This is a genomic window from Orenia sp. (genome assembly GCF_055140805.1).
Map to the genome: position 1 here is coordinate 1 of NZ_JBSQYM010000008.1, position 57,671 is coordinate 57,671.

Annotated in this window: 55 protein-coding genes, 4 tRNA genes and 2 riboswitches (1 of these 61 running past the window's edge); of the genes, 50 read left to right on the forward strand and 9 right to left on the reverse strand. The window is 34.2% G+C overall.

The features are described from left to right. Positions 1-15 precede the first annotated feature (15 nt). Positions 16-92 (reverse strand) — tRNA-Pro (locus ACTCDL_RS01855). A 493-nt stretch (positions 93-585) separates the two neighbouring features. Between ACTCDL_RS01855 and ACTCDL_RS01860 the strand changes: the two genes are divergently transcribed. The 5 genes from ACTCDL_RS01860 to ACTCDL_RS01880 all read left to right on the forward strand — a co-directional run bounded on the left by ACTCDL_RS01860 (position 586) and on the right by ACTCDL_RS01880 (position 5,117). Continuing rightward, positions 586-1,821 carry a chloride channel protein gene (locus tag ACTCDL_RS01860; protein WP_463173582.1) on the forward strand — a complete coding sequence of 412 codons (1,236 nt, stop codon included), beginning with the start codon at positions 586-588 and terminating at the stop codon, positions 1,819-1,821. Between the two features lie 158 nt (positions 1,822-1,979). Beyond that, the gene (gene surE / locus ACTCDL_RS01865) at positions 1,980-2,726 is read left to right on the forward strand and encodes a 5'/3'-nucleotidase SurE (protein WP_463173584.1); all 747 of its coding nucleotides are present in this window, start codon (positions 1,980-1,982) and stop codon (positions 2,724-2,726) included. Positions 2,727-2,784: 58 nt separating this feature from the next. Next, the gene (locus tag ACTCDL_RS01870; RefSeq protein ID WP_463173586.1) at positions 2,785-3,171 is read left to right on the forward strand and encodes a TIGR04086 family membrane protein; all 387 of its coding nucleotides are present in this window, start codon (positions 2,785-2,787) and stop codon (positions 3,169-3,171) included. Further along, entirely contained in the window at positions 3,152-3,289 is a 138-nt protein-coding gene (locus ACTCDL_RS01875; protein ID WP_463173587.1) for a hypothetical protein, read from the forward strand. The genes ACTCDL_RS01870 and ACTCDL_RS01875 overlap by 20 nt, the downstream gene beginning before the upstream one ends. Positions 3,290-3,587: 298 nt before the next feature. After that, the gene (locus tag ACTCDL_RS01880; protein ID WP_463173589.1) at positions 3,588-5,117 is read left to right on the forward strand and encodes a DEAD/DEAH box helicase; all 1,530 of its coding nucleotides are present in this window, start codon (positions 3,588-3,590) and stop codon (positions 5,115-5,117) included. 271 nt (positions 5,118-5,388) lie between these two features. Here the strand turns inward: ACTCDL_RS01880 and ACTCDL_RS01885 are convergent. The 4 genes from ACTCDL_RS01885 to ACTCDL_RS01900 form a co-directional block, all read right to left on the reverse strand. Then, a tRNA-Leu gene (locus ACTCDL_RS01885) sits at positions 5,389-5,477 on the reverse strand. Between the two features lie 139 nt (positions 5,478-5,616). Further along, positions 5,617-5,678 (reverse strand) — tRNA-Thr (locus ACTCDL_RS01890). Between the two features lie 87 nt (positions 5,679-5,765). Further along, positions 5,766-5,841, reverse strand: a tRNA-Trp gene (locus ACTCDL_RS01895). An 803-nt stretch (positions 5,842-6,644) separates the two neighbouring features. Continuing rightward, a complete protein-coding gene (locus ACTCDL_RS01900) occupies positions 6,645-6,806 on the reverse strand; it encodes an aspartyl-phosphate phosphatase Spo0E family protein (RefSeq protein ID WP_463173591.1) in 162 nt (53 codons plus the stop codon). A 209-nt stretch (positions 6,807-7,015) separates the two neighbouring features. On the opposite strand from ACTCDL_RS01900, the gene argC reads away from it, so the two are divergent. The 44 genes from argC to ribH all read left to right on the forward strand — a co-directional run bounded on the left by argC (position 7,016) and on the right by ribH (position 54,402). Continuing rightward, positions 7,016-8,050: an N-acetyl-gamma-glutamyl-phosphate reductase gene (gene argC / locus ACTCDL_RS01905; protein WP_463173593.1), complete on the forward strand. Its 1,035-nt coding sequence runs from the start codon at positions 7,016-7,018 to the stop codon at positions 8,048-8,050. Between the two features lie 254 nt (positions 8,051-8,304). Next, positions 8,305-9,522 (forward strand): bifunctional glutamate N-acetyltransferase/amino-acid acetyltransferase ArgJ, encoded by a 1,218-nt coding sequence (gene argJ / locus ACTCDL_RS01910; protein ID WP_463173596.1) that lies wholly within the window; start codon positions 8,305-8,307, stop codon positions 9,520-9,522. Between the two features lie 230 nt (positions 9,523-9,752). After that, positions 9,753-10,562 carry an acetylglutamate kinase gene (gene argB / locus ACTCDL_RS01915; RefSeq protein WP_463173675.1) on the forward strand — a complete coding sequence of 270 codons (810 nt, stop codon included), beginning with the start codon at positions 9,753-9,755 and terminating at the stop codon, positions 10,560-10,562. Positions 10,563-10,659: 97 nt separating this feature from the next. After that, on the forward strand, positions 10,660-11,853 hold the full coding sequence (locus ACTCDL_RS01920; RefSeq protein WP_463173597.1) for an acetylornithine/succinylornithine family transaminase: 1,194 nt from the start codon (positions 10,660-10,662) through the stop codon (positions 11,851-11,853). 283 nt (positions 11,854-12,136) lie between these two features. Next, the gene (locus ACTCDL_RS01925; RefSeq protein WP_463173599.1) at positions 12,137-13,087 is read left to right on the forward strand and encodes a 1-phosphofructokinase family hexose kinase; all 951 of its coding nucleotides are present in this window, start codon (positions 12,137-12,139) and stop codon (positions 13,085-13,087) included. A gap of 4 nt (positions 13,088-13,091) precedes the next feature. Continuing rightward, positions 13,092-13,550: a CBS domain-containing protein gene (locus ACTCDL_RS01930; RefSeq protein WP_463173600.1), complete on the forward strand. Its 459-nt coding sequence runs from the start codon at positions 13,092-13,094 to the stop codon at positions 13,548-13,550. After that, positions 13,547-14,827, forward strand: a complete 1,281-nt coding sequence (locus ACTCDL_RS01935; RefSeq protein WP_463173602.1) for a cation:proton antiporter — start codon at positions 13,547-13,549, stop codon at positions 14,825-14,827. Before ACTCDL_RS01930 ends, ACTCDL_RS01935 begins: the two co-directional genes overlap by 4 nt. Before the next feature lie 88 nt (positions 14,828-14,915). Then, entirely contained in the window at positions 14,916-16,244 is a 1,329-nt protein-coding gene (locus ACTCDL_RS01940; RefSeq protein ID WP_463173604.1) for a cation:proton antiporter, read from the forward strand. A 1,260-nt stretch (positions 16,245-17,504) separates the two neighbouring features. Continuing rightward, on the forward strand, positions 17,505-17,648 hold the full coding sequence (locus ACTCDL_RS01945; protein ID WP_463173605.1) for a hypothetical protein: 144 nt from the start codon (positions 17,505-17,507) through the stop codon (positions 17,646-17,648). 421 nt (positions 17,649-18,069) lie between these two features. Then, positions 18,070-18,822, forward strand: coding sequence for an alpha/beta hydrolase (locus ACTCDL_RS01950; RefSeq protein WP_463173607.1), 753 nt, complete (start codon positions 18,070-18,072; stop codon positions 18,820-18,822). Positions 18,823-19,171: 349 nt separating this feature from the next. Then, positions 19,172-19,618: a NusG domain II-containing protein gene (locus ACTCDL_RS01955; RefSeq protein ID WP_463173609.1), complete on the forward strand. Its 447-nt coding sequence runs from the start codon at positions 19,172-19,174 to the stop codon at positions 19,616-19,618. A 125-nt stretch (positions 19,619-19,743) separates the two neighbouring features. After that, a complete protein-coding gene (locus ACTCDL_RS01960; protein ID WP_463173611.1) occupies positions 19,744-19,962 on the forward strand; it encodes a hypothetical protein in 219 nt (72 codons plus the stop codon). 1 nt (position 19,963) lies between these two features. Continuing rightward, complete coding sequence (locus ACTCDL_RS01965; protein WP_463173612.1) at positions 19,964-20,281, forward strand: spore coat protein; 318 nt, start codon at positions 19,964-19,966, stop codon at positions 20,279-20,281. Positions 20,282-20,426: 145 nt separating this feature from the next. Further along, on the forward strand, positions 20,427-21,185 hold the full coding sequence (locus ACTCDL_RS01970) for a TM2 domain-containing protein (protein WP_463173615.1): 759 nt from the start codon (positions 20,427-20,429) through the stop codon (positions 21,183-21,185). A 14-nt stretch (positions 21,186-21,199) separates the two neighbouring features. Continuing rightward, positions 21,200-21,661, forward strand: coding sequence for a hypothetical protein (locus tag ACTCDL_RS01975; protein WP_463173617.1), 462 nt, complete (start codon positions 21,200-21,202; stop codon positions 21,659-21,661). A gap of 166 nt (positions 21,662-21,827) precedes the next feature. Continuing rightward, positions 21,828-22,376 carry a CBO0543 family protein gene (locus ACTCDL_RS01980; RefSeq protein WP_463173618.1) on the forward strand — a complete coding sequence of 183 codons (549 nt, stop codon included), beginning with the start codon at positions 21,828-21,830 and terminating at the stop codon, positions 22,374-22,376. A 229-nt stretch (positions 22,377-22,605) separates the two neighbouring features. Then, positions 22,606-23,058: a CBO0543 family protein gene (locus ACTCDL_RS01985; protein WP_463173619.1), complete on the forward strand. Its 453-nt coding sequence runs from the start codon at positions 22,606-22,608 to the stop codon at positions 23,056-23,058. A 194-nt stretch (positions 23,059-23,252) separates the two neighbouring features. Further along, positions 23,253-24,797 (forward strand): spore germination protein, encoded by a 1,545-nt coding sequence (locus tag ACTCDL_RS01990; protein WP_463173622.1) that lies wholly within the window; start codon positions 23,253-23,255, stop codon positions 24,795-24,797. Beyond that, a complete protein-coding gene (locus tag ACTCDL_RS01995; RefSeq protein WP_463173624.1) occupies positions 24,790-25,896 on the forward strand; it encodes a GerAB/ArcD/ProY family transporter in 1,107 nt (368 codons plus the stop codon). The genes ACTCDL_RS01990 and ACTCDL_RS01995 overlap by 8 nt, the downstream gene beginning before the upstream one ends. Then, entirely contained in the window at positions 25,883-27,112 is a 1,230-nt protein-coding gene (locus ACTCDL_RS02000) for a Ger(x)C family spore germination protein (RefSeq protein WP_463173626.1), read from the forward strand. Before ACTCDL_RS01995 ends, ACTCDL_RS02000 begins: the two co-directional genes overlap by 14 nt. Before the next feature lie 6 nt (positions 27,113-27,118). Further along, positions 27,119-27,280, forward strand: a complete 162-nt coding sequence (locus ACTCDL_RS02005; protein ID WP_463173627.1) for a hypothetical protein — start codon at positions 27,119-27,121, stop codon at positions 27,278-27,280. Positions 27,281-27,535: 255 nt separating this feature from the next. Then, a complete protein-coding gene (locus ACTCDL_RS02010; protein ID WP_463173629.1) occupies positions 27,536-28,867 on the forward strand; it encodes a leucine-rich repeat domain-containing protein in 1,332 nt (443 codons plus the stop codon). An 82-nt stretch (positions 28,868-28,949) separates the two neighbouring features. After that, positions 28,950-29,056: riboswitch (TPP riboswitch) on the forward strand. A 104-nt stretch (positions 29,057-29,160) separates the two neighbouring features. Further along, complete coding sequence (gene thiW, locus ACTCDL_RS02015; RefSeq protein WP_463173677.1) at positions 29,161-29,661, forward strand: energy coupling factor transporter S component ThiW; 501 nt, start codon at positions 29,161-29,163, stop codon at positions 29,659-29,661. Position 29,662: 1 nt separating this feature from the next. Continuing rightward, complete coding sequence (gene thiD / locus ACTCDL_RS02020) at positions 29,663-30,457, forward strand: bifunctional hydroxymethylpyrimidine kinase/phosphomethylpyrimidine kinase (protein WP_463173630.1); 795 nt, start codon at positions 29,663-29,665, stop codon at positions 30,455-30,457. A 47-nt stretch (positions 30,458-30,504) separates the two neighbouring features. Continuing rightward, positions 30,505-31,290: a hydroxyethylthiazole kinase gene (thiM, locus tag ACTCDL_RS02025; RefSeq protein ID WP_463173632.1), complete on the forward strand. Its 786-nt coding sequence runs from the start codon at positions 30,505-30,507 to the stop codon at positions 31,288-31,290. A gap of 272 nt (positions 31,291-31,562) precedes the next feature. After that, complete coding sequence (gene thiC / locus ACTCDL_RS02030) at positions 31,563-32,846, forward strand: phosphomethylpyrimidine synthase ThiC (protein ID WP_463173633.1); 1,284 nt, start codon at positions 31,563-31,565, stop codon at positions 32,844-32,846. 191 nt (positions 32,847-33,037) lie between these two features. Further along, positions 33,038-34,384 (forward strand): hypothetical protein, encoded by a 1,347-nt coding sequence (locus ACTCDL_RS02035; RefSeq protein ID WP_463173635.1) that lies wholly within the window; start codon positions 33,038-33,040, stop codon positions 34,382-34,384. Between the two features lie 194 nt (positions 34,385-34,578). After that, positions 34,579-35,622, forward strand: coding sequence for a lysylphosphatidylglycerol synthase transmembrane domain-containing protein (locus ACTCDL_RS02040; RefSeq protein ID WP_463173636.1), 1,044 nt, complete (start codon positions 34,579-34,581; stop codon positions 35,620-35,622). Positions 35,623-35,854: 232 nt separating this feature from the next. Continuing rightward, on the forward strand, positions 35,855-38,101 hold the full coding sequence (priA, locus tag ACTCDL_RS02045; protein ID WP_463173637.1) for a primosomal protein N': 2,247 nt from the start codon (positions 35,855-35,857) through the stop codon (positions 38,099-38,101). A gap of 119 nt (positions 38,102-38,220) precedes the next feature. Further along, on the forward strand, positions 38,221-38,658 hold the full coding sequence (gene def / locus ACTCDL_RS02050; protein WP_463173638.1) for a peptide deformylase: 438 nt from the start codon (positions 38,221-38,223) through the stop codon (positions 38,656-38,658). Between the two features lie 170 nt (positions 38,659-38,828). Further along, positions 38,829-39,773 (forward strand): methionyl-tRNA formyltransferase, encoded by a 945-nt coding sequence (gene fmt / locus ACTCDL_RS02055; RefSeq protein ID WP_463173641.1) that lies wholly within the window; start codon positions 38,829-38,831, stop codon positions 39,771-39,773. Positions 39,774-39,778: 5 nt separating this feature from the next. Continuing rightward, a complete protein-coding gene (locus tag ACTCDL_RS02060; protein WP_463173643.1) occupies positions 39,779-40,531 on the forward strand; it encodes a DUF116 domain-containing protein in 753 nt (250 codons plus the stop codon). A 97-nt stretch (positions 40,532-40,628) separates the two neighbouring features. Further along, positions 40,629-41,324 (forward strand): zinc metallopeptidase, encoded by a 696-nt coding sequence (locus ACTCDL_RS02065; protein ID WP_463173645.1) that lies wholly within the window; start codon positions 40,629-40,631, stop codon positions 41,322-41,324. A 249-nt stretch (positions 41,325-41,573) separates the two neighbouring features. After that, positions 41,574-42,917: a 16S rRNA (cytosine(967)-C(5))-methyltransferase RsmB gene (gene rsmB / locus ACTCDL_RS02070; RefSeq protein ID WP_463173647.1), complete on the forward strand. Its 1,344-nt coding sequence runs from the start codon at positions 41,574-41,576 to the stop codon at positions 42,915-42,917. A gap of 248 nt (positions 42,918-43,165) precedes the next feature. Continuing rightward, positions 43,166-44,203, forward strand: a complete 1,038-nt coding sequence (gene rlmN, locus ACTCDL_RS02075; RefSeq protein WP_463173649.1) for a dual-specificity RNA methyltransferase RlmN — start codon at positions 43,166-43,168, stop codon at positions 44,201-44,203. Further along, entirely contained in the window at positions 44,200-44,961 is a 762-nt protein-coding gene (locus ACTCDL_RS02080; protein WP_463173652.1) for an FhaA domain-containing protein, read from the forward strand. Before rlmN ends, ACTCDL_RS02080 begins: the two co-directional genes overlap by 4 nt. Before the next feature lie 13 nt (positions 44,962-44,974). Further along, positions 44,975-45,685: a Stp1/IreP family PP2C-type Ser/Thr phosphatase gene (locus tag ACTCDL_RS02085; RefSeq protein ID WP_463173653.1), complete on the forward strand. Its 711-nt coding sequence runs from the start codon at positions 44,975-44,977 to the stop codon at positions 45,683-45,685. Between the two features lie 24 nt (positions 45,686-45,709). Next, on the forward strand, positions 45,710-47,683 hold the full coding sequence (pknB, locus tag ACTCDL_RS02090) for a Stk1 family PASTA domain-containing Ser/Thr kinase (RefSeq protein WP_463173655.1): 1,974 nt from the start codon (positions 45,710-45,712) through the stop codon (positions 47,681-47,683). 169 nt (positions 47,684-47,852) lie between these two features. After that, a complete protein-coding gene (gene rsgA, locus ACTCDL_RS02095; RefSeq protein WP_463173656.1) occupies positions 47,853-48,743 on the forward strand; it encodes a ribosome small subunit-dependent GTPase A in 891 nt (296 codons plus the stop codon). A 2-nt stretch (positions 48,744-48,745) separates the two neighbouring features. After that, on the forward strand, positions 48,746-49,390 hold the full coding sequence (rpe, locus tag ACTCDL_RS02100) for a ribulose-phosphate 3-epimerase (RefSeq protein ID WP_463173657.1): 645 nt from the start codon (positions 48,746-48,748) through the stop codon (positions 49,388-49,390). A gap of 72 nt (positions 49,391-49,462) precedes the next feature. After that, positions 49,463-49,576, forward strand: a riboswitch (FMN riboswitch). Positions 49,577-50,320: 744 nt separating this feature from the next. Next, a complete protein-coding gene (gene ribD / locus ACTCDL_RS02105; RefSeq protein WP_463173659.1) occupies positions 50,321-51,415 on the forward strand; it encodes a bifunctional diaminohydroxyphosphoribosylaminopyrimidine deaminase/5-amino-6-(5-phosphoribosylamino)uracil reductase RibD in 1,095 nt (364 codons plus the stop codon). An 86-nt stretch (positions 51,416-51,501) separates the two neighbouring features. Next, positions 51,502-52,158, forward strand: a complete 657-nt coding sequence (gene ribE, locus ACTCDL_RS02110) for a riboflavin synthase (protein ID WP_463173660.1) — start codon at positions 51,502-51,504, stop codon at positions 52,156-52,158. Between the two features lie 351 nt (positions 52,159-52,509). Next, a complete protein-coding gene (locus ACTCDL_RS02115) occupies positions 52,510-53,712 on the forward strand; it encodes a bifunctional 3,4-dihydroxy-2-butanone-4-phosphate synthase/GTP cyclohydrolase II (RefSeq protein WP_463173661.1) in 1,203 nt (400 codons plus the stop codon). Positions 53,713-53,928: 216 nt separating this feature from the next. Then, complete coding sequence (gene ribH / locus ACTCDL_RS02120) at positions 53,929-54,402, forward strand: 6,7-dimethyl-8-ribityllumazine synthase (protein ID WP_463173662.1); 474 nt, start codon at positions 53,929-53,931, stop codon at positions 54,400-54,402. Between the two features lie 148 nt (positions 54,403-54,550). Here the strand turns inward: ribH and ACTCDL_RS02125 are convergent, their stop codons facing one another. Together ACTCDL_RS02125 and ACTCDL_RS02130 are read right to left on the reverse strand one after the other, a co-directional pair. Further along, on the reverse strand, positions 54,551-54,979 hold the full coding sequence (locus tag ACTCDL_RS02125; RefSeq protein WP_463173664.1) for a YmaF family protein: 429 nt from the start codon (positions 54,977-54,979) through the stop codon (positions 54,551-54,553). 74 nt (positions 54,980-55,053) lie between these two features. Further along, positions 55,054-55,401: a YmaF family protein gene (locus ACTCDL_RS02130; RefSeq protein WP_463173666.1), complete on the reverse strand. Its 348-nt coding sequence runs from the start codon at positions 55,399-55,401 to the stop codon at positions 55,054-55,056. Between the two features lie 149 nt (positions 55,402-55,550). On the opposite strand from ACTCDL_RS02130, the gene nth reads away from it, so the two are divergent. Then, entirely contained in the window at positions 55,551-56,213 is a 663-nt protein-coding gene (gene nth / locus ACTCDL_RS02135; RefSeq protein WP_463173667.1) for an endonuclease III, read from the forward strand. Here the strand turns inward: nth and ACTCDL_RS02140 are convergent. After that, on the reverse strand, positions 56,205-56,483 hold the full coding sequence (locus ACTCDL_RS02140; RefSeq protein WP_463173668.1) for an EscU/YscU/HrcU family type III secretion system export apparatus switch protein: 279 nt from the start codon (positions 56,481-56,483) through the stop codon (positions 56,205-56,207). The two genes, nth and ACTCDL_RS02140, sit on opposite strands and share 9 nt — an antisense overlap. A gap of 46 nt (positions 56,484-56,529) precedes the next feature. After that, positions 56,530-57,671, reverse strand: partial view of a flagellar hook-length control protein FliK gene (locus ACTCDL_RS02145; protein ID WP_463173669.1) — the 3' portion only. The gene runs 373 nt beyond the window's last position; only the last 1,142 of its 1,515 coding nucleotides appear in the window; its start codon lies beyond the right edge, outside the window; it ends in the stop codon at positions 56,530-56,532.

Genomic DNA, 57,671 nt, shown 5'->3' on the forward strand with positions numbered 1-57,671 from the left:
CGTTAACTGATTTATTGGTCGGAGCAGCAGGATTTGAACCTGCGACCCCCTGGTCCCAAACCAGGTGCGCTACCAAACTGCGCCATGCTCCGCTATTTTCCTTGCCGACGAAGATAATTTTATATTAATTTGGAGTGAATGTCAATACTTAAAAATGATGTATTTGTTGATTATTCAAGATTATATTGATAATAATCTATTTTTCTTCTGATTATTATCTTTTATAGGCTATTATATGCTTGTCAAACTTTAAGGTAATTGATAACTATTTTATAGAGATAATGCGACACTTGCCTGTCAGGAATCGGGAATCTGGAATAAGTTTATTTTACTGATAACTGCTTCCTGACTCCTGATTCCTACAAATGTCGCAATATATCCATTAAATTCTACTTTATAATTGTTGAGTCAGCTTCAATTGCTGTTTAAGTACTTTTAATTGACTAGCAATTAAGACTGGCCAAATAAATTTACATATTGTAATTGATTGAAAATAATAATACAATGAGAGTAATCATACTAGTTATTTCTTAAATTTTCTAAAAGATTCTTGAATATTACTGACTAAGGGGTGTAGTTGATGTCATGTCTTTAGATGATTTTTATAAAAAAATAGGATTTTATATTATAAAATGGCTAATGATTAATCTATTATTAGGCTTTTTTGGAGCAATTACTGTATTGGCATTAGAGAAAGGTATAACTTATTTAAATGAATCTATTTATAATAAATACTATATTGCTCCATTAATAGGTTCTTTGATAATAGCGATAATACTTTATTATGTTGATTTTAGAGCTAGTGGACTGGGAACCGATATATATATAAAATATACTAATAGTGAATATCCTTTGCAGGAGCCTGTCAGGCTATTAATTAGTAAGTTTTTTGTTACTACTATAACTTTGGGCCTGATGGGGATAGGTGGTTTAGTTGGACCATTATTATTAATTGGTAGTAGTATGGCAATAGTAATTGATAAGCTCTTTAATTACTTTAAAGTTAGGATATTTACTTCACGATTGGATTATAGGGTTTTAAGTGTCTGTGGAGCTGCTGCTACCTTAGGACCGCTGCTAGGCGCCCCTTTAGGTGGAGGAATCTTTGCCAGTGAGATTCTTTATAAGTCTTCTTTAGATTATAATGATTTATTTCCTGCTATTTTAGGTAGTAGTTTTGGCTACTATTTTTACCATGCCTTTTTACCTCAGCCTAGTTTAAATATTGATTTGGCTCTACCTGAAGCAACCTTAAAGGAATTATTTTTATTAATCTTTGTGGCCTCTATCTGTGGTATAATTGGTCAAAGCTTTATCAGTATATTTGATTTTATAGATAGTTATTTTAATAGGTTAAGGGTAAAATTTTTTTTAAAGCCTATTATTGCAGGATTTATAGTCTTAATAGTGATGAGATTATTGCAGGTGGGCTCTTTTACAGATATTGGAGATACAAAGCAATTGTTTTTTATTCCTTTAAGAGAAGGAAGAATGATTATATTAGTTGTATTAAAGATATTGTTAACTATGGTGATTATTGGAGGGGGGTGTAGTGCAGCTATTGTAGATACTGCCTTGATTAGTGGTGCCTTAACAGGGAATTTATTGTATCATATCTTCCCTAATATCCCTTTACATATTTTAGTGGTCATAGGTTTGTCGGCTACCTTATCATCTATTGCTAATATTCCTTTGGCTACTATGGTAATAGTTAGTGAGATTTTCAACTTGAATTTGAGCTTACCAGTTATTATTGGTAGTATTATTGGATATTTAATTGGAAGACCAAAAGCAGTATTTAAATATATTGGAGAGGAATAATAAAAGGATATTGCGATACTTTTAGGAACCTGGAATCAGTAGTCAGGAATCAGTTATAAACACTGGTTCCAGATTCCTGATTCCTGACACGAAAGTGTCCCAATATATCCATTAAGTTTTATTCTGAAATTATACACATATATATAGGAGGAGATAAAATGAAGATATTATTGACAAATGATGATGGTATTTTTGCGCCAGGTATTCAAAGACTATGCCAAGAATTAGAGCAAGAACATGAGGTAGTGGTGGTAGCACCAGATAGAGAAAGAAGTGCAACAGGTCACGCTATCACGATTCATCACCCGTTACGAGCCAAAGATATGACTTTTTCTGATTTAAAGTCAAAGTGTATAGCTATAGATGGAACCCCTGCTGATTGTGTTAAAATTGCTATAGAGTCTTTGTTGGATCAACAGCCTGATATAGTAATCTCAGGGATTAATGCTGGTCCAAATATGGGGTATGATGTACTCTATTCTGGGACTGTATCAGCAGCTGTAGAAGGATTATTGTTAGGGATACCAGCGATTGCAGTTTCGTTAGTTACTGATGACAGATGGGACTTTTCTTATTCAGCTAAATTTATCTCTAAATTATTAAAAGAGTATCAAAAAGTAGATATTCCTGATGATGTTATCTTAAATGTTAATGTGCCAGTAGATTGTAATGGTAAGCATAGAATTACTAAACTTGGTAATAGAAGTTATAAAAATACTTTTGAACAGAGAATAGACCCTAGAGGAGAGAGCTATTATTGGTTGGCAGGAGAAGCTGTGGAAGAAGGAAATTCTGCTGATACTGATGTATCAACAGTTAAAGAAGGGATTGCCTCTATTACTCCTGTTAAATTCTCCTTAACAGCAGATTCTGAAATAGAAAAGTTAAAAAACTGGAATTTGTAGTAATATTTAATACTTTAAAATGAATATTTTAAAGTAAAAGCTTTATGGAGGAGATTTTATGGCACAATCTGAAAATGAAGGCTCTGTTATTAAAGTAAGTAGTATCTTATTTGGATTGGTAGTCAGCTTAATTTTGCTGTTAATGGGTAGTTTAGTTCTAGGAATGATTATTAGCTTATCAAATGCTGCTAATCAATCAGCTAGTAGAATTTTATTTATAGTCAATTATTTAGCTATATTTATAGGTGGGATTGTCGCAGCCTACTCAGCAGGTGGAAGAGGTTGGGCTAATGGAGGTTTAGTAGGATTGATATATATGCTGGTAATAGTTCTTTTGGGGAGTCTGTGGAATCCAGTTGTTTTTTCCTTTAGCTTGATTTCTCGAATTGTGATTGGATTTTTAATATCAGCTTTTGGGGGGATGATTGGAGTCAATATTATTTAATGATATTATTGATAAAATTTTAGAGAATGAAGAAGGGGTAGAGAAGATGAGATTTGTTTTAGATAGTGAGATTTGTAGTTATAAAATAGAAGAGCAATTTTTAAAATGCATCTTATAAGGTGCATTTTTATTTTGAATATATTTTATTTTAATAAGTGGTTAGTCTAGTATATAGAAAAAGCGATATTTAGGCGGTAGGTGGGTAATGGTTAAGAAAATTCAACTACCTAGCCACCTAATCCCTAACTATCTAATAAAAAGTCTTCCACTGTCCCCATAATTAAATATTAAAATAAAAACTATAAATTTTAACACTCTTAGCCTTTCTTTCATAAAGTTATCTTAATTATACTAATTTACTTCGGTTAAACTAATAAGTGATACAGAATATATAGCACTTATACGAGGTGAGATAAATGGCAATGAATCAAATAGATACTGATAATTTAAGGGCTTTAGATATACTAAATGATTATTGGCAAGAACGAGAGATGGGACTATTTCCTCATCAGATAGAGACTGTCAATAAGGTGATTGATCAAATGGACGGTAGGGCTATCTTAGCTGATGAGGTTGGTTTGGGTAAAACAATTGAAGCTGGAATGATTCTAAAAGAGTATATGGTCAGAGGTGATGTTAAAACTTGCTTGGTTTTAACTCCCGCTTCTTTAGGTTTTCAATGGTGGCAAGAGTTGACTCATAAATTTCAGATTGATTGTTTTAATAACCGTAAGGGTAAAGGTTGGCATTATTTTGATGTGATTATCTCCTCATTAGATAAGGCCAAACGCAAACCACATTGTGACCATATTTATCAGCGCGGTTTTGATATGGTAATTGTGGATGAGGCACATCGTTTGAAGAACTCTAAAACTCAAAACTGGAAGTTTGTTGAGCAGATTCCTGCAAAATATTTATTATTATTAACAGCTACTCCTATTCAAAATGATTTAAAGGAATTATATAACCTAGTAGCTTTATTAAAACCTGATTTGTTTGGTAATTACTCTGATTTTAAAGATAATTATGTCAAGGACAAGCATTCAGCCCAAAATTTAGATGATTTGCAGGATGATTTATCACAGGTAATGATACGTAATCAGAGAGAAGAGATAGATTTATATTATACCGATAGAAAGGTTAAATTAATTCCTTTAAGCTTAACCGAAAAAGAACAAAAGCTCTATGATGGTATTACTAGTTTAGTTAAAAGTGAGTATAGAAAGTGCATCAACGCTAATAAGAGTATCTTCCATCTGCTAACATTGCAACGAGAGGTCTGTAGTAGCTCCTTTGCAGTCTCTAAAACTTTAGAGAAGATGTGCAAGTCAGAAAACTATGAAGGGATTAAAGAGAGATTATGTGAGTTATATGAATTGGCTATTTCAATTACTGAGAACCAGAAGATGAAGATGGTTGAGAAGATTCTAGGTGACACTGATGGAAAAGCAATTATATTTACTGAATATCGGGCTACCCAACAGTATATCTGTTATCATCTTTATCAACAAGGTTATCAACCTGTTATTTTTAGTGGGAAGCTTAGAGATAATCAGAAGGAATGGGCTAAACAACAATTTATGAAAAATGGTGATGTCTTAATCAGTACTGAAGCAGGTGGTCAAGGTATTAATCTACAGTTTTGTAATACTATCATCAATTATGATCTACCTTGGAATCCAATGAAGGTAGAGCAGAGAATAGGTAGAGTACATCGTTTGGGGCAAGAGAAGGATGTTTTAATCTATAATTTATCTACTAAAAATACAATTGAAGAGAAGATAATTCATCTATTAGATAAGAAGATTAACCTCTTTGAAAGTGTAATTGGTGGTTTAGACTTGATAGTTAGAGAAGGGGTAGATAAAAGTTTTGGTAGTGATATTTTAGAGTTGTTGATAGAGAATGAAGAGTTAGATAGCTATGCCAACAAGTTTATACATTAACACATAGAGCAATTGCTCTATGTGTTTTCTTTATATAGAGATAAAGTGACACTTTTAGGAATCTGAAATCAGTTATCAGGAACCTATAAACTATACTGATTCCAGATTCCTGGTTCCCGACACGAAAGTGTAGCTTTATATCCATAAATATCTAATTTATAAAATATAAATTATCTTATCAAAAAATAAAAAAGCTGAGCTTTAGCTCAGTATTAATTCTTTTGCATTTAACTATTCACTATTAATTATCAACTATAAACTGAATTTTAAGTGGTACCGAGGGTCGGACTCGAACCGACACGGGAGTTAAATCCCACCGGATTTTAAGTCCGGTGCGTCTGCCTATTCCGCCACCTCGGCAAAAGATCAGTTGACAGTGTATAGTGTACAGTTAAAAACTAAGTTTTCAAAGCTTTTGAACTTAATTGTTCTTACAAGTCTGAAAACATGACTCTTCATGTAAACCACTGCCAATTGGCAATTGTAAACTGTATTTTAATGGAGCTAACGGACGACCTGCTGATTACAAGTCAGCTGCTCTACCAGCTGAGCTACGTTAGCACATATTATATAGTTGACAGTGTACGGTTTATAGTTTACAGTTAAAAGAGTTAAAGTTTTTGAACTTTAACTGTTCACTGTATTTATTGGCAGGGGAGATAGGACTTGAACCCACAGCACCCGGATTTGGAGTCCGGTGCTCTACCAATTGAGCTACTCCCCTATGGCACAATAAGAATTATAACTTATGTTCCCATATAGGTCAAGCTTGATATTATTGATTATAGTTATTTATTTTCAGATATCTTGATTATTCGTCTTTTTTCTTTAGATTATATACTTGATTAACTTTTATAATTTTCCTCACATTTTTATATTTAATGGCATATAATGACTATACCTTGATTAGAGCCTGTGTCTGTTAACAGGTTATTATCTAGATTTATTTTGGAAGAAGGTGGTGACATAATATAGAGATAAAGCGACACTTTGTGTCGAGTGTGAGCTATGAGTGTGAGTGTGTGTAAAACTTCTTTTCATTGGGGTTTACTCACACTCACACACCCACTCACGCTAATTTTAAAAGTGTCGCTATATCCCCATTACTTGCCATTATAGATTATTAAATTTTATATGTCTAATTTATTTAAAGGGAGGAGATTATCATCTATAAATTAAAGAGATTCTATCTAAATAATAAGATTCAGATTAAAGGTGGAGCAGGAATGTTATTATGTCTAATTGGAGGAGTTATAGTCCTTAAGACATTACCTAGTTGGATTTTTGGTTTGGCAATAGGTGGAGCAACAATATCTTATGGAGTTAAGCTGTTTATGGATTAATAGGCTAACTTTTAATCTAGAAAAAAGAAGTACATATAAATAGCTAAGATGATACTTTTAGTCTAAATCTAAGACTGAGCTTGAATAAAAGTTATCCCTTTAATACTTTACTTAGACTTAATCTTAGGTCTAAAATATGATGTTGATTTATTAAGGAGCAGGAATTTTCCTGCTCCTCTTTTAATTATGAGTTTTGCTTATAAAACTTCATAATTAATTTGTCTAGTTTTTGACTTAGCTCAATTAATTCCTTAGCTGTCAATTGTTCTTCTTTACTAGATAATTCTCTTAGTTTTTTACGAAGAGCTTCTAACTCTTCTTTTAAATTTGTACTATTATCAACCATCTTAATCCCTCCTTTCTCTTTTAACATTATAGAATAAAATTGTATACAAAAAGGGATTTTAAATGGATAAGAATAATTGTGTAAAAAAATGATTTTATTTGTAATTAAGTTTTTTATAAGTTTAATGGAAAAAACATTTGTATTTTTATACTATAAGATGTATAATTATAAATAAAATAAGTATAGTTATACTTAAGGAGGAATCAAGAATGAAGGTAAGTATAGTCGGTTCTACAGGATATACCGGATTAGAATTGGTCAGATTACTTAATAAACACCCAAAGGTAGAATTAGAGATATTGACTTCTCGGAGTTTTGATGGAGAAGTAATATCAGATATATATCCAAATTTAAGAGGGGAAGCAGATATCAAATGTGAAGCTTTAGATATCGATAAACTAGCAGAAAGTTCAGATCTTGTCTTTACTGCATTACCCCATGGAGTATCTATGGAGGTTGTACCTCAATTACTAGCTAAAGGTTTAAAGATAATAGATTTAAGTGGGGATTATCGCTATGATAACTTAGAAACCTATGAGAGCTGGTATAAGACTCATAATAGCCCTGAGTTATTCAAGGATGCAGTGTATGGTCTACCTGAATTAAATCGTAAGGAGATTAAAGATAGTAGACTAGTAGCTAACCCAGGTTGTTATCCCACTGCATCTATTTTGGCATTAGCCCCTTTGGTAGATAATGATTTAATTGATTTAGGAAATATTATTATTGATGCCAAATCAGGAACAAGTGGTGCTGGAAGAAAGTTATCTTTAGGGTCTCATTTCTGTGAGGTTAATAATAATTTTAAAGCCTATAAGGTAGCAAATCATCGCCATACATCAGAGATAGAAGAGAAGTTGGGTATATTAGCTAAAAAGGATATTAGTCTATCCTTTACTCCACATCTTTTACCAATAAATAGAGGTATTTTAGCTACAGTATATGCCAATTTAATAGAAAATATAGATACTAAATTTTTATTAAAGTGTTATCAAGATTATTATCAAGGTGAGAAGTTTGTAAGAGTTATGGATGAAGGGAAGTTACCAGAGATTAAACATGTAGCTGGTTCAAATTACTGTGATATTGGGTTGACAGTAGATGAGAGGACTAATAGAGTGATAGTAATCTCTACTATTGATAATCTACTTAAAGGTGCTGCTGGGCAAGCGATACAGAATTTAAATATCTTAGCAGGTTGGGGTGAAACTTTAGGTTTAGATAATGTGGGGCTATATTTATAATTTCTAACTGATAGTGTATAATTAAAGGTAAAAGGAATTAAATTAATCTGTTGTGCTAGTCTAAAGTTATATATAGTGTCTTTTTATAGGGGTATTGGGACAATTTTAGGAATCAGGAGTCAGGAACCAGTTATCAGTAAAACAGACTGATTCCAGATTCCCGATTCCTGACACGAAAATGTCGCACTATCTCTAAATTGTTCTACTAGCACAAGGAGTTAGATTATCAATCGAGAAGTAAAGGGGAGGAGATTATGGCTAATTTATATAAAGAGATAAGTGGTGGAGTTACTGCACCTCAAGGTTTTTTAGCAAGTGGAGTTACTGGTGGGATTAAAAAGAGTGGCAAGAAGGATACAGCTTTGATTTATAGTCAGAGCCCTGCTAAGGTAGCTAGTGTGTTTACTACCAATCAATGTGCTGCTAGTTGTGTACATTTAAATAAAGAGAATATCAAAGATGGTTTAGCTCAAGCAATAATCGTTAATAGTGGTAATGCTAATGCTTGTACAGGAGAAAGAGGTTATCAAGACTCCCAAGAGATGATTGGCTTTACTGCTGAAAAGTTAGGTATAGAGAAGGAGCAAGTCCTAGTTGCTTCAACAGGAATTATCGGAGAGTTTTTGGAAATGGATAAAGTTAAAGCAGGAATTGATAAAGCAGTAGCAGATTTAAGTCAATCTGGTGGTCAAAAGGCAGCAGAGGCGATTATGACTACAGATACATATGCCAAAGAGCTAGCAATAGAGTTTGAATTGGGGGATAAGACGGTCAAATTAGGTGGAATTGCTAAAGGTTCAGGGATGATTGAACCAAATATGGCAACGATGCTAGGATTTTTGACTACAGATATAGCAATTGATAGTAGTTTATTACAAGAAGCCTTAGTGGAAGCAGTAAATCAGAGCTTTAATAGAATTACCGTAGATGGTGATCAGAGCACCAATGATATGGTGACTGTTTTAGCCAACGGGAAGGCTAAAAATCCTACTATTACTAATAAGGATGAAGATTATAACACTTTCTTAGGGGCATTAAAATATATTTGTACTTATTTGGCTCATCAGATTGTTCGTGATGGAGAGGGTGCTACCAAGTTTATTGAAGTAGAGATTAAAGGGACTCAATCCCTTAAAAAGGCTACTAAAATAGCTAAACAGATTGCCAATTCTCAGCTAGTCAAGACAGCTATGTTCGGTCAAGATCCTAATTGGGGCAGGATAATAATGGCGATTGGAGCTTCTGGAGTAGAACTCGATTTAAGTAAGGTAGAGATCAAGATTAATGATCTAGTATTATTAGAGCAGGGAGAAAGAGTAATTGAACATGAAGCAGAGACAAAAGCAAATCTACTTAATGATGAGGAGATTAAAATAGAGGTCAACTTAAATCTTGGAGAGTATAGTGATAAGGTCTGGACCTGTGACCTCTCTTATAAGTATGTAGAGATTAATGCAGAGTACCATACTTAATAGTAGCAAAAGCAATTTACAATTGACAATGTACAGTGTACAATTAAAAGATTAAATGGTTCAAGCAATTCTTATTATCTTTAATTAGTTTTGCTTAAAGTTCTTGATTTAAAAGGTCTTAACTGTCAATTGTAAATTATACATTGTATATTTTGTTGAATCCAAAGGAGGCAGTATTAGTGGAGGAACTAATTAAGAAAGCAGATATTTTAATAGAATCTTTACCATATATGAAGGAGTATTCTAATAAGACTGTAGTTATCAAATATGGTGGTAATGCTATGATCAATCAAGATTTGATGGTCTCTGTTTTAGAGGATATTACTTTATTGAAGTATGTAGGGGTCAATCCAGTTATCGTCCATGGTGGTGGACCAGTTATCAGTGAAAATTTGAAGAAGTTAAATTTAGAAAGTGACTTTTACCAAGGTTTGAGGGTGACTAATAAGGAGATTATGGAGGTTGTAGAGCAGGCACTATTAGGTAAGGTTAATAGTCAGATAGTCTCTTTAGCCAACTTGGCAGGGAACAAAGCAGTGGGCTTATCAGGTAAGGATAATAACTTGATTCAGGCTAAAAAATATGAGCTAGAGGATGGCTTTGATTTGGGTCATGTAGGTGAGATAAAAAAAATTAATCCCGAGATACTAATAACTATGATTGATAATGGTTACCTGCCGATAGTCGCGCCAGTGGGAGTAGACGAAGCTGGAATGAGCTATAATATTAATGCCGATTTAGTAGCAGGAGAGTTAGCCGCAGCATTAGGGGCAGAGAAGTTGATTTTGTTGACCAATGTAGAAGGTATCTTAGATAATCCCGAGGATAAGAACTCTTTAATCTCTCGACTAAAAGTAGCAGAAGCCCAAGAGATGATCAAAGATGGAAAGATAGTAGGGGGAATGATTCCAAAGGTAGATTCTTGTATTACAGCTTTAAATAAGGGTGTTAACAGAACCCATATCTTAGATGGACGAATCCCCCATGCACTCTTATTAGAAATATTTACTGAGAGTGGAATTGGAACGATGATAGATTAATAGAGCGGTAAAGAGTGAAGAGATTTGATAATGATTATTGTTTTACTCATCACTCGTTACTGGTTACCCGTTACTGAACTTAAAGGAGGAGTAGAGAATGGATAAACAAGAGATTATTCAGGCAGATCAAGATTATTTTATGAATGTCTTTGGCCCACGTTTTCCAATGGTATTGGAGAAGGGAGAAGGGGTATACTTATATGATAATGAAGGTAAGAAGTATTTAGATTTCACCGCAGGGATTGCTGTAAATGCTTTAGGATATAACTATCCAGAGTTTAGTGAAGCTTTAAAAGAGCAAGTTAGTAAGTTAATTCATGCTTCTAATCTTTACTATTATGAGATACAAGCTAAGTTATCTAAGTTATTGATAGATAATTGTTATGCTGATAAGGTCTTTTATAGTAATAGTGGTGCCGAGGCTAATGAGGGTGCTATTAAGTTGGCTAAGAAGTATTTCAAAGAAAAGGATGAAGAAAGATATGAAATTATAACAGCCAAAAACTCTTTTCACGGTAGAACCTTGAAGACTTTGGCAGCAACAGGGCAAGAGAAGTATCATAAGCCTTATACACCAATCCCTCAAGGGTTTAAATATGTGCCTTATAATGATTTAGCAGCAATAAAAGAGGCTGTAGATGATAAGACAGCAGCTATTATGCTAGAGTTAATTCAAGGAGAGGGTGGTGTCAATCCAGCTACCCAAGAGTATATAAAAGGGGTAAGAGAGTTATGTGACCAAGAAGGAATCTTACTAATCTTTGATGAGATTCAGACCGGTATTGGAAGAACAGGAAGTCTCTTTGCTTATCAAGATTATGGAGTAGAGCCAGATATTTTAACCTTGGCTAAAGCTTTGGGTAATGGTGTCCCAATTGGAGCATTTTTGGCTAAGGATGAGGTTGCTCAAGCCTTTAAGCCTGGTGACCATGGTTCAACCTTTGGTGGTAATCCTTTAGCTTGTCAAGCAGCTTATACTACTTTAAATATCATCTTAAATCAAGGTGTTTTGGATAATGTTAAAGAGGTTGGAACTTACTTTTATAATAGATTATTAGATTTAAAAGATAAGTATGATTTCATTAAAGAACTAAGAGGTATGGGATTAATCTTAGGTTTAGAGCTAGAGATGGAAGCTAAAGAGATTGTAACTAAAGTCATAGAAAATGGAATTTTGGTGCTAACAGCTGGCAAGAATGTTTTAAGGTTCTTACCACCATTGGTTATTAGTACTGAAGATGTAGATCAAGTAATTGGTGTTTTAGAAAAGGTTTTTAGTCAAATAAACTAGGATTAGACAAATATATCAAAATATGATAAAATCCATATACTATAATGTATTAGTGGGGTTGATATAAAATAGTATCAGAAATCTGATACTATTTTATATTTTATAGGTAGATAATAATAAATTTAGTTTAATTAGCTACAAAAATATATAGTTTATTCTTAATTAAACTCAATTTATTCTATCAATAGCTTTAAAAATTGTCATTAAAGGAGTATAATATAATAAAAATATATTAAGTAATAATATATTTAAGTAACAATAATTCATGTTGGGAGGTAGAAAGATGATTACTACAGTAACATTAAATCCGGCAATAGACCGGGAATATTTTGTACAGGAGAATAAACCAAAGTCTCATCAGTATCTTTATACTGAAAGAGATATTAAGGTATCTCCTGGGGGGAAAGGGCTTTTAAGTGCTATCAATTTAAGGAAACTTGGATATTCTGATGTACAGAATATAGGGTTTGTTGGTGGTAGACAAGGGTTATTCTTTGAAAAGATGGTTCAAGAGCATGGGATTACTACAAACTATATCTTTACTGAAAGTGAAATCAGAAATAATATCTTTGTTATTTCTAGAGATCCAGTAACTTATACCCATTATAATGATTATAGTTATAAGGTAGAACATGGTGATGTTAAAAGTTTGATTAAACGTTTTAGGCGTGGAATCATAGACAGTGACTTTATTATGATTTCAGGATCAATTCCTGAGGGGGTCAATTTCAGTATCTACCAAAGGCTGATTCAAATCTGTCATGAAGCAGGTAAGGATGTTTATTTACATGCCAGTGGTGAGGTCTTAAATCGGGCCTTGGAGGAGCAACCTAAAGTTGTTGTCCCTTATTTCAAACACACTAATAAGATATTGGATAAGAAGATAGTCAATGATGAGGATTACATATGGGCAGGTAAAAAGCTACAAGAAAATGGTGCGAAATATGTAATGATGCCATTTCATTGCTCTCGTTTATTATTTGATAAAAATGGTGATGTTTATCAGCTAACACCTCGTGATTTTTGTTTAAGAAACTGGTTAGGAGCAGGAGAAGCTTATAATGCTGCTTTTTTTGATTATGTTTATCAGTATGGTTTTGATTTCTTAGAAGCAAATAAATATGCTGGAGCAGCAGCCTTAGCTATTGCTGAGAGTAAGGAGATTTTCTTAGCAGATCGAGCTATGATTAAGGAGAAGACCGATAATATTATAATTAAGAAGCTGGGGGTGTAGTTGAATGAGTACTGTAAGAAAGTATATGATGAGAACTATGAACTCTGTTTGTGAAGAGGATAGTATTGAAGATGTTATTAGAGTTATGAATAAGATAGAGATGTCAGTTTTGCCAGTTGTGGATGATGAAAATAAGTTTTTAGGGACTATTTATAGTAGAAATTTATTAAAGAATATTATCCCTGAACAGTATGGTTTTTTGGAGAGCCATCGTTTACTATATCAGGTTAATCAAGCTGCAGAGAATTTAGCTGAAATTAAAGATAGAAAGGTTAAGGAGTATATGTCAAATAATACAACTGCTGTTAAAGAGAATGATAAGATGGATAATATAGCAGATATCATGTTAGATAATAAGGAATCTTATCTCTATGTTGTAAATAATGATAACAAATTAAGAGGTTATATTTCTAGAGCAGATTTACTTTATTATCTATTAGAGGTAGGGGAAAATCAACAATGAATCTAAAATCAATTGGAACATTATACGAGTTGAAGCAATGGTTATTAGCTAATCAAGCAAGTAACAAGGAGTTATATATAGTTGGATTGTTAATTGTATTTGCATTATTTGTAGTACTATTGACTAAAAAGTATAGAGTACCTATAGTAGTAGGTTATGTATTTTTGGGGATACTCTTTAGTGTAAGTATCATAGATAAGCTTCCTTTTTTATCTAATGGGATAAAAGAGTGGTATGCTTACAGTGTTGAAAGTTTTGATTATGTAGCTGATTTGGCCTTGGCCTTTATAGCCTTTACTATAGGAAGTGAGCTTTCCATTAGAATCTTAAAGAGTTTAGGTAAAAAGATTGCCTTAATCGTTATCTTTGAGTCTGTAGGAGCATTCTTATTGGTTACAGGAGCAATGTTAGCCTTCGGACAACCATTTTATCTGGCTTTGATTTTAGGGTCAATCGCTTCTGCTACGGCACCAGCAGCAACTGTTATGGTGCTAAAAGAGTATAATGCAGAGGGTAATTTGACCTCTACCCTATTGGCAGTAATAGGGATTGATGATGCGGTAGCTCTTGCTATCTTTAGTTTTGCTGAACCTATTTCATTGATTAAGGCATCAGGGTCTGGTGAATTATCGATTATGAATGCCTTTTTTGAACCATTACTAGAGATAGTAGGAGCAATCGGATTTGGAGTATTGCTAGGTTATATATCCGTTAAATTTATTGTAAGGCTAGAGGATAAGACAAAAAAGGTCTTAACTTTGGTGGCTACAGTAATCGGTGCTTCTGCTACAGCAGTAGCTTTACATTTATCTCCGTTAATTACTAATATGTGTGTAGGTTTTGCTTACCGAAACTTTGCTAAGAAGAACCCTGGAGTTGCTGAGGATATGGAGACTATGACTATTCCTTTGTATGCTATGTTCTTTATCTTAGCAGGTACTAAGATTCAAATCATGCAGATAACTAAAGGTGGCTTTGTAATTATAGCTTTAGTTTATACTATCTCAAGGGTTATTGGTAAAATGGGAGGTGCTTCTTTAGGTGCCACTTTAGCTAAAGCAGAACCTAAAATTAAAAAGTATATAGGTATGGGATTATTATCTCAGATTGGTGTAGCTGTAGCTTTGGCTTATACTGTACAACGAGATTTTGTAGATTTACCTGAAGTAGGAACATTAGTCTTTAATATTTTATTATTTACTACAGCTATTACTGAAGTTGTTGGACCATTGGCCACTAAGTATGCTGTTACTAAAGCAGGCGAAATTCATAATTAACATCTTATAATAATAGGAGCAATCTTATGGCTATAAATTGATAAGATAGATATCTTCTTAATTTAAATCTTTTATTTGAGGTGACAGTATGGATTTAGATATAGAGTTAGTTCATAAGCTACAGATAATGCGAGAATGGTTTTTAGTCCATCAGGCAAGTGATAAGGTAATTTATATCATAGGATTTTTGATATTTATGTCATTATTGGTGGTGCTTTTAGCTAAAAGATTTCATGTACCTATTGTAGTAGGATATGTCTTTTTAGGTATTGCTCTAAGTGTAAATATAATTGAATGGTTACCCTTTCTTTCAGAAGAGGCAAAGGAATGGTATGCTTTTACTACAGAGAGTTTTGATTATATAGCTACCTTTGCTTTAGCTTTTATAGCCTTTACTATTGGAAGTGAACTCTCACTTAAAATCTTAAAGAGTTTAGGAAAGAAGATCATCTATATTGCTATTTTAGAAGCAACGGGAGCTTTTATTATAGTGGCTTTAGCCACTTTTGCTATAACTAAAACTTTATACCTATCTTTAGTATTAGGAGCTATAGCTTCAGCAACAGCTCCAGCTGCAACGGTGATGGTATTAAAGGAATATAATGCAGAAGGTCTATTGACTTCGATGATATTAGCTATTGTTGGTATAGATGATGGGATTGCTTTAATTATCTTTAGTTTAGTAGAGCCTTTAGCCTTAAGTTTATATTTAGGGCAAGGTGATATCTCAATAGTTCATGCTTTAGTTGCACCAATTATTGAAATAGGTGGATCTATTTTGACAGGTTTATTGATAGGATACTTGTCCCAGAAGTTTATCAGTAATATGGAGGATAAGACAAAGAAGATACTGACTTTGGTAAGTACAATTATTGGTGGTTCTGCTGTTGCGATTTTTCTACATTTATCACCATTGATTACCAATATGTTCATTGGGTTTGCTTATCGTAACTTTGCTAGAAAGAACTTAGGCATTGCTGAGTATATGGAGACATTAACTGTACCTTTATATGCACTATTTTTTATCTTAGCAGGAACAGAGATCAGATTAGATAGTATAGCATCTGCTGGTTTCTTGATTTTGGCATTTGTCTATACGATTGCTCGTGTAATTGGAAAGGTAGGAGGAGCTTCTTTAGGAGCTTATCTATCTGATGCTCCTGAGAAGATTAAGAAGTATGTTGGTTTGGGTCTTTTACCCCAAAGCGGAGTAGCAATTGCCTTAGCTTATACTGTGCAGAAACACTTTATTGGTGGACAAAGCAATTTAACAGTATTTAATAATATTGAATTGACAGATGATGTAGGATTATTAGTATTTAATACACTCTTATTTACAGCAGCCTTAACAGAGGTTTTTGGACCATTAGCTACAAAATATGCTATTACTAAGGCTGGAGAGATTGGAGAACATTAGAGAACAATGTACAGTTAACAATGGACAATTTACAATTAAAAAGATAGATTTAATAAATAACAAGTAAAGAAAAGATAGTTATTATAAAAGGTTTACATTGAGTGCTTTGGGGCTTGATGTAACCTTTTTTATTTATGTTAATCTAGAGTATGATTTAACTGTGTTGTTATATAGAGAGATTGGGACACTTTTAATAATGATAAATTTACTAGCCACAGGTTTCAACCTGTGGTGATGATGACATGTTACACTACGGGTTAAAACCCGTAGCTAAAACTTAAAGTGTCTCAATATATCTATAAAGTTACATTTTAAATATATTAAATTTTCTTATTTTTACTCCTTACTCATCATTAGTTACTCGTTACTGTTATTGAGGTTGGATGACTTTTACAATAAGCTAATTTGCAAAAAAAGAGGGAATTACTAAGTTAGAGTAGAATTTTGATATAAGAGCAGTTGACTAACATCTGTGAGAGGGCTTTAGTGGATGAGGTAGATTTAGAGTATATTACTTGGTGAACTTCACCACCTAAATCAAAAACAAGATTTAGATGGAGCTTGGCTATACTTCACAAATACCATATAGGTATATGCTACTCGTAGCTTTTTAGTGAAGTTTGTAGTGGGTTTACCACGAAGTGTCTGTTAAGACACGTAGATAAGTTTCCTCTACAAAATAGATTACCTTATTCACTAGGGGCTGTCCACAAACCCATTATCCCTCATAGCTATATAGCTATTCTGGGAATACATTAATCCTTACGATACTTTGAATATTTTACGTATTGAAGGATTAGTCAATACAACTCCATATATTCACTTGTACGACAAGGGGCTGAACCTAAGTTGTAGGTTAGCATTAGTGTTTTTTATAACCTTGTATTTAATATTTTATCATAGTAACTTGAATATTTGAAGGTGTTGAACCTTGCAAATATTATCCAAATTCATCTCCACCTAATACAGTAGTTTAGATGGAGTTTTCTTTGAATGTTTTAGATAAATAAAACAGGTCTGGATATTTCGTCAGTAACTATGGAATACTTAGATAATGATGGCTGGACTACAAAAAGGATTATTGTTCATTGGAGATTACTGATTTTAGGGGATTTCTAAAAAGAGCTTGGTCAAATAGAATAATTGCTCTAGAAGCAAATCCTAAGATGTTAAAATTAAATACAAATACCTTAATAAGATTAAATTGATTCTTTAATATATTAATTATAAGAACTAGGGTTTATAATAGGGAGGAATATGATGAATAGAGGAAGAATTTTTACAGTAATTCTTTTTATAATTGTTATTGGTCTTGCGTTTTTTAATAATTATATCTCTATAAATTCAGATACTGAGGCTGATAATCAATTAATTGGATTTAATTACTATAATGATTTATTTTGATAATAGAAGAATTGATATAATGGAGAGATAGTGCGACACTTTTACAATTAAGAATTAAGAGTTAAAAGTTAAGAATTAAAAGGTTTTAAGATTTTCAAACCAAAGAAAATTTCTGTTTGAGCAAAGCAAGTATTCTAAAAAAATAATAGTTCATAAAATAATCTTTGAAGTAGGTATCTTGGCTATCTTATTCTGAATTAATGTTGATTGCGTAGCGAGTTTAATTTTCTTCTTGATTTTTTGCCTACTTTTTTATCTATGGAAAAAAGGTAGGTCGCCCTTAGGCGAAACCTGAACTAAAATAAATAAAGCAGAAGTTTTTGAATGAAACTTGAAACTAAGATATTGTTAGAAAAATAAAAAAGAAAAAGTGTCGCAATATACCCATATTAACCCCTTTGAAAAAAAGGAGTGTAATCAAATGAAAAAGATACCTGAATATGCTAAGCCTTTCTTTTTTGAAGGAAATAACCAAGCATGTTTATTGATACATGGCTTTAGAGCTTCTCCAGGTCAGATGAGGTACTTAGGCGAGTTTTTACATCAAGAAGGTGGATATACTGTTAGTGGAATTTTATTACCTGGCCATGGAAGCTCTACTGAGGAGAAGATGGAAGAGGCTGATTGGGGAGATTGGCTTAATTCAGTTCGAAATGAATATGAGAATTTGGCTAGAGACTATGATAAGGTTTATGTGATGGGCTTATCAATGGGAGGTATACTATCATTGATTTTGGCTGAAGAGTATGATTTAGACAGGGTTATCTCTGTTGCAGCTCCGATTAAGATATTTGATAAGTTAGCTTACCTTACTCCAGTGCTACAGTATTTTAAGCGATTTAAAGGTGATAAACAGGGTTTAGTACAGAGTAAAGAGGATGAATATGATATCTACTATAGTGCAACCCCCTTAGCAGCAGTACCTAATCTTTTAAAATTGATAAAGATAGCCAAAGGAGATTTAGCTAAGGTTAGTGCACCAATCTTGATTATTCAGTCTAAGGATGATCAGACGGTCAAACCAATTAGTGCAAAGATTATCTATCAAGGTGTGTCAAGCCATGATAAGAAACTACTTTGGCTTGATGAAGGTGGTCATGTCTGTACTATCAATGGTGATAAAGAGCTGATCCATAGTCAAATTTTGAAGTTTTTAAAGAGCAATTATAGATAAACAACTTTAGAATTAAACAGTAGAAAGATAGTGCGACACTTTCGTGTCGAGTGTGAGCTATGAGTGTGAGTAAACCACCCTCTCCTAAATCCTCTCCCTGATAAGGAGAGGACTTTAACTTCTTTTTATTCCTCCCCTTTTAAGGGGACATTTAAAAATTGGGATTCCACGAAGAGTTTTTGGTCTTTTAAAAACTCGTAGGGGAGGTTAGGTGGGGGATATTACTAAAGTGTCGCAATACCCTAAATTTTACCTTATACTTGGATATATAGATTGAGGTTAAACTTAAGACTAAAAAAATGAATTGCTCAGGCTTAGACTAAAATTAATTTTGGAATGGTGGTTTTTTATGCTCAAAACATTGGGTCTAAAAGAATTGAATAAAATCATGACCATTGCCGATAAGATATTGATTATCTGTATCTTAATTATAAGTATTTCGATGTTAGGGCTAATCCCAGTTCTTATCTCTAAATCTGCTGGAGAGAAGGATGTAGTTGTTACTTTGGATAATCAAGAGCTGTATCGTTATAATTTGGAGCATAGTCAGAAGCTAGAGAGGATAAATTTTTCCTTTGAAATAGAAGGTAAAGAGTACCAAGGGACATTAAGGATGAAAGATGGTAAAGTGAAGCTAGAGCGTTTAAGTCAGGATATATCACCTTTAGCAATCCATGCTGAAATGGGATGGATCAGTGAGCCTTATCAGATGATTCTCTGCCTGCCTATTAAGCTAGCAGTTACTATTGAAAATAAGAATCAGAAGAAAGAAGAGATTGATATTATGAGCTTTTAAATATTTGATGATTTTAAGTTGAGTCAGAATCCTTAAGGATTCTGACTTTTTTTAATTATAGAATATTTTGAGGTTATTAAAGTAATAATATAAATGATTTGAATTTATATAAGGAGGTTACAAAGTTGAGACCATTAACTGAAAATGAAGTAATTACATTACAAGGGTTACTACAGCTGGAGACCAATGGATTGCTAAAAGCTAAAGCTGCACAGATGCTAATTACTGATGAAGACCTTAAAAAAGAAGCTCAAGCAGGTGTTTTAGCTGCTGAAGGCAGGATTAAAGGTTTACAACAATTTATTCATGAAAACAACATACTAAACCAAGAGGAGGCTCATTAATATGCCATCTATGATTACATCATTATTAGGCGGAGAAGATACTAAACAGCTCAATGATCCTACAATAGTTAGTAATATGCTTGCAGAAGCTAAAGCTGGGGCAACTGCATATTTGACTGCTATCTTAGGAGCTACTACTCCTGAGTTGAGAGCAATTTATTCTAGCAGTTTAACTCAAATATTAGGCGGACACTCATCTTTAACTGCATTAGCAATCAATAAAGAGTGGTATAAACCCTATGAATTAGCTGAGCATCAGCTAGCTGAGACTTTACAACATAGTGAAAAGTTAATAGAGCTTGCTAAAATTGATGATTAGCAAAGTAAAGGCCCACTATTAATAGTGAGCCTTTACTTTTAATAGATGTAATTTAATAAGGTATAATAAAAGAGGGAATAATTATAAATAAATAGGGTGAAAATAGTCTATAAACATAGAGAATAATCTAGTAGGTGTTATAATCTTGCAAGAACATAAGCGTCGTCAACTAGCAATTATACATAAATATGGTGTTACAAATTTACATCGACAAAATCCTTATATAGTAGCTTGGTGGTCTGCTGCTTTTCCTGGGTTTGGCCATTATATGTTAAATCAGTATTTTCGAGCTACCTTATTTACCCTTACTGAAGTAATTATAAATACGCTAGCTCATGTTAATGAAGCTATAGTCTATACTTATTGTGGAAAATTTGAATTAGCTAAGTCAGTGTTAGAACCTAGATGGGCCTTGGGATATATTATTATCTATCTTTATACAATCTGGAATAGCTATCATTCTACCTTGGTACAAAACAAACTTGTTCATCTTGGGGAGCTTGAAGATGAACGACTGGATACAATGGTCTTTACTACTAGTGGAATTCAATATTTAGAACTTAAAAGTCCAGTTATTGCAGCAATCTATTCATTCTTCTTTCCAGGACTTGGAATAGTATATAATCATCGTTTTTTACTTGGTTTTTATGGTATCTTGTGGTGGTTGATATACTTGACTTTATCAGGTGCTCATGAATCTTTAGCTATGCTCATAACTGGAAACGTTGAGGAGTCAATTGCTATTCTTAATCCACACTGGCTATTATTTATGCCATCGGTAATGTGGGGAGCAACATATCATGGAGTTATTACCGCTAAACAGCAGAATCGACTCTTTCGTTTAGAGCAACGTCAATTTTTACGGGAACGCTATGGAGCTTCTGATGTCCGTATTTTTGATTAGAAGGTGTTTAATGCATGTTAATATTTGGAGCTTTTGAATATTCATTAGAGTTAGAAGAAGCATTAGGAGAGTTAGAAAGGAGTGGAATAAAAAGAAAGGATATATTGGCAATCCCGATGGATACTTACTTAGGCTCTTCAAAGGATTCTATCAATGAAGCCCATGACTTTTATTCAAAAGCCTTTGAAGTAGGTGCAGCTTGTGCAACTGGGTGTTCAGTTATAGGAACAAGTATAGGATTTATTCTAAACTGGGGCCCGATAATTTGGGGGTTAATTGCTGCTGCTATTGGACTGGTTGTAGGTTGGGGGTTGTATTTTTTATTTCATAGGAAGGCTCATCGAAGTTTTCCAAAGAGAATTCCCGAAGTTATTATTGTAGTTAAATGTTCTAAAGAGCAGTCTGATTTAGTTATGGAGATTATGGGGCAATATGATGTGCTAACAATGGGGAGACATATTGAGTCATCATCTTGAATCTGAATAGAGATGATGGATTTTTATAGAGATAAAGCGACATTTAGGAGGTAGGTGGGTAGGGGTTAGGAAAATCAAACTACCAAAGTAAAAAAAGTGTCACACTATCCTTCTATTGCATCAGCTCTTCTAATAACACAAGACTATTATTGAAAGTAGTGATACTATGATTGATGAGATTATAAGACAATTTAAAGGGTTTTACCTTCAAACAGCAGAGTCTAACCAGAAAGCAGTAGAGTTGTGGAAGAATTATATTCTTTTTTCATGGCGTTGGTGGTTTGCTTTAGGGCTTTTAATTATTCCTTGGATAGTCTGGTTTTACTTACGTCCTAAGAAGAACTGGCAGTCAATTTTAATAGCAGGATTACTTTCTTATGTAATAGCTTCAATATTAGATTCTGTAGGTGTAGCCTATGGAATGTGGGCTTATCCTACTATTATTTTTCCATACCTCCATTCATTTTATGTTCCTTGGGATTTAACGGCTGTACCAGTCTTGATTATGTTCTTTTTACAATATAAGAAGAACATATCAGTTTATATCAAAGCAATAGTCTATGCTTTGATTAGTGCATTAATAGCAGAGCCAATACTGGTTTGGATGAAGGTTTATGTTCCAATAACTTGGAAGCATTATTATGGAATTCCTCTCTATTTTATGATTTATCTGATTGTAGATAAAGTAAGTCAACTTACTAAAGCCCAAGATTAGCAAGGTATATTAGTTGAATTTTAAGATAATTAGTGTCTTTTTATTAGGTAGATTGCGACACTTTATTAATCAGGAGTCAGGAACCAGTTATCAGTAAAACAGGCTGATTCCAGATTCCCGATTCCTAACACGAATGTGTCACATTATCTCTATATTGTTTCAATTGCATAATTAATCCTGATTATTGAGATACTTTAAATAGTATTTTAATATTTTGGAGGAATGAGAGATGTTTTATTGGATTCGATATATAATATTTTGGGCTATCTGGTGGAAGTTTGCTGATAAGAAGCGATGGAGGGAGTTATTTTCTGTAGCTATTTTTGCTGCACTCTTAGGTACGCTCACTGACCATTTGTTCCATGATTATTATAAACTATGGTCTTATGTAGGACAGCCACCAGTTATAAAAGAGATCCTTAATGATATTGGTATCTATGTAGTGGTGACCTATCTCTTTATTCAGTGGTTACCCCAAGAAAGAGGTTTTTTAGAGAAATTTCTCTATTTCTTTTTCTGGACTTTAGTATCTATTTTTATTGAATGGTTTCATTTGGCTGTTGGCAAGATTGAACATCATCAATGGTGGAATTTATGGTACTCTTATTTGGCTGATTGGCTTTTATTATGGATTTTTTATAAGATTCATCAGGTCTTTAGGTATGAGCGGTTGTCAGAGTAGTTTAGCAAATACATAACAATAGACCTCACCCTAACCCTCTCCTACATTAGGAGAGGGAACAAGAGATTCCACCCTTCTCTTAATGTAGGAGAAGGGGATGGGGGATGAGGTATGAATCTTTAATTTTATAGTATTTATTCTTAAGTTGATGCGTATGGGGTTAGGGGATGAGCTCTGAAAAAGAGGTGAGTTCAATGAAATTCTTAAGAAAGTTATTTTCTTCTCCAGCTAATAGTCAAGTTTCTACTAAGAAAGAAGAAAAATTAAGCAAAAATTTAGATAAAAACCTAAATAGATTAAAAGAAACATTCTGTTATCCCGATAATCAAGATTTTAAGATTAGAGAACTCTACATTGAAAATATTCAGAGAGAGGTTATTTTATTATCTTTAAATGGGATGGTAGATAATGATGCAGTAGAGCAGCATATTATTCATCCTTTATTAGAAGATACTAGTGTCAAAGAAAGTCAAGGCTTAGATTTCATCAAGGAGATAATCACTGCTAAAAGTGCTAGCAAAGTAAGCTCTCTTAGTAAGGTTATTAATGATATCTTGATGGGTAATACTATAATTTTAATAGAGAATTATAGTCAAGCAATTTCAGTAGCTACTACTAAGTTTTCCCATCGTAGTATTCAACAATCAACAAGGGAGACGGTATTAAAGGGTCCTAAGGAATCCTTCACAGAGTCAGGAGATGTAAATACCTCTCTGATTAGAAAACGATTAAGGGATGAAAATCTAGTTTCTGAAAAGATAATAGTAGGTGAACGTTCTCTAAGTAAAGTCTCTATGCTTTATATCAAAGACATTGCTAATCCAGATTTGGTAGAGAGGGTTACTAAGAGGATTAAGCAGATTAAAGCAGATACAGTGCTTGAAATCCCTATATTAGAGCAACATATTGAGGAAAGCAGTTATTCTCTGATACCATCTGTCTTATATTCAGAGCGTCCTGATAGGGCAGTTTCTTTCTTGCAAGAGGGTCATATTGTACTTTTAATGGATAGTTCATCAAGTTGTTTAATTGTTCCAGTGACTTTTTGGGCATTATTCCATACTCCTGAAGACAGCTATCAACGCTGGGCTTATGGTAATTTTATTCGTCTAATTAGATTAGTTTCATTCTTTATAGCCTTATTGACTCCAGCAGTCTATATAGCAGTGACCAACTATCATATTGAGATGATACCTACAGATTTATTATTTGCTATAGCTGCCACCAGGGAGAGGGTTCCCTTTCCCTCAGTAGTTGAGGTATTCTTTATGGAAGGAGCTTTTGAGCTGTTGCGAGAGGCAGGGATTAGAATTCCCAGTGCTATTGGTCCAACTATTGGTATTGTTGGAGCTTTAATTCTAGGAACAGCTGCTGTTGAAGCCAATCTAATTAGCCCTATCTTAGTGATTGTAGTATCGATTACGGGATTAGCTTCTTTTACAATTGCCGATGATAGCTTGAGTTTTTTAATTAGAATTATGAAATTTGTTATCTTGGGATTTGCTAGTTTATATGGGGCTTTGGGGATTGTAGTAACTTTTATCTGCTTTATGGCTTATATGGCACACTTTAAGTCCTTTGGAGTTCCCTTCTTAGCACCATTGGTTCCTTATTATAAGTCTTCTAATGATTTAATCTTACGCCCTCCTATTTGGAAGCAATGGCTCCGCCCCTTCTATACTGACCCCGAGGATGATATTAGAAAGAAAGATCCAGAGGAGGGTTTTGACCATGAATAAAGCTTCAGATGGAAGGATAGGTTGGCGTGAATTGATTACTATGTTGATACTGGTTAATGTTATGGTTGGCACAGATATGACCCCAGTTTTTTTATTTAAGTTAGGAAAGAATGCGACTTGGATCTTTCCTTTGATCTGGGGAGTAATAATGATAATTCCTTTACTTGCCCTTTCTTCTTTGTTAAGGCTTTATGGGGATAAAGGGTTAATAGAGATTATTTATCATTTAACTGGAAAATATCTTGGTTTTATTTTGGGTAGTGGATTATCTTTAATTGTCTTTAATCTGTTGATTAGAATGAGCAGTAACTATATACAGGAGACGACAGAGATCTTCTTAGATAGTACTCCAGATATAGAGGTATATTTGTTATTAGTGGGGGCAGCATATTTTATTGCTAAGTATGGATTTGAGACTATTGGTCGAATCTGCTCCTTACTCTTTCCATATATAGTTGTATCCTTTGTTATTTTAATCATTCTTGCTAGGATGGACTTCATATATGATTTTTTATATCCCTTAGAGGGACCAGGAATCATGAAAATCATCAAATCTAGTGTTGTCAATCTTCCTTTAGCTATGGAATTTATTCTGATAGCTACCTTCTTTCCCTTTATTAAAAATCATAGACATTATAGGCGAGGGGTTTGGGGAGGATTGGTAGTTTCTATGATAACATTAAGTTTAATTTTGACAATTTACATAATAATGTTTGATTATAATCAACTAGAGGTTATATCCCATCCTTTTAACTTATTAATCAGGGTTACAGGGATTTCAAGGTTTTTTATGAACTTTGATGCCTTCTTCTTTGCTTTTTGGTTGATGATGGTGATTATTAGATTTGCTTTTTATCTTTATTTAAATTCAGCTTTGTTTGCTTATGTATTGAGAATAAAGGAGTTTGAACCCTTATTACTCCCCTTTGCTACTTTAACTATTATCATAGGGTTGCCAATAGAGAATCCAGTTAAGAATATTCAAGTTTTTAAGTATAATCTACTCTGGAATAATGTCTGGTGGTTCATAATAGCTTTACCTCTGTTATTATGGATAATAGCCTATTTGAAGGGGGAGTTTAGTAATGAGAAAGGTTAAGTTGTTATTACTGATTCTTTCTTTAACATTATTAACAGGTTGTTTTGATAAGGTGGAGTTAGAGGATTTGGCTTATGTAGTGGTAATTGGGATTGATAAGGGAGCAGATAATGGATTTGAGGTGACTTATCAAATAGGAAATCCTCAGGTAGGTTCTTCTGATAGAGTACAAGCTGAAGAGCCGGCTTCTGAAATCATAACTATGAATGTACCAGATCTTGCTACCGTTAGAGATTTGGCTAATGTTTCTGTTAGTCGTGAAGTAACCTATGCTCACTTGAAGGCAATTATTACAGGAGAAGAGCTAACTAGATCAAAAGAAAGCCTTACATTGCTTGATGCAGTCTTGCGTGATCAAGCCATTAAACAAGATGTAATGTTGATAGTCTCTAAGGAGAAGGCTTCAGAATTTATTCGGGGAAATAAGCATGAATTAGAGACTAGACCCCATAAGCATTATGAATTTATGTCTAGAAGGTGGGAGGAGACAGGTTTAGTGCCTAATTCTACCCTGTTGAAATTCTTCCCAAGAATCTTGGGAGATGCTGGATTATTTTTAAGTACCTATGCCACTACTAAAAAAAGCAAGACTCATTATGGATATGAAGATGAATATCTAGCAGGTCAAGTCAAGAAAGAAGGTGGGAATTCGATGCAGATGATAGGGGCAGCAGTTCTTAAAGAGGGGAGAATGATTGGAACCTTAAATGGTGAAGAGGTAAAGATTACTTTATTATTAAGACCCAATACAGTTAGAAGTTCAATGCTGGCTAGTTATGCCGACCCGCTAGCTAAGGATAAACGTATTGCAGCTAGCTGGTCAAAGACTGAACCTACTAAAATAAAGATGGATTTATCCACAGACATTCCCAAGGTGGATGTTGTTGTACCAATAAAGATGGAGATATTATCAATAGCAAGTGGAATTGATTATGTGGAGGACTTAAAAAAGCAGAAATTATTAAAGGAAGCAATTGCCAGAAGCCTAGAACAGAAATCAATGAAAGTTGTTAAGAAGACACAACAGGAGTTTAAAGGAGATCCTTTTCAGTGGTATTTAATAGCTCGTAAGCAGTTCTGGACTTTAGCTGAGTATAAAAAATACAATTGGATGAAAAAGTACCCTACAGCAGAGGTAAGGGTTAAATATGATATAGAGTTCACTAACTTTGGAAGGCAGCTTAAACCCTTTAACAAAGAATATATAAAGGACTGATTATAAATGAACTTAATTTATGGATTGATTATCTTATATATCAGCTATTATACTTTAATGTATGCCAGAATGATTTGGAGAAAAGAGAATAATAAATTGGGGGCATTTTTTGTAGCTATCTTGGCAATTAGTATAGTAGCAGTTCCTCTGTGGGAGATGATGAGGTGAGGGGATATAGAGATAGTGCGACACTTTCGTGTCTTAGTTAACAGTTTACAGTGGTTTACACGAAGAGTCTTATATTTTAGACTCGTAGGGACGGTTGACAGTTAAGTTCAAAAGCACTAAAAGCCCTTAAAATATAGGGTTTTGTAATGATTCTAGTTAAAGCTAGAAGATTAATTTATAATTATTGCAGGTGATTTGCTTTTTTTGTTTAAACTAAATATAGAAGTTTTCTTATCAGATAAAGAGGTGAATAAGATGGGTAAGAATAAGATGATAATTACTATGATAAGCTTAGTAATAATAGTTTTAGCTATATATTTATCTATTCCAAAGGAAGAAATTATTATTGAAGATCCTGCCTTGGAAAATGCTATTAGAGAGATAATAGATAAAGCTGATGGTAAGATTACTAAAAAAGATTTAAACAAAATTACAGAGCTTGATTTAGAGGGAAAAGGAATAAAGTCTATAGCAGGGATAGAAGCTATTGATTCTTTAAAGGTTTTGGATTTGAGTAAGAATAGTATAAATAATATAAGTCTATTGTCTAATCTAAAGGAGCTAACTTATTTAAATCTATGGTCTAATCAAATTGATGATATAAGACCTTTAGCCCAATTAAAGAATTTAAAGGTACTTCATTTAGATGATAATCAAATCAAGGATATTACCCCTTTAGCAAATTTGACTAAATTAGAAGAGCTTTATCTATGGGTCAATCGTTTAGAAAAGATAAGTCCCATAGTAAATCTACCTAATTTAAGGATTCTTGATATCAGTAATAATCCTATTGAGGATATAGGGAGTTTAGCTAAAGCAGAAGAATTAACTAGATTGATAGCAAGACGGAATGGGATTATTGATATAAGTTTTGTAGCTACTTTACAGAAATTAACTTATCTTGATTTAGGTAATAACTTTATTGAGGATATACTTCCTGTAGCAAATTTGGAAGAGATAAGGACTCTTCGCTTACAGCGAAATCAAATTACTGATATAAGTCCAATTATCCGATTAGCTAATTTGATAGAGCTTGAATTGAGTACCAATCCAATTGGGAATGTAGCCTTATTAAAGCAATTAAATAATTTAGAAGTTTTGGAGGTTAGGAGGACTGGTTTAAGTGATATTAATTTCTTAAAAGAGATGAAGAGCTTAAGCTATCTTGATTTGAGGTATAATCTGATTTCAGAGGTTATATCCTTAGCTAAATTGGCAGAGTTGAGACAATTATATCTAACAGGTAATCAAATTACTAAGATAGAAGGATTAAAAGGCTTAACAGGTTTAGAGAAGGTTGATTTGAGTGATAATCTAGTTGAGGATATTACACCTTTATCAGGTTTAAAGATTATCAATACTTTAAAATTATCTAAGAATATAGTAGCTGATATTGATGCATTGCAGAATTTAAAGTATTTAAAGGTGCTTAATCTAGCCAATAATCAGGTTAGTGAGATAGGGTTATTATTAAATCTACCTAAACTAAATCAAGTTGATTTAAGATTTAATCCTTTATATCAAAAAAAGGATAATAGCCAAGTTATAGAAGAATTAGTAGACAAAGGGGTAGCTGTTTATAGATAAGATATCGGCTTGTTCTGATTTTATGGCCTTGCAAAGTTAAATCTTTGTGGTATAATAAAGATATACTAAAATTGAATAAATTTTGCACCACTGGGGGAGTTCTGTTAGAGCTGAGAAAGAAATGAGATTTCTTGACCCCTTGAACCTGATCTGGGTAATACTAGCGTAGGGAAGTGGGCTTTTGAGAGGGTATTTATCTGCCTGTTCTTGTTTATAAATTCAAAAGCACAGTTCCTATTAGGGGCTGTGCTTTTTTCAATTCAATTAAAATTATTAACAGGGGTGTGAATATCATTAAAACAATCAGACTTACCTTTTCTGCATTATTAGTGGCGATAGGGACGATGACAGGGCACTTAATTTATATACCTGTTGGGATTGCAAAGTGTTTTCCTGTTCAACACGCTATTAATATCATATCAGCTATATTTTTAGGTCCAGGATATGCTGTATTAAATGCTTTTGCTATATCTCTGCTTAGAAATATTTTGGGAGTTGGTTCTTTATTGGCCTTTCCAGGGAGTATGATAGGTGCTTTTTTAGCAGGGACCTTATTTAAAAAGACCGCTAATAGATTCTATGCTATTGGTGGAGAGATTTTTGGAACAGGTATCATAGGAGGATTGTTGTCGTATCCTATTGCAAAATTTCTAATGGGCAAGGAGATAATGGCTTTCTTCTTTGTAATACCTTTTTTAGTAAGTACAATTGGAGGAAGCTTTATCGGGTATCTGTTAGTGAGAATATTTGAGAATAATAAAATCTTTAAAGAACTTAAGGAGGTGGAGAGATAAAATGAAGCAAGCCTTAACAATTGCAGGGTCTGACTCTGGTGGAGGAGCAGGGATTCAGGCTGATTTAAAGACGATGACAGCCTTTGGAGTTTATGGGGCATCGGTCATTACTGCTGTTACTGCTCAAAATACACTAGGAGTCCAAGGCTTTGAAACGGTGAGTCTAGATTTAGTTGCCAAGCAACTTGATTCAGTATTGAGTGATTTGAATTTCTCTGCTGCAAAGACTGGAATGTTAGCAACTAGTCAGATTATCAAGGTGGTAGCTAAGAAGGTTAAAGAGTATCAGCTTGAGAATTTAGTAGTTGATCCAGTGATGGTGGCTACTAGTGGTGATATTCTATTGGCTGAGGAGGCTATTGCTACTATTAAGGAAGAGTTGATTCCTCTAGCTAAGGTAATTACTCCAAATTTGAATGAGGCTAAGGTCTTGCTTGGTAGAGATATAGCTGAAGAGGTATCTTTAGAGCTTTTAGCTAGTGAACTACATAAGTTAGGTTCAGACTATGTCTTAGTTAAAGGTGGTCATCAGGTTGGTGAGAATGCCATCGACTTACTTTATGATGGAGTAGAGTTTATTGAATATACTAGCAAAAGGGTTGATACTAAGGATACCCATGGGACAGGATGTACTCTATCCTCAGCTATAGCTAGTAATTTGGCTTTAGGTTATGATGTTAAAGAGGCAGTCAAGAGAAGTAAGAAGTATATTACTGAGGCAATTAACGCTGGTTGTAAGGTTGGTCAGGGTAATAATCCTGTCAATCATTTTGCTATGGTATATAGTTTTGAATAGAATTGGGTGATTAGTATCTTAATTAAAAGATGAAGGGAGGGCTTCTAATGGAAAAGATAATAGCCAAGATTAAAGAAGAGAGACCTTTGGTCCATCATATAACCAATAATGTGACTGTCAATGATTCTGCTAATATTACTCTTTATTGGGGTGGACTGCCTGTAATGGCTTATGCCAAAGAAGAGGTAGCAGAGATGGTACAGGCTGCTTCTGCTCTGGTCTTAAATATTGGCACCCTAACTGCTGACTCTGTAGAAGCAATGCTGATAGCTGGCAAAGAGGCTAATAGCTTGGGAATTCCAATTATCTTTGACCCAGTAGGAGTGGGTGCTACCACTTTTAGAACTGAGGTAGCATTGAGGGTATTAAAGGAGCTAGATATAGCAGTTATTAAAGGTAATCAGGGTGAAATAAGTATTTTGGCTGGTCAGCAGGGTGAAGTCAAGGGGGTAGAAGCTATTGGTGAATATAAAGATATTGCAGAGACTGCTCAAAAATTAGCCAAAGTACAGAAAGCAGTTGTAGTTGTTTCTGGGGTTAAAGATATTATCAGTGATGGAGCTAAAGTCTATCAGATTGACGATGGTCATGAGCTGATGGGGCAGATAGTAGGAACAGGTTGTATGCTAGGTAGTACTTTAGGAGTATTTTGTGGGGTAAATAGCAATTATTTAGAAGCTACTTTATCTGCTGTAACAGCTTATGGGATAGCAGGAGAGCAGGCTAGTAAAAAGGCAACTCAACCTGCTAGCTATAAAGTTGCTTTTTTGGATAGTGTTAGTGAGATGACAGATGAGGATTTAGCGAGAAGTCAAGAGATAGTAGAATTATAGCTAATACTTTGTGTTAGCAAGGAAGATGATGAAATAGAATGATAATGCGACATTTTAGTGTCAGTGTGGGTGTGAGTGGTTTAAGTATTATGGTTTAGTCACCTACGGGTTTTAAAAAACCTAAAACCACTCCGTAATAAAAAACATTCACTTACACTAATCACTCACACTTAAATAAAGTGCCGCAATATACCAATTAACTATCACATATAAAAGTATAACTTGTGACTAGTCACTAATTACTAGTCACCAAAATAAAGGAGGAATGTCAAATGACACAGATGACACAAGCAAGAGCAGGGGAGATAACTGCTGAAATGAAGAGAGTTGCTAAGAAAGAGGGGGTAAGCCCAGAGTTTATTCGGCAAGGTGTAGCAGAAGGAACAATCGTTATTCCTGCTAATAAGAATCATAAGAACCTAGATCCAAATGGATTTGGAAAAGGATTAGCAACTAAGGTAAATGCTAATTTTGGTACATCTGAGGATTATCCAGAGATAGAAAAGGAGCTAAAGAAGCTAGAAATATCTGTAGAAGCAGGTGCTGATGCAGTTATGGACTTATCGACAGGTGAGAAGATAAATGAGACTCGTCAAGCAATCTTGGAGAAAGCTACTGTACCTTTAGGAACTGTACCGATTTACCAAGCTACTGTAGAGACTTTACAAGCTGAAAAGGCAATTATAGATATGACAGTCGATGATTTATTTAGAGTTATTGAAGAGCAGGCTAAAGATGGTGTAGATTTTATTACTGTCCACTGTGGTCTAACTTTGGAGACAATCCGCCATCTAAGGGATGAAGGTAGAGTAACTGATATAGTCAGTCGTGGTGGTTCTTTTATGACTGGTTGGATGTTACATAATAATGCTGAAAATCCATTGTATGAGTATTATGATAGACTATTAGAGATCTGCTATGAATATGATGTAACTTTGAGTTTAGGTGATGGTTTAAGACCAGGCTCCTTAGCTGATGCTACTGATAGGGCTCAGATCCATGAGTTATTGGTATTGGCTGAATTGGTAGATAGAGCTAGAGATGCTGAGGTACAGGTAATGGTAGAGGGACCAGGTCATGTTCCTTTTGATCAGATAGAGACAAATATTAAGATACAAAAAGAGTTATGTAAGGATGCACCTTTTTATGTTTTAGGACCATTGGTAACAGATATTGCTTTAGGATATGACCATATCACTGCTGCTATTGGTGGAACTTTGGCGGCTAGTGCTGGAGCTGATTTTTTATGCTATGTAACTCCTGCAGAGCATATCGGTTTACCGACCATTGAAGATGTACGAGAAGGGGTAATTGCTAGTAAGATTGCTGCTCATGCTGCTGATATTGCTAAAGGGGTGCCAGGGGCAAAGGAGAGAGATTTAGAGATGGCTAAGGCAAGAAAGAGTCTAGATTGGGAGCGACAGATTGAACTATCTATCGATCCTAAAAAGGCTAGAGAGTCAAGGGATGCTCATAACCAAATCTTAAAAGATGAAGAGGCTTGTACTATGTGTGGTTCTTATTGTGCCATGAAGATAGTAGATGAAGCTTTATAGTAATAGATAAAAGAAGTTGGGCTTATAGCTCAGCTTCTTTTTATCTATTTAACTAGACATAAAAGGATAATAAGCATAGTTGAAGAATATAGAGATAAAAGCTAATTCTTTATGAGTATTCTTTTTATCTGAGAGGTAGTTTAAAAGGTTAATTGTTTAGAAAGCTAGAATTTTAATTTGGGAGGGGTAAAATGAATAAGAGAAATAAGATCTTAATTGGGACTATTGTGACTTTAGTAGTCATAATCTTAGGAGTTAATTGGTATGTAGGAAATATGGTAGAAGATAGACTTACAGAGAGCCTTGAGTTAGAGAAGAAGGATCTTCCTTTTGATGTTGAGTATAGTCAAATATCGGCAAATCCTCTATTAAGTCAGGTAACTTATAGTCAAGTGATGATTAAGGATAAAGATTATAAAGATGGTCTTATAAGTATTGATAAAGTTGTAGTTAAGTTACCTTATCATGACTCTTTTACTTTGGCTAAAAACAGTGAGCTTAAAAAGCTTCATGGGTTGGCTATTCAGCTAGATAATTTGAAGATTGAGGATAGATTAAAGGATTTAGCGCTTAGCTTTAAGAATTTTAGTATAGACTATAAAGGGAAATTAGCTCTAGAAGAGTTAGTTAATGAGCCTAGTAAATTTGTTGAAGATAAGCAAGCAATAGCCATAGCTTTCAATCAATTTAAGGTTAAGTTACCAGAGAACCTTAGCAAGCAGCTAGCTTCTTCAGAGTTAGAAACTAAGTTGACAAATATAGATGAATTTATTCTTGATCTTGATTATAACCCTGACAAACAGGAGATTAGAATTAATAATTATAAGGTCGATGCCCCTTTATTATTTGCTAAAGCCTCTGAAGTAGTCCATTATAATGGTAATAGTTTAAAGACTTTAGAGATAACTGATATTTCTGGGGAAGGTAATTTTGAGTTTAAGGGTGATGGCATAGAGTTTGGTAATCCTAAGACAACAGGCCGTTATACCTTAGGAAATATCACTACAGATTCTAAATTCAGTAATACTTACAAGCACAAACTGCTTAAAGATGATATTAGCAGTTCTAAAGATGTGGTTGATGTTTGGACAGAGTCGATTAAAAGCCTTGGTGATGGAGAATGCAACTTCAAATTAGAAGGCTTTAAAGCAGAGTTTGCAGGTGGACTTAAGGAGCGATTATCTTATAACCCTATTGTCTTTATGGGTGGTATAGATTTGACTAATGTATCTTTAGATAAGCTGGATGTTAATTATAAAGTTGATAATAATAATATTAACATATCTAATATTAAGTTAAATAGTTCAATTGTTGATATGAATCTGACAGGTAATCTTGATATCAATAGAGATAAGCTAGCTGAGTCTAATATCACTACTTTGACACTAAGGGTAGCTCAATTAAATGATAACTTAAAGGAGCTTGTTAGAATCTTAGAGACGCGCATTGGTCAACAGCTTCCTAGAGATGGTGAGGATATTTTCCTTGATGTAAGTGGGACTTTTGCTAATCCTAAGATAGAGGGAATGGATATTTAAGCTAAATGTGATATTGATAAATAGATAGTTTAGCTTGAGAGCCACAGACATCTAGTCTGTGGCTTAGTGAATTAGATGATAAAGTTTTGAGGTGGGTTTAATTGAATTAAATATAATTTAGGATAGGAATATAGCACTAGATATTGAATAATAATAAAAGTGACTTCGATAATTATTTTAGGAGGCTTATATTTATGAAGGAAGGTAGTATAGATAAAACTAAGATTAAAAAAGGGTTAAAATATTCACTATTAGTCAGTGTAATAGCTTTAGCTTTACTATTCTCCTTGACTATAAATGAAGAGACCTTTATGAAGATAAAGAGGGTAAATTCCTTTTATTTGCTGTTAGCGATAGTAGTGAATTTTTTAATGTGGGTGGTAGGTGGTTTGAGAATTAAGTTGATTACAAATGCTTTAGGAGAGGAGATATCTTTAAAATTTGCTATCAAGAACTTCTTAGTAGGAGCCTTTATCTCAAATGTTACTCCTTTTGCTTCGGGAGGAGGCCCTATACAGGTTCTATTATTGCACCGCAAGGGTCTTTCTCTAGGAAAATCATCAACAGTAATTATTGTTCAGTTTGTGATGAGATTATTATTTTTTAGTATACTATCACCAGTATTCTTTTTTTTATTTCCTGATTTAATCAATCCTGGGGTGATTCCAGAGAAGATATTTAATCTTTTAATCTTAATTTCCTTATCTATTTCAGCAATTATTATCTATTTTATTTGGAAACCAGATAAGGTTAAGGTCTTGACAGAGAAGTTGAGAAATTTAAGTTTTTTACAGGGTTTAATGAAGGGTGAAAAGGCTAATCAACTGATAGATAGATTATATAAAGAGGTGGAGGATTTTCACGAGAGTCTGTGGCAATTGACTAAGTATAAGAAGAGTAGTTTGATTTTAGCAGCTTTTTTTACTATAATATTTTGGGTGCTATTTTTTATTATTGCACCGATAATCTTATTAGGATTAGGGGTTAAGCCTTATTTCTTTAGATCATTTATCATCCAGACTATATTTTATTTAATTATACCATATATGCCAACTCCAGGAGCAAGTGGAGCAGCAGAGTTTGGTTTTGCCACACTTTTTTCCAGTTTTGTACCTTCATCTTTGGTAGGGCTATTAGCAATAGTTTGGAGGTTTTTAACCTTTTATCTGGTAATTATCTTTGGTGGAGTGATATTATTTAGAATGATAGCAAAGTCAGTGCTAAAGAGGACAGCCTAACTTTAGTCTGAGGTTAGTGTAAAAATTGGTAGAATAGAAGGATAGTGCGACACTTTGTGTCGAGTGTGAACTATGAGTGTGAGTGTGTGTAAAACTTCTTTTTATTGGGGTTTGCTCACACTCACACATCCACTCACGCTAATTTTAAAAGTGTCCCAATCTATCCATAGTCTTATATTAAATATTAGAAAAGATTAAACTAGCACAATAGGCATTATTGAGGTGGGATATAATGAGTAAATATGTAGAAGTAATGGTTGATGTACCAGTTGAACAGGTTGATAGACCCTTTACTTACAAAGTGCCAAAGAGTTTAGAGAGTCAAATTAAAGTGGGCAAGAAGGTGCTTGTTCCCTTTGGTCGTCAGCGAGTAGCAGGATATATCATAGGAGAGCTTGAGGCTGATGAAGGTGATTTTGAATTTGCCATAAAACCTATCAATAAAATATTGACAGACTTCACCTTTTTTGATGAAGAGCTATTAAAATTGGCTAAATGGATGTCAGAGTACTATCAGTCTTATCTAATCAGCTCTTTAAAAGCGATTGTTCCTAGTGGTCAGACTAAAATCAAGACTAAACAGATTGTCAAGTTGGCTCACTCTTTAGAAGAGAGTAAGAAGCTACTTGATGAGATTAGTAATAGAGCCTATAAGCAACAGGAGGTATTTGCTTTTTTAATAGATAATCCTGAGATTGGCTTGACCAATACTGAATTGGCAGATCGGCTAGGGACGACTTCAGGAATAATCAGAACGTTGATTAATAAAGGATATTTAAAGTATGTAGAAGAGGAGGTTAAGAGAAATCCTCATAGCCATCATAACTTTAGGCCAACTGTTCCTTTAGCTCCAACGCCTGAACAGCAGGTAGCGATAGAAGAGATTAGTATCGCTTTAGAGCAAGATGAGAGTGCTACTATCCTCTTAAAGGGAGTAACAGGTAGTGGCAAAACAGAGGTGTATCTTCAAGCAATTGCTAAGGCTTTAGAAACAGGAAAGGATACTATCGTCTTAGTTCCTGAAATTTCATTAACTCCTCAGACTATAGCTAGATTTAAAGGTCGTTTTGGTAATCAAGTAGCAGTCTTACATAGTCAGTTATCGGCAGGGGAGCGTTTTGATGAATGGCGTAGAATTAAATTTGGTGATGTAAAAATAGTAGTCGGGGCTAGATCGGCAGTTTTTGCTCCCTTTAATAATTTAGGGTTAATTATTATCGATGAAGAGCATGAGACTAGCTATAAGCAAGAGGATCACCCTAAATATCATGCTAGAGAGGTAGCTGTTAAGAGGACAGAGTTGTTAGAAGCAGTAACTTTATTAGGAACCGCAACTCCATCATTAGAAGCTTATCATCGTACAGAGACTGGCGAATATAAGTTAATAGAGTTAGAGAAGCGGATTGACGATAGACCCTTGCCACCAGTAGAGCTTATCGATATGAGAGAGGAGTTGCAAGCTGGAAATAAAACTATGTTCAGCCAGCTCTTGCAAGAGGCAATGATTGATAGGTTGGAGAAGAGTGAGCAGACGATGATCTTTCTCAATCGTCGAGGTTTCTCCACTTTTGTCCAATGCCGTGAATGTGGACATGTAATGAAGTGTAATGACTGTGATGTCTCTTTGACTTATCATGCTACTCCAAACATTTTACAATGCCACTATTGTGATCATAAAGAGAGGGTTCCTCATATCTGTCCTAACTGTGAAAGTAAATATATTAAATACTTTGGAGTAGGTACTCAAAAGGTAGAAGAAGGCTTAAAGGAACTCTTTCCAGAGGCTAAAGTAGCTAGAATGGATGTTGATACAACTAGGCGCAAAGGAGAATATGAAAGGATATTATCAGCTTTTAAACAAGGAAAGATAGATATTTTAGTAGGAACTCAGATGATTGCCAAAGGCCATGATTTTGATAATGTTACTTTGGTAGGCGTTATTACTGCTGATACCGCACTTAATCTTCCTGACTTTAGAGCAGGAGAGAGAACTTTTCAGCTCTTAACTCAGGTAGCAGGAAGAACTGGTAGAGGAGATAAGACAGGAGAGGTTATTATCCAAAGCTATACTCCAGAGCATTATAGTATTCAATTTTCTAAAGAACATGACTATAAGGGCTTTTATGATTTTGAGATAGAGTCTAGAAGGTTTGCCTCTTATCCACCCTTTACCCATATTATTAGTATAGTTATCAGTGACCAACGGGAAGATAAAGTAATTGAAGTTTCAAATTTATTAAGTGACATTATTAGAGATAAGTTGAATAAAATAGATGATGAAGGGATAATGATCTTAGGTCCTGTGCAAGCACCTTTAAGTAAAGTAAGGGGACAATATAGGTGGCAGTTACTGCTTAAAGGAAAAGATTTGGATGAGATGAGAAAGGTCAATCAAGAGAGTTTAATTAGGTTAAATGAATTATCTACTTTAAAGACAATTAAGGTAAGTGTTGATGTTGACCCATTAGGAATGTTATAATAATAATTACTAATTGATAATGTAAAGTGTACAATTGACAATTACAAGTGATTGATTTATAGAATTTAATTGTAAATCGTCAATTATAAATTATGAATTGAATTTTCGGAGGTGTAATGATGGCATTATTAAAGATTAGAGAGATAGGAGATCCTGTCTTAAGGACTAAATGTAAAGAGGTGGAAGAGGTAACTGAGAGAACTAGAAAGTTACTTGATGATATGGCAGAGACTATGTATGATGCACCAGGAGTAGGACTAGCTGCTCCTCAGGTGGGGATATCTAAAAGAATTGTGGTGATAGATGTAGGTTCTGGACTTCTTGAGTTGATTAATCCAGAGATTATCGAAAGCTCTGCTAAGACTTATATTGATAATGAGGGATGTTTAAGTATCCCAGATAAGACCGCTAAGGTAGAGCGAGCTTATAAGGTTAAGGTTAAAGCTCTAGATAGAGATGGCAAAGAGATAATAGTTAAAGGAAAAGGGCTATTAGCTCGTGCCTTACAACATGAAATAGATCATTTAGAGGGTAAATTATTTGTTGATTATATTTAACAAAGTGTAAGTGTGAGAAAGCAGTGTGAGTGAAGTACAAGTTATGATAATTAAAACTTTCTAGATTCTTTTAGAAAACTTTAATTACAACACTCACACTGATTACTGACACTACAATGTGAAATGTATTTCACATTGTATAATAAGATTTTTAAAATTGGAGGGATAGAATGAGAGTTGCATTTATGGGAACACCAGATTTTGCAGTTCCTTGTCTACAAGCATTGATTGAAGCAGATTTTATAGATGTAGTCGGTGTGGTCAGTCAGCCAGACCGTAAAAGGGGGAGAGGGCAACAAGTTAAGCCAACTCCAGTTAAGAAGGAAGCTTTAAAGCATCAAATAGAGGTATTTCAACCAGAGAAGGTTTCTACTGCTGAGGGGATAGCCAAATTAGAGGAGTGGAATTCTGAGGCGATTGTGGTAGTTGCCTATGGACAGATTCTAAAAGAAGATGTATTGAATCTACCGAAATATGGTTGTATCAATATCCATGCTTCTTTATTACCAAAGTATAGAGGTGCTGCTCCTATTCATCGGGCGATTATCGATGGTGAAGAGAAGACTGGGATTACTACTATGCATATGGATAAAGGAATGGATACTGGAGATATGATCTTAAAGGATAAGTTAGATATTGCTCCTGAAGATACTGTAGGGACATTACATGATAAGCTTTCTAATTTAGGGGCAAATTTAATAGTAGAAACCTTAAAGCAGCTTGAAGAGGGTAGTGCACCTAGAGAGAAGCAAGATGATAAGCAAGCTACTTATGCCCCCAAGATTTCTAAACAAGAAGGATTGGTCGATTGGGCTAAAGATGTTAAGAGTATTTGGAATTTAATTAGAGGGATGAATCCATGGCCTGGTTCTTATACATATTATGATGGAAGTCGCCTAAAACTATGGAACTCTAAGGTCTATGATAATAAGTCTAAAGTAGGAATAAACCCTGGTACTATTGTCAAGGTAGATGATCAGTTAGGGATTGTAGTACAGACTGGAGATGGACAATTATTATTGACAGAGGTGCAACCTGCCAGTAAACAGAGAATAGATGCTACCGATTATCTAAGAGGATATGATATTAAAGTAGGAAGCAAGTTAGGAGAATAAAGCTTATGGAGAAATCAAAGGGACTATTTATGGGACTATTATTACTAGCATTAGCTATATTAAGTATCTTTGTAGGGGGAGTCTGGTATCTGAACTTTTTTGGTTTTAGTTTACTAAGTAAAGGGGTATTAATAATTATAAGTATAGCTTTATCTATTCTTGCTCTCTTATTAATCTTAGGGATTTTGGGTATCATCTTAACACAGAAATTAGGTAAGCCCATCAAGCCTTTAATTATCCCTACTAAGATAGTCATCTCTTATTTTCTACCTGTAATTATCTATTTAGGGGGGCTGCTTGGTCTTGATAAGGAGTCGATTCAATCATCCTTTATCAATGTAAGCAATCAGTTAATCAATCCTGAAAAGATGAATTTAGCTCCTGAAGATATCATGGTATTGCTACCCCATTGTATTCAGAATTCAGAATGTAGCTTTAGAGTGACCACTGATCTAAATAATTGTAAACGCTGTGGCAGGTGCCAAGTACAGGACTTGATTGAAGTTGCTGAAAAGTATGGAGTCCATTTAGCGATTGCAACTGGTGGTACTTTAGCCAGAAAAATTATCAAAGATATCAGACCAAAGGCGATTATTGCTGTAGCCTGTGAACGTGATTTAAGTAGTGGAATCCAAGATATCTATCCTATGCCAGTAATTGGGGTAGTCAACCTAAGACCCCATGGTCCTTGTATCAATACTGGTGTTGAGATAGATAAGATAGAAGAAGCGATAAAGCAGTTGATAGTTGATAGTTGATAATTTACAGTTAAAAATATATTTGTGTAAAAATGTTTAAATTAACTATCAACTATACACTATAAACTTTACACTAATTTAAAGGGGGTTGAGATTAATGCCTTTTTTCTTTTTTGATCCAACTATGGTAATATTGATACCTGCTATTTTATTGGCGATGTATGCTCAATTTAAAATTAAGTCTACGTTTAATAAGTATTTGAATATTAGGGCTCAAAGTGGGATGACAGGAGCTGAAGTTGCTAGAGAATTATTGCGCAAAGAGGGTATTTTTGATGTGAGTGTACAAAGGACTAGTGGTAGTTTATCAGATCATTATGATCCTCGAAACAAGGTTTTGAAATTATCTCCAGAGGTTTATGATGGTAGCTCTGTAGCTTCATTAGGAGTTGCAGCTCATGAAACAGGTCATGCTATTCAAGATGCTGTTAGTTATACACCTTTACGCTTACGTCATAGTTTGGTACCAGTAGCAAACTTTGGTTCACAGTTTGGACTTTTTATTGGTGTTTTTGGATTCTTCTTTTTTAGATCTGAGTTGATTGTTAGTTTAGGAATTTTACTATTTACTGGTGCAGTATTATTTCAAATTGTTACTTTACCAGTAGAGTTTAATGCAAGTAGTCGAGCCTTAAAATTATTAAAAAAGCATAATTATTTGAACAGTAAGCAAGTTGCCGGAACTAAAAAGGTACTAAATGCTGCAGCATTGACTTATGTTGCAGCAGCGTTAGTTTCTATTGGACATTTAGTTAGATTGTTAGTGATGCGTGGGATGCTAGATGATGATTAATATACCTTAGATATTATTCAAATTAGCCGAGAAACCCTAATCTATATAGAGATAGGGATGAATCGGCTTTTCTTTTTATGAGTTAATTTGATATATCTATGGAATAATAGATTATATCTTGGTATTATATAAATAAAGGCTTTGGGGAATAGGTAGTCTGGAATATGGAATCAGTAAAATATACAGATTTCTGATAACTTGCTCCCGATTCCATATAATCAATTACATAAATAAACGGAGGATTTTTATATGAAAAATGCAAGAGTAATAGCATTAGAAGGAATATATAAGATTAATGAAGAGAATGGCTTCTCTAATCTAGTAGTAAATAGTCTATTGAATAGATCTAATTTAGATAAAAGGGATAGAAGTTTAGCGACCCAACTTATTTATGGAGTTATCAGAAGAAGAAATACTTTAGATTGGATTATCAATAAATTTGCTAGTCGCAAAATCAATAAGATGACACCATGGGTGAGAAACTCTTTGAGATTGGGAGTCTATCAAGTCTATTATTTGGATAAGATACCAGCTCCAGTGGCTGTCAATGAGACTGTAGAGGTTGCTAAATCTAAATGTAATCGAGGAGCAATTAAATTTATCAATGGTGTTTTACGGAATATTATTCGTAGTTTAGATAAGATTGTTTATCCTAAGTTAGAGAAAGATTCAGTCCAACATATTAGATACAAGTATTCACAGCCCCAATGGTTGGTAGAGCGCTGGGTGAAGAACTATGGGGTTGATAAAGCTATTAAGATAGCTAAAACTTTAAATAAAGTACCTGCTACTGTAATTAGAACAAATACTTTAAAGGCTGATAGAGAGGCTCTAATTCAGAAGTTATCAGATGCTGAGGTAGATGCTGAGCCTATAGCTTTAGTGCCAGAAGCAATCAATCTACTCAAATATCCATCAATAGATAGATTAAAGTCTTTTGAGTATGGGGAGTTTCAAGTACAAGGGCTGGCATCAATGTTGGTAGCCCATATTTTAAGTCCTGAAGCTGATGATAGAATTGTAGATTTATGTAGCGCTCCAGGTGGTAAGACAACCCATCTATCACAACTGATGGATAATAGTGGACAAGTTTATGCTGTCGATGTCCATCAACATAAATTAGATTTAATTCATGAAAACTGCAATAGATTGGGAATTAATAACGTAGAGACTATCTGTAGTGATGGAAGAGAGGTCAGCTTTGCTGAGAAGATAGACAAGGTCTTAGTAGATGCACCTTGTTCTGGTTTGGGGATTATGGCTAAAAAGCCAGAGATTCGTTGGCAAAAAAAGCCTCAAGATTTGCTGGAGTTAGAGAAACTACAAGCAGAGTTACTAGATAATGGAGCTAAGATGCTTAAAGATAATGGAGTATTGGTCTATAGTACTTGTACCTTTACTGCTGAAGAGAATATAGAAATTATCAAAGAATTTTTAAAAAAACATGATGATTTTAAATTAGTCGATTTGAGAAAAGAGGCTGAAAGCTTTGGATTAACAGACTATTTACAGGAGGGGGCTTTACAGTTGCTTCCTGATCAGGATTTAATTGAAGGATTTTTTATAGCAAAAATGCTTAAAAGCAGTAGATAGGAAAAATTAGGTTGGGAATTTTTCCTTCACGAAGAGTTCAAAGAACTCGTAGGATGAGTAACGAGTAGCCAATAACAAGTGACAAGAAGTAATAGTAAGACAATTAAGTTGAAAAAGTGGAAGATGGTGTGAGTGGTTAGTGTGGGTGTGAATAAACCTTTATATAGAGTCTAGAAGTTATCTCTATTTTTTTACTTTTGCTCACACTCACACAGACACTGACACTCATAAAGGAAAGGAAGTTAAGCATGGAAGAAAGAGTAGATTTGATGGGGCTGAGTTTAGAAGAATTGAAAGAAGTGGTTAGTTCTTTAGGTGAAGCAAGTTTTCGAGCCAAACAGATATTTAATTGGATTTATGATAAGAAGGTCAAAGATTTCTCAAAAATGAGCAATCTTTCTAAAAGTTTCAGGGAAAAGTTAACTGATAAAGCTTATATTAGTCAATTGGAAGTGATTGCCTCTCAAGAATCTAAAGATGGTACTATTAAATACCTCTTTGAGTTAGAGGATGGTCAGCGAATAGAGAGTGTCTTTATGCCTTATCAAGATAATAGAAGAAGTGTCTGTATCTCTACTCAAGTAGGCTGTGGGATGGGATGTAATTTCTGTGCTACAGGATTAAATGGTCTGGCTAGAAATCTAAGCTCTGGAGAGATTGTCAATCAGATTATAACTATTGCGAGGTTGAAAGGTGAAGAAATTAGCAATATAGTTTTGATGGGAATGGGGGAGCCTTTAGCCAATTATGAGGAAGTACTTAAAGCAATTAGCTTGATGAATGATGATAAGGGTCTGAATATAGGAATGAGAAGGATAACCTTATCTACTTGTGGTTTAGTCCCTCAGATTAAAAGGTTAGCAGAGGAAGAGTTGCAGTTGACTTTAGCGATCTCCTTACATGCTCCAAATAATAAATTGCGTAGTCAGATGATGCCTATTAATGATAGATATCCCTTAGAAGAGTTGCTGGAAAGTTGTCGTTATTATATAGAGAAGACAGGGCGAAGAGTCAGCTTTGAGTACTCCTTAGTTAAAGGAGTCAATGATTCTCCAAAAGATGCTAGAGAGTTAGCGAAATTATTATCAAAAGTACTATCCCATGTTAATCTAATTCCAATCAATCAAGTAGAGGGTCTAGAGTATAGCAAACCAGATACAAGTATAATAAATGGTTTTAAAGCTGAATTGGAGCAAGAAGGGATAGCAGTGACAGTTAGAGTTGAGCGGGGTGCTGATATTGCTGCAGCCTGTGGGCAATTACAAGCCAAGGAGGCGAAAAGATGAAGTTTCCAATGAAATTGGCTCGAAAGATCAAAGAAATGTTTCTGATTGACTCTTTACAACCTTTTTATCAGAAGATAATTAGAAAAATAGTTAATGATATGGAGAAGAAGTTAAGAAAGGGAAGTGAAGGTGATTATGTTCCCAATAATTATAAAGTTATAATTCCTTTAGAAGATAAAAATGAGCTTAATAATTTGACTCAGGAAGCCAAGGATAAATTAAAGGAAGTAATCTTAGAAGAGATTACTAAAAAGGGATTTAAGCTCAGAGGAGGGTTGAAGTTAGATTTTGCATTAAGTGCTAAACTAAAAGAAGAGGTAGTAGCCACAGGTGAGTTTAGTCTTGATGAGTTTAACTTGGATAATACTGAAGGTGGTGGCACCAAAATATTTAAAGTCGAAGGGGGAAAAAGTAATAATTTAGAAAAGATAAATCATACTGTAAAAGTGAGACCCCTTTCTGAAAGGGAGTGTTATTTAAGGCTTTTAAAGAATGGAGTTGAGTCAAAGATATTTGAGATCAATTCTGTAGAGACTAATATAGGTCGTCAAGAGAATAATGAGGTGGTCTTAGTAGATCATAAGGTCTCAAGAGTTCATGCCCAAATTATTAAAAAGGATTATTATTATCTGATTAATGATCTTAATAGTACAAATGGTGTCTTTGTTAATAATCAGTTGGTTGAAAGTAAGAGGCTGGTAGATGGTGATAAAATTAAATTAGGGGAGAGTGAACTAGAATTCTGCCTTAAGATGTAAGTGGGGTGATATAATGAGGTATGGAGCTACTAGTGAAGTAGGTAAGGTTAGAAGTGAGAATCAAGATAGTTATTTAGTGATTAATAAGGATGGCTTGGATATTATCGTTGTAGCTGATGGTATGGGTGGACATCAAGGAGGAAATGTAGCCAGTTCTTTAGCAGTTGAAGGGATAAAAGAGTATAATTTTAATCATAATTCTTTAAAAGATAGTATCAAAGAGTGTATAGAATTAGTAAATCAAAAAATTCAGCAAGAAGGTTTAGCTAAAGAAGAGTTTCAAGGGATGGGAACAACCTTGACTATGGGAGTTATTAAAGATAGAATATTAATAATTGGACATATTGGCGACAGTAGAGCCTATCTATTTAGAAATGGTGAATTAAAGCAGTTGACCGATGACCATTCTTATGTGGGTGAACTACTTAGAAGTAATCTAATCAGTCAAGAAGAAGCAGATAATCATCCAAAAAAGAACCTATTACTGAAGGCTTTAGGTGTTAAAGAAGAGGTTGAGGTTGATCTATTTGAGTTAGCTTTAGAGTCCAATGATTTAATTTTATTATGTTCTGATGGATTGACCAATATGTTATCTAATGATAAGATTTGTGAAATTTTGGCAAAAGATTTAGATCTACAAAAGAAGGCTGATAAAATGGCATTAATGGCTAATAAACAGGGTGGATATGATAATATTACAGTGCTTATTTATTGTAATAATTAAGTTTAAAACTTTGAGGTGACATGGATGATCGGTAAAGTCTTAAATTCGAGATATGAACTTGTAGAGAAGGTCGGTACTGGTGGTATGGCTATTGTCTATCGAGCCAAAGATCAACTATTAGGTCGTGAAGTGGCTATTAAGATTTTACAGCCCCACTTTGCTGACAATGAAACTGCTGTTAGGCGCTTTAAACATGAGGCACAAGCAGTAGCAAGCCTTTCCCATCCAAATATAGTTAATATCTTTGATATAGGTAAAGAGGATGATATTAATTATATAGTGATGGAATATATTACTGGAGAGGATTTAAAAGAACATTTAAAAGAGGTTAAAAGGGTTAAGATTGATCAAGCAATTGATATAGTAGCTGGGGTCTGTAATGCTTTAGTCAAAGCTCATCGCAATAATATTGTTCATTGTGATGTTAAGCCCCATAATATTCTTTTAACAGACGATGGGCGAGTCAAAGTGACTGACTTTGGTATTGCTCAAGCTGTAACTTCGGCAACGCTGGGGCAAACCGATTCGATTATGGGCTCTGCCCATTACCTTTCACCAGAGCAAGCAAAGGGAGGAAAGGTTAGTACTAAATCTGATATCTATTCTTTAGGGGTTGTACTTTATGAATTAGTAACAGGTAAAGTACCTTTTACTGGAGATAGTCATGTCTCAATTGCTTTAAAGCATATTGAAGAAGCACCAGTAAGTCCTAAAGAGATAAATGCTAGTATTCCAGATAAATTAGCAGAGATTATTCTAAAGGCAATAGCTAAAGAACCAGAGAATAGATATAATTCTGTTGTAGAGATGTTAAGGGACTTAAAGGAAGTTGAGGAACAGCTTGCTAATCAGACTAATGAAGTTAAGAGTATTGCAAATCAGCATACGATGATTATGTCCAAACAGGATTATCAAAAAGAGATTAAAAAAGAGAAAGAGAAGAATAATACTAATATAATCAAGAAAGAAGAAGTCCAACAAAACCTTAGGGGAGTGGATGTAGTGGAGAAAGATAAAGAACCCACTTCAAAAGAGAAAGTCCCAGCTAAGAAGAAGAGAAGTAGCCTTTTAACAGCTTTATTAATCTTAATGGCTACCTTTATTGTAATTATGGGTGTTGGTTATTTTATGTTAATGCAGTATGTTAATGTTGAAGAGGTGAAGGTACCAAATTTGGTAGGTAAGCATTTAGAGGTTGCACGTCAGGATTTAAAATCTAAGGGATTGAGTTTAAAGGTCTATTATGAGAGTTATAGTCAAGAAATTGAGAAGGATCATATTATTTCTCAAAGTATTCCTCCCAATAGTAAAGTAAAGAAGGCCAGAGTAATTGAAGTAGTAGTCAGTAAGGGAGCGCAGGTGTCAAAAGTTCCTGAATTAGCTAATATTACTTTAAGGGAGGCAGAGATTAAACTCGATAAATTGGATCTTCAAACAGGAGAAGTTAAAGAAGAGTATAGTAATGAAGTTGCTGAAGGTCAGATTATCTCTCAAGATCCTCAGCCAGGAATAGAGGTTAAAGCAGGTACTAATATCAATTTAGTTATTAGCAAAGGTGGAGAGCCTCAAGAGGTGGAAGTTCCTAACTTAGTAGGATTACGTCAGGAAGAGGCTGTAGAAAGGTTAAGACAATTGAAATTAATCCTTGGGCAAGTCTTAAAGAGAGAGAGTTTAGATTATCACCAAGGTAGGGTAATTGCTCAAAAGCCTAGTACAGGTACTAAATTGATGGAAGGGTCAACAATTCAGTTGATTGTCAGTACAGGAATTCGTAACCCACGAGGTTCTGAAATTAAAGATCGTAAGATTCGTTTTAATATACCACCTGGTGATGAGAAGAGGGTAGAATTTATAGTGCAAGATGATAATGGTCAAAGAACAGTCTATGACCAAGTCCATCAAGCTGGTGATACTGTAATGAAAGATGTTATTATTGTAGGACCAGGAAGCATCAAAATTTATTTAGATGGACAGCTATATTATGAGAAACAGGTTTAAGAGCAGTGAAGAGTAAGATATAGTTGATAGTGTACAATTGATAGTTGATAGTTTAAAAACTCGAAAAGCAACTGATTAAAAATCTTAATGTATAGAGGTTTTTATAGGTTTTAATTTTTAACTGTCAATTATCAACTATCAACTGTCAACTAAAAAAGGGAGAGTGGTTATGAAGGAAGGAAGGATTTTAAAGGCTTTTGGAGGTTTTTTTTATGTTTATGATTTTGAAAGCAAAGATGTTTATGAATGTAGGGCTAGAGGCAGGTTAAAGCAGGAGAAGATAGATGTGATAGCTGGCGATATAGTTGACTTTACTATCTTTGAGGATCAGACTGGCGTGGTGGAGAATAGAAAGAAGAGAGAGAACTATCTCTTCCGTCCACCGATTGCTAATGTGGAGCAGGTAGTGATTACTTCGGCTATTAGAGAGCCTGATTTACATTACAAATTATTAGATAGATTATTGGTCTTGGCTGAGGCTGAGGATTTTGAGATTATTATCTGTATCAATAAGGTAGATTTATCAGGAATAGAGCAGGCTAAGGAAGTTCTAAAGCCTTATGAAGCGATTAAATATAAGGTGATTTATACTAGTGTTGAGGATGATTTAGGGATTGATGAATTAAGACAAGCCCTTAAAGATAAGGTCTCAGTCTTTGCAGGACCTTCTGGGGTAGGTAAATCTAGTTTATTAAATGCCCTTCAACCAGGTTTAGAACTAAAGATGGGAGAGGTCAGTCAGAGAATTAAGCGAGGACGCCATACTACTCGCCATGTGGAGTTATTACCCTTGGACTTTGGGGGCTGGGTTGCTGATACTCCAGGCTTTAGTTCCCTTGATGTTAGCTCGATAGCCTCAGAGGATTTACAGTACTTCTTTCCTGAAATTTTAGAGAGTTTAGATGATTGTAAATTTTATCCTTGCTCCCATAGCCATGAACCAAAGTGTGGAGTTAAGGATGCTTTAGAGCAGGGCAAGATTGCGGAGCATCGCTATGAGAATTATTTAGAATTTTTAGCAGAGATACAGCAAGCAGAAGAGAAGAATTGGAGGAGATAATTATGATTAAAGTTGCACCATCGATTTTATCAGCAGATTTTAGTAAATTGGCAGCAGAGATTGAAACAGTAAAGTCAGCAGAATATTTACATATTGATGTGATGGATGGACATTTTGTTCCTAATATTACCATTGGACCTTTGGTTTTAAACTCTATTCAAGACAAAACAGAACAGATCTTAGATGTTCATTTGATGATTGAGAACCCTGATCAGTATATCTCTGAATTTGCTAAGGCAGGAGCAGACATCATCACTGTTCATGCTGAGGCTTGTCCTCATTTACATCGTACTGTTCAAAATATCAAGGCAAAGGGTGTCAAGGCAGCAGTAGCATTAAATCCCGCTACTCCACTAAGTGCCATTGAATATGTATTAAGTGAATTGGATATGGTCTTATTAATGACAGTCAATCCTGGCTTTGGTGGACAGAGTTTTATTCCAGAGATGTTACCTAAGATTGAGAGGTTAAGAGCGATGATTGAAGAGCAAGGTTTGAAGATTGATATTCAAGTAGATGGTGGAATCAAACCAAATACTACAGCAATTGAGGTAGTTAGAGCAGGAGCAAATGTTTTAGTAGCTGGTTCAGCAGTTTTTGGTGCTGATAATAGAGCGAAGGCTATAGCAGAATTGAAGAGGTCATAGTTTCTAATTTTAAGTTGCTTTAGTTATTATAATATGGTATTATTATTTGTAAAGTATAAAATTTAATAACGTTAAATTCTTCGGGGTCAGGTGTAATTCCTAACCGGCGGTAATAGCCCGCGAGCGCAAGCAGATCTGGTGAGATTCCAGAGCCGACAGTCAAAGTCTGGAAGAGAGAAGAAGTGATATAGTAAAATAAGATTGATCTTATTTTAGGGACTTTAAGGTACTCGGAGAATAATTCTTTGAGTACCTTTTTTTGAGTTATTGAATGTTTTGATTTTTATATTATTCTTAGGTTTATAGATTTGTGTCTTTATAATTTAAATATAAGATGATATGGGGATATTGGGATACTTTTTCTATTTTATCTTCTAAGCAATATCTTATCTTTGAGTTTTTATCAAAAACTCTTCTTTATCTTAGTTCAGGTTTCGCCTAAACGGCGAGTTACGTTTTTTACCACAGGTATCATTCAGGAAGAAGAACACTTCCTTCAAAGCTCCATAGATAAAAAAGTAACCAAAAAATCATTTTAAAACCGGGAAAACGCTAACGTTTAACAACTAAGATTAGAATAATCAAATAAATTTTATAATTATATTATGAATTAGCAATCATCTAATATACCGCTTACTTTCCCAATGAAACACGCTAAAACTATATAAGAAATATTGGATTTATTTAAAATTCTTGAGTTTAAAATAGTATTAGATTATAACTCGAAGACCGCTTACGTTTCTTAAAACCTTAAGATCCTAACTATTCACTATCAACTATACACTAATGTAAAAAGTGTCGCTTTATCTCTATAGAAATACATATTTGAATTTTATGATTATAGGTTAAAATATTAAAGATTATTACTATTTATAATCATTTTAAAATATAGCTAAAATCTAATTTAAGTACATAAAGGAGAATCAAATTATGACCGACAAAGATTATATGCAACGTGCATTAAATCTGGCTCGACAAGCAGAGGGGAGGACAAGTCCCAATCCTATAGTAGGGGCAGTGATTGTAAAGAATGGGAAGGTGATTGGAGAAGGATATCATCATTATGCTGGAGGGGCTCATGCAGAGGTCTATGCCTTAAAAAAGGTAGGACAGGAGGCTAAAGGGGCTACTGTTTATGTGACTTTAGAACCTTGTTCTCATTATGGTAAGACTCCCCCCTGTGCTAATGCTTTAATTAATGCAGGGGTGAAGAGGGTACTAATTGCTATGAAAGACCCTAACCCTAAAGTGGCAGGAGAAGGTATTAACTTGCTTAAGCAAGCTGGAATTGAGACTGAAGTAGGCTTATTAGAAGATGAAGCTAGAAGAGTTAATGAAGTCTTTATTAAATATATAACTGCTAACAAGCCTTTTGTTATCTTAAAGAATGCCATGACTTTAGATGGTAAGATAGCAACTAAAACTGGTGATTCTAAATGGATCAGTGGAACAGAGTCTCGCCACTTAGTCCACCGACTAAGGGATAAAGCAGATGGGATTTTAGTTGGTATAGGAACAGTTTTAGCTGATAATCCACGTTTAACTACCCGTTTACCTCAAGGAGGGCAAGACCCAATTAGAATTGTTTTAGATAGTAGGTTGAGAATTCCTTTAAATGCTGATATCATTAATCAAGAATCTGATGCCAAAACTATAATTGTTACTCTAAAATCTAGTGATGAAAAAAAGAAGCAAGAACTGATGGAAAAGGGAGTAGAGATTATTGAAGTTGGAGGAAGGAATAATATAGATTTGAATCTATTATTGGACTTTTTGGCTGACAGAGAGATAAGCAGTTTATTGGTTGAAGGTGGAAGTCGAGTCAGCTCCTCATTTTTAGAAGCAGGATTAGTTGATAAATTATACTACTTTATTGCTCCTAAGATTATTGGAGGAAGTGATGCTATTTCTGTTGTAAGTGGACAAGGGGTATCACAGATTAGAGATGGAATTAAAATTATTAATAAAGAGGTTAGCTTAGTGGGAGAGGATATACTAGTAGTAGGCTATCCAGAATACAGATAGTGCACAGTTTACGGTTGACAGTTGACAGTTAAAAATCCTAAATCATAAAATTTTCTACTCACATTAATTAAAAAGGAGGAGAGCTAATGTTTACTGGTATTATTGAAGAGCTAGGAAAGGTCAAGAGAATTCAGCGGGGAAGTAAGTCGATTGTGTTGACCATAGAAGCAACTAAGGTATTAGAGGATGTGAGATTAGGGGATAGTATAGCTACTAATGGTGTCTGTTTGACAGTAACTTCTTTTAAGCAAGATGAGTTTACTGTAGATGTAATGCCTGAGACGATGAGACATTCTAGCTTAGGGGAGCTAAAGGTAGCTTCAGAGGTCAACCTAGAAAGGGCATTGAGGCTAGGTGATAGATTAGGTGGGCATCTAGTTTCTGGACATATAGATGGTTTAGGCATTATTAAAGCAAAAAGAAGAGAAGATAATGCTATTGTGGTAACTATTGAAGCTCCTAATGATATTTTAAAATACATTATTCATAAGGGATCAATTGCTATCGATGGAGTCAGTTTAACGGTAGCTAATTTAGGTGATGATAGTTTTGACATCTCATTAATCCCCCATACTAGCCAAGTTACCTTACTTGGTCAAAAGGAGATTGGCGCTAAGGTTAATCTTGAAGTAGACATGATTGGTAAGTATGTAGAGAGAATGCTCAATTCTAAAGAAGAGAATAATAAAAAGTCAGATATAGATATTAAATTACTAGAGGATAATGGATTTTTGTTGGCTTAATTTTATAAAGCAGTTATTGATAATGGGTGACTAGTAAACAGGATAAGTAATAAGTACAGATATTTAACACTAACTATATAGATTGAATTAAAGAATTTCATTAACCAAAAATCAATAATTCAATTTATTTTGCAACGAATCCAGCTAATTTACGCGAATTTAAAACAAAGAAAATTCTAAACTATTAATTTATTCTTTTGCCTTTGATTAGTGTGATTCGTGTTAATTCGTTGCAAAAAAGGTTTTTTAATTCTTTAAGAAAAACATTAGTTCAACTTATATATTAAGTTTTTTACTCGTCACTGTTTAATCATCATTCGTTATTGAATTTAAATAAAAGAGGTGAGTGGGATGAAATTTAATAAAATAGAAGAAGCGATTGAAGATATTAGAGCAGGTAAGATGATAATTGTAGTAGATGATGAAGAGAGGGAAAATGAAGGGGATCTGTTAATGGCTGCTGATAAAGCAACCCCTGAAAGTATCAATTTTATGGCTACATATGGCAAAGGTTTGATCTGTTTACCTACTACAGCAGATCGTTTAAGGGAACTAGGATTAAGTCAGATGGTAGATAATAATACTGATAGTCATGAAACAGCTTTTACAGTCTCTATTGACCATAAAGATACCACTACGGGAATCTCTGCCTTTGAAAGAGCACAGACTATTCAAGCAGTAGTTGATTCCAAGACAGAGCCTACTGATTTAGCTCGTCCTGGACATATCTTTCCTCTAAGAGCTAAAGATGGTGGAGTTTTAAGGAGAGCTGGTCATACTGAAGCAGCAGTAGATTTAGCCCGTTTAGCTGGGCTTTATCCAGCTGGAGTCATCTGTGAGATAATGTCTGATGATGGTACTATGGCTAGAGTACCTGAACTGATGGAGTTTGCCAAAAAGCATAGTTTAAAAATAATTACTATAGCCGATTTGATCAATTATAGAATGAATAAAGATAGATTGATTAGACCTTTACCAGAAGTAAGTCTGCCAAGTAAATTTGGCGACTTTAGGGTGATTGGTTATGAGAATGATATTGATGACAAATGCCATCTTGCTATTATCAAAGGTGAAGTAGAAGGTAAAGAGAATGTACTGGTTAGAGTCCACTCTGAGTGCTTGACAGGGGATGCTCTTGGCTCCTTGCGTTGTGATTGTCGTGATCAGCTGGCAGCTTCTTTAAAAAGAATTGAGGAAGAAGGAGAGGGAATAGTCCTATATATGCGCCAAGAAGGGAGAGGTATAGGATTAGCCAATAAATTGAGAGCTTATCACTTGCAAGATTTGGGTAGAGATACTGTAGAGGCTAATCGTGAATTGGGCTTTGCTGATGATATGAGAGACTATGGAATTGGTGCACAGATATTGGCTGATTTAGGTTTAAGTAGTATTAGGTTAATGACCAATAATCCTCGTAAAATTGTGGGATTAGAAGGGTATGGACTGAATATACTGGAAAGAGTACCTCATCAGATGGAAGCTAACTGTGCTAATAAGGCTTATTTAGAGACCAAAAAAGAGAAGCTTGGACATATGTTGGAGAATAATTATTAATAATTTGTTTTGATAATTGAATTTTGATATAGATAGTAGTGTTTAATGGGTATATTGAGATACTTTCGTGTCAGAAATCAGGAATCTGGAACCAGTGTTTATAACTGGTTCCTGACTACTGATTCCAGATTTCTAAAAGTGTCGCAATATCTCTATATTGTATCAGTTTCTTTATTAACATAAATATAATAAGCAAATAAAGGGGAGAAATAAAAAATGAATAATTATGCTAAATCATATGAAGGAAAATTAGTAGGAACAGGACTTAAATTTGGAATTATAGTAGGAAGGTTTAATGAATTCATCTCTAGTAGATTATTAAGTGGGGCAGTAGATGCATTACAACGACATGGAGTAAATGAAGAGGATATCGAGGTTGCTTGGGTGCCTGGAGCCTTTGAAGTTCCTTTAGTGGCTAAAAGAATGGCAAACACTAATAAGTATGATGCTATTATTTGCTTAGGAGCAGTAATTAGAGGTGCTACACCACACTTTGATTATGTCTGTGCAGAAGCATCTAAAGGTATCTCTAAGGTCAGCTTAGATAGTGGACTACCAGTGATGTTTGGAATTATTACAACAGATACTATTGAACAGGCTATTGAGAGAGCTGGGACTAAGGCAGGAAATAAAGGTTGGGAAGCAGCTGTTGGAGCATTAGAGATGGCAAATTTAATGAATCAATTTTAAGATTTTGAATAAAAATAAGGTGAGCATCTTGCTCACCTTATTTTTATTAATCTTTAGTGGAATATCTTTTCTTTTTGCGCTTTTTATCCTTTCTTCCTCTTTTATCATAATATTAAGCCACAGGTTTAAACCTGTGGCTTATCAGAAATCACTTTGGAATTGGGCGAGAAGTTCTTTCTTCATAATCATGGCGATGGCCATTATTGAGGCTGGTTTCTCCTGATAGCTGATGGGTATGACCACGTCTAGTTCTGATTGCTGGGCCTGTTCTGCCACGATACTGATGCTGATGCCCATCATCAGTAGTAGTTACACCTTGATAGTTATGGTAATGGGTATCTCCATTATGAATAGGTTGACCTGTTTGACCTTCAAATCTGTGGCGATGCCTATCGTCATAAGAGGTCATACCACGATAGTTGTGAACATGTTGTCCCCTCTCTGGTCTAGGGATATCTGGAAAATCAGGGAAATCAGGAAAGTCTGGATTTCCATTTTCTCTTTCTCTTGGTCTTCGTGGACATCCAGGATCATCTGGATCTCTTCTACGTTCTCTATCTCTTTGATAGTTTCCCATCTGTGTCCCTCCTTTCTTAAGATTATAATATGGAGTAAATAATAATTGGTTACAGATTTAATAAAAGTGGAGTTTCATTCTTTATCACTAATCTTTATAAGTGGATTGGAAGTCTTACTTTGATAACTGTGTCTATGGTTATCTGTGAAATCTGTTTTTCCATCAAGCATATGAGTATGCCCAGTAAGATTTGGAATTGCTGGTCCTGTTCTCCCTTGGCAACTATGTCTGTGCCTTTCCACAACATTAGTGGTAGAGTGATAACCATGATAGTGAGTGTTATTCTCATAGATAGGAGGACCTGTAACAGCGTCATAATTATGGCTATGGTCATCTGCGTTAGAAGTAGTACCCTTATACTTATGTAAGTGGTATATTCTATCTCTAACAGGTCTTTTATCATCATCAGGATAATTTCCCATTTTCATCCCTCCTTTTTTCGTCTTTATAATATGTTTAAGTAGATTGAAAAGTGAAAATTTTTTCTTCTAACTATATAGGCATCACTTGTTATTTTTAATGAAGGAATCCTAGTTAAAATGGTTAAATTAATAATAAAGGAGTGAAGATGATGAAAAATTTAAAAAGCAGTCAAGAAGCAGAAGAGATATTAAAGATACTTAAGGATACTTATGACAAGCCACAAACAGTATTAAATTATAGTAATCCCTTTGAGCTATTAATAGCTGTAATTATGTCAGCCCAGACTACCGATAAGCAGGTAAATAATGTTACTAAAGATTTATTTAAGAAGTTCAAAGGTCCAGAAGACTTTGCCTCTTTAGAGCCAGAGGAATTAGAAGAACATATTAAAGGGATAGGCTTATATAGAAATAAGAGCAAGTATATTGTGAAGGCTTGTCAGATACTAATAGATGAGTATGGTGGTCAAGTACCTCAAGAGAGAAAAGAGTTAATGAAGTTACCAGGGGTAGGGCGTAAGACAGCCAATGTAGTAACAAGTATCATTTTTGGCAAGGATGCTATTGCCGTTGATACCCATGTCTTTCGAGTTTCAAATCGGATTGGCTTAGCTGATAGTGAAAATGTACGAGAGACTGAAGAAGACCTAATGGAGGTTATTCCTCAAAAATTATGGTCACCTGCCCATCATTGGTTGATATTTCATGGAAGAAATATCTGTAAGGCAAGGCGACCTAAGTGCTTGGAGTGTTCTGTGAAGGAGTACTGCAATTATTATCATAACCTTGATAAGAATGAAGGCTTAAGCTAACTCTTCTAAGCTATAGATAAAGCCTAAAATTTCTGCTACCACAGTGTAGAGTTGTTCAGGTATCTCTTCTCCTAATTGTAGTTGTAGTAGTACTTGTACTAAATCCCTATCTTCTTTGATAGGGATTTCACACTCTTTAGCCTTTCTGATAATCTCTTCAGCTAACTCTCCCTGTCCTTTAGCAATGATAATTGGTGCAAAGTCTTCTTCGTGATTATATTTTAAAGCAACAGCCTCTTCGTGCAATTCTTCTTTATCTTTTTTCTTCAATTTAATCCACCTACTTTCAAGATTAAAGCTTAATTACTTCAATCAATCAAATTTTAAAATCTACATTGGTCATCTTGATATCTTCTTCTTTAGATGTAGTTTCTGCTACTTCTGATAGCTTACAGTCAAGATAATTTACTTGATACTTACTATTGGTTAGATTTAACCTCAATTTATTTAAGTTCTCTTGCAATAACTTTAAAGTTTTAGGATTATCAGTATTTAGTAATCCATTAATCTGTTTGCCTTTAATCTTAAGTTTGATTTCTACATCACCAAGTTTGGCAGTTCTGACTGCAAAGGATAAATTTAGATCATTACTCTCTGAAGAACCTCGTTTACCCTCTTGATTGATCTGAATTTGGGCTAGATTGATATTGTCTTCTATCAAGAAGGGCAAGAAAAGGGTTGTTAGCTCATTATTATAATTAACTGCTCTATGAACAAGTAACTGTTTTAATAACTTATCACTACTTTGTGATATTTCTTCAGAGATATTGCTATCTGTGAAATGGAATAAAGCTTTTAAGAGCTTATCTGCTTTATCATTATTAGAGTTAATAGTTGTTAAAGAATCTTTTAAGTTCTCTGGAGTCAAGTTATTTGGAGTAATAATTTTCTCGCTTAACTCCTCTTTGACTAATTGTTTTAAAAGCTTAGCTTCCTCTTTAACAGGAAGGTTTATTTTTTTACTGAAAGTATTAAAATCTTTTTTGGATAAAGCTTCCTTGATTTCAACAAGTATCTTTGGGTTTTGGTCAATTATTTCTTTAATTTTAGGAAAGATTAAAGTAAAGGAGTCTGATTTGGACTCATCAGCTAGCAAAGTAGAGAGCAATTTTTGTATAGATGTATTCAGATTATCTGAGTCTGTAAGTTTTAATTGAGAGAACAACTCCTTTAAAGCTTGATTATTAGTAGGTAATTGGAGTTTTTTAAGTAGTATTGTAACATCTATTTGATCAGATTTATAGTTAGCAACTTCTTTAGAGATACTAGTAAAGTTCTCCTGATTTAGTTTTACTCCAAACTTTAACATTGATTTTAAAATCTCTTTATTTTTAGTGTTATCTTCTAGATTAAATTTTTTGAGTAAATTAGTAATTTTTTGAGAACTTTTAGTTTTATTTTTAGTATCAGTATCCAGCAAATTATCTTTATTACTCCAATTTATTAATTCTTTTAATA

Coding starts and splice junctions, on each gene's coding strand:
- ACTCDL_RS02040 (WP_463173636.1), top strand. CDS start 34,579: ATGAAGGAAGGTAGTATAGATAAAACTAAGATTAAAAAAGGGTTAAAA.
- ACTCDL_RS02080 (WP_463173652.1), top strand. CDS start 44,200: ATGAAGTTTCCAATGAAATTGGCTCGAAAGATCAAAGAAATGTTTCTG.
- ACTCDL_RS02035 (WP_463173635.1), top strand. CDS start 33,038: ATGAATAAGAGAAATAAGATCTTAATTGGGACTATTGTGACTTTAGTA.
- argC (WP_463173593.1), top strand. CDS start 7,016: ATGAAGGTAAGTATAGTCGGTTCTACAGGATATACCGGATTAGAATTG.
- argB (WP_463173675.1), top strand. CDS start 9,753: ATGAAGGAGTATTCTAATAAGACTGTAGTTATCAAATATGGTGGTAAT.
- ribD (WP_463173659.1), top strand. CDS start 50,321: ATGACCGACAAAGATTATATGCAACGTGCATTAAATCTGGCTCGACAA.
- ACTCDL_RS01860 (WP_463173582.1), top strand. CDS start 586: ATGTCTTTAGATGATTTTTATAAAAAAATAGGATTTTATATTATAAAA.
- ACTCDL_RS01880 (WP_463173589.1), top strand. CDS start 3,588: ATGGCAATGAATCAAATAGATACTGATAATTTAAGGGCTTTAGATATA.
- thiD (WP_463173630.1), top strand. CDS start 29,663: ATGAAGCAAGCCTTAACAATTGCAGGGTCTGACTCTGGTGGAGGAGCA.
- ACTCDL_RS01980 (WP_463173618.1), top strand. CDS start 21,828: ATGATTGATGAGATTATAAGACAATTTAAAGGGTTTTACCTTCAAACA.
- ACTCDL_RS01955 (WP_463173609.1), top strand. CDS start 19,172: ATGCTCAAAACATTGGGTCTAAAAGAATTGAATAAAATCATGACCATT.
- ACTCDL_RS02130 (WP_463173666.1), bottom strand. CDS start 55,401: ATGGGAAATTATCCTGATGATGATAAAAGACCTGTTAGAGATAGAATA.
- ACTCDL_RS01995 (WP_463173624.1), top strand. CDS start 24,790: ATGAATAAAGCTTCAGATGGAAGGATAGGTTGGCGTGAATTGATTACT.
- ACTCDL_RS02060 (WP_463173643.1), top strand. CDS start 39,779: ATGGAGAAATCAAAGGGACTATTTATGGGACTATTATTACTAGCATTA.
- ACTCDL_RS02065 (WP_463173645.1), top strand. CDS start 40,629: ATGCCTTTTTTCTTTTTTGATCCAACTATGGTAATATTGATACCTGCT.
- ACTCDL_RS02125 (WP_463173664.1), bottom strand. CDS start 54,979: ATGGGAAACTATCAAAGAGATAGAGAACGTAGAAGAGATCCAGATGAT.
- rpe (WP_463173657.1), top strand. CDS start 48,746: ATGATTAAAGTTGCACCATCGATTTTATCAGCAGATTTTAGTAAATTG.
- ribE (WP_463173660.1), top strand. CDS start 51,502: ATGTTTACTGGTATTATTGAAGAGCTAGGAAAGGTCAAGAGAATTCAG.
- rsgA (WP_463173656.1), top strand. CDS start 47,853: ATGAAGGAAGGAAGGATTTTAAAGGCTTTTGGAGGTTTTTTTTATGTT.
- ACTCDL_RS01965 (WP_463173612.1), top strand. CDS start 19,964: ATGCCATCTATGATTACATCATTATTAGGCGGAGAAGATACTAAACAG.
- rlmN (WP_463173649.1), top strand. CDS start 43,166: ATGGAAGAAAGAGTAGATTTGATGGGGCTGAGTTTAGAAGAATTGAAA.
- ACTCDL_RS01950 (WP_463173607.1), top strand. CDS start 18,070: ATGAAAAAGATACCTGAATATGCTAAGCCTTTCTTTTTTGAAGGAAAT.
- ACTCDL_RS01870 (WP_463173586.1), top strand. CDS start 2,785: ATGGCACAATCTGAAAATGAAGGCTCTGTTATTAAAGTAAGTAGTATC.
- ACTCDL_RS01935 (WP_463173602.1), top strand. CDS start 13,547: ATGAATCTAAAATCAATTGGAACATTATACGAGTTGAAGCAATGGTTA.
- ACTCDL_RS01900 (WP_463173591.1), bottom strand. CDS start 6,806: ATGGTTGATAATAGTACAAATTTAAAAGAAGAGTTAGAAGCTCTTCGT.
- ACTCDL_RS01925 (WP_463173599.1), top strand. CDS start 12,137: ATGATTACTACAGTAACATTAAATCCGGCAATAGACCGGGAATATTTT.
- ACTCDL_RS02010 (WP_463173629.1), top strand. CDS start 27,536: ATGGGTAAGAATAAGATGATAATTACTATGATAAGCTTAGTAATAATA.
- ACTCDL_RS02115 (WP_463173661.1), top strand. CDS start 52,510: ATGAAATTTAATAAAATAGAAGAAGCGATTGAAGATATTAGAGCAGGT.
- rsmB (WP_463173647.1), top strand. CDS start 41,574: ATGAAAAATGCAAGAGTAATAGCATTAGAAGGAATATATAAGATTAAT.
- ACTCDL_RS01945 (WP_463173605.1), top strand. CDS start 17,505: ATGAATAGAGGAAGAATTTTTACAGTAATTCTTTTTATAATTGTTATT.
- ACTCDL_RS02005 (WP_463173627.1), top strand. CDS start 27,119: ATGAACTTAATTTATGGATTGATTATCTTATATATCAGCTATTATACT.
- nth (WP_463173667.1), top strand. CDS start 55,551: ATGAAAAATTTAAAAAGCAGTCAAGAAGCAGAAGAGATATTAAAGATA.
- thiC (WP_463173633.1), top strand. CDS start 31,563: ATGACACAGATGACACAAGCAAGAGCAGGGGAGATAACTGCTGAAATG.
- thiM (WP_463173632.1), top strand. CDS start 30,505: ATGGAAAAGATAATAGCCAAGATTAAAGAAGAGAGACCTTTGGTCCAT.
- argJ (WP_463173596.1), top strand. CDS start 8,305: ATGGCTAATTTATATAAAGAGATAAGTGGTGGAGTTACTGCACCTCAA.
- ACTCDL_RS01975 (WP_463173617.1), top strand. CDS start 21,200: ATGTTAATATTTGGAGCTTTTGAATATTCATTAGAGTTAGAAGAAGCA.
- def (WP_463173638.1), top strand. CDS start 38,221: ATGGCATTATTAAAGATTAGAGAGATAGGAGATCCTGTCTTAAGGACT.
- ribH (WP_463173662.1), top strand. CDS start 53,929: ATGAATAATTATGCTAAATCATATGAAGGAAAATTAGTAGGAACAGGA.
- ACTCDL_RS01990 (WP_463173622.1), top strand. CDS start 23,253: ATGAAATTCTTAAGAAAGTTATTTTCTTCTCCAGCTAATAGTCAAGTT.
- surE (WP_463173584.1), top strand. CDS start 1,980: ATGAAGATATTATTGACAAATGATGATGGTATTTTTGCGCCAGGTATT.
- fmt (WP_463173641.1), top strand. CDS start 38,829: ATGAGAGTTGCATTTATGGGAACACCAGATTTTGCAGTTCCTTGTCTA.
- ACTCDL_RS01985 (WP_463173619.1), top strand. CDS start 22,606: ATGTTTTATTGGATTCGATATATAATATTTTGGGCTATCTGGTGGAAG.
- ACTCDL_RS01920 (WP_463173597.1), top strand. CDS start 10,660: ATGGATAAACAAGAGATTATTCAGGCAGATCAAGATTATTTTATGAAT.
- priA (WP_463173637.1), top strand. CDS start 35,855: ATGAGTAAATATGTAGAAGTAATGGTTGATGTACCAGTTGAACAGGTT.
- ACTCDL_RS02000 (WP_463173626.1), top strand. CDS start 25,883: ATGAGAAAGGTTAAGTTGTTATTACTGATTCTTTCTTTAACATTATTA.
- ACTCDL_RS01930 (WP_463173600.1), top strand. CDS start 13,092: ATGAGTACTGTAAGAAAGTATATGATGAGAACTATGAACTCTGTTTGT.
- ACTCDL_RS02085 (WP_463173653.1), top strand. CDS start 44,975: ATGAGGTATGGAGCTACTAGTGAAGTAGGTAAGGTTAGAAGTGAGAAT.
- ACTCDL_RS01940 (WP_463173604.1), top strand. CDS start 14,916: ATGGATTTAGATATAGAGTTAGTTCATAAGCTACAGATAATGCGAGAA.
- pknB (WP_463173655.1), top strand. CDS start 45,710: ATGATCGGTAAAGTCTTAAATTCGAGATATGAACTTGTAGAGAAGGTC.